Source organism: Actinoplanes sp. TBRC 11911 (assembly GCF_012933445.1).
GTDB lineage: Bacteria > Actinomycetota > Actinomycetes > Mycobacteriales > Micromonosporaceae > Actinoplanes.
On record NZ_JABBNC010000036.1, the window covers coordinates 57,672 to 108,309 of the forward strand.

The 50,638-nt window shown below is 70.6% G+C and carries 48 protein-coding genes and 1 riboswitch (1 of these 49 running past the window's edge); of the genes, 33 read left to right on the forward strand and 15 right to left on the reverse strand.

Going from position 1 to position 50,638, the window contains the following annotated elements; translation table 11 throughout:
* Positions 1 to 795, reverse strand: partial view of a hypothetical protein gene (locus HH310_RS44425; protein ID WP_248294719.1) — the start only. 2,160 nt of this gene lie to the left of the window's left edge; the window shows 795 of its 2,955 coding nt (coding positions 1-795); it begins with the start codon at positions 793 to 795; its stop codon lies beyond the left edge, outside the window.
* A gap of 88 nt (positions 796 to 883) precedes the next feature.
* On the opposite strand from HH310_RS44425, the gene HH310_RS34735 reads away from it, so the two are divergent.
* The 4 genes from HH310_RS34735 to HH310_RS34750 all read left to right on the forward strand — a co-directional run bounded on the left by HH310_RS34735 (position 884) and on the right by HH310_RS34750 (position 5,148).
* Positions 884 to 2,083 (forward strand): cytochrome P450, encoded by a 1,200-nt coding sequence (locus tag HH310_RS34735; RefSeq protein ID WP_169179971.1) that lies wholly within the window; start codon positions 884 to 886, stop codon positions 2,081 to 2,083.
* Between the two features lie 40 nt (positions 2,084 to 2,123).
* Positions 2,124 to 2,675, forward strand: a complete 552-nt coding sequence (def, locus tag HH310_RS34740; protein WP_169179972.1) for a peptide deformylase — start codon at positions 2,124 to 2,126, stop codon at positions 2,673 to 2,675.
* 5 nt (positions 2,676 to 2,680) lie between these two features.
* The gene (gene fmt, locus HH310_RS34745) at positions 2,681 to 3,607 is read left to right on the forward strand and encodes a methionyl-tRNA formyltransferase (RefSeq protein WP_169180014.1); all 927 of its coding nucleotides are present in this window, start codon (positions 2,681 to 2,683) and stop codon (positions 3,605 to 3,607) included.
* Between the two features lie 68 nt (positions 3,608 to 3,675).
* Positions 3,676 to 5,148 carry an RsmB/NOP family class I SAM-dependent RNA methyltransferase gene (locus HH310_RS34750; RefSeq protein WP_169179973.1) on the forward strand — a complete coding sequence of 491 codons (1,473 nt, stop codon included), beginning with the start codon at positions 3,676 to 3,678 and terminating at the stop codon, positions 5,146 to 5,148.
* Here HH310_RS34750 and HH310_RS34755 read toward each other — a convergent pair.
* Positions 5,145 to 6,005: a septum formation family protein gene (locus HH310_RS34755; RefSeq protein ID WP_248294727.1), complete on the reverse strand. Its 861-nt coding sequence runs from the start codon at positions 6,003 to 6,005 to the stop codon at positions 5,145 to 5,147. The genes HH310_RS34750 and HH310_RS34755 overlap by 4 nt on opposite strands.
* 98 nt (positions 6,006 to 6,103) lie before the next feature.
* Between HH310_RS34755 and rpe the strand changes: the two genes are divergently transcribed.
* The 6 genes from rpe (at position 6,104) to ribH (ending at position 11,646) form a co-directional block, all read left to right on the forward strand.
* Positions 6,104 to 6,781: a ribulose-phosphate 3-epimerase gene (gene rpe / locus HH310_RS34760; protein ID WP_169179975.1), complete on the forward strand. Its 678-nt coding sequence runs from the start codon at positions 6,104 to 6,106 to the stop codon at positions 6,779 to 6,781.
* A gap of 37 nt (positions 6,782 to 6,818) precedes the next feature.
* On the forward strand, positions 6,819 to 7,826 hold the full coding sequence (locus HH310_RS34765) for a response regulator (RefSeq protein ID WP_169179976.1): 1,008 nt from the start codon (positions 6,819 to 6,821) through the stop codon (positions 7,824 to 7,826).
* Positions 7,827 to 7,919: 93 nt separating this feature from the next.
* Positions 7,920 to 8,098: riboswitch (FMN riboswitch) on the forward strand.
* 132 nt (positions 8,099 to 8,230) lie between these two features.
* Positions 8,231 to 9,316 (forward strand): bifunctional diaminohydroxyphosphoribosylaminopyrimidine deaminase/5-amino-6-(5-phosphoribosylamino)uracil reductase RibD, encoded by a 1,086-nt coding sequence (gene ribD / locus HH310_RS34770; RefSeq protein WP_169179977.1) that lies wholly within the window; start codon positions 8,231 to 8,233, stop codon positions 9,314 to 9,316.
* Positions 9,317 to 9,327: 11 nt separating this feature from the next.
* Positions 9,328 to 9,921, forward strand: coding sequence for a riboflavin synthase (locus HH310_RS34775; RefSeq protein ID WP_169180015.1), 594 nt, complete (start codon positions 9,328 to 9,330; stop codon positions 9,919 to 9,921).
* Positions 9,921 to 11,126, forward strand: coding sequence for a bifunctional 3,4-dihydroxy-2-butanone-4-phosphate synthase/GTP cyclohydrolase II (locus tag HH310_RS34780; protein WP_169179978.1), 1,206 nt, complete (start codon positions 9,921 to 9,923; stop codon positions 11,124 to 11,126). The genes HH310_RS34775 and HH310_RS34780 overlap by 1 nt, the downstream gene beginning before the upstream one ends.
* A 43-nt stretch (positions 11,127 to 11,169) precedes the next feature.
* Positions 11,170 to 11,646 carry a 6,7-dimethyl-8-ribityllumazine synthase gene (gene ribH, locus HH310_RS34785; RefSeq protein WP_169179979.1) on the forward strand — a complete coding sequence of 159 codons (477 nt, stop codon included), beginning with the start codon at positions 11,170 to 11,172 and terminating at the stop codon, positions 11,644 to 11,646.
* Positions 11,647 to 11,648: 2 nt separating this feature from the next.
* Here the strand turns inward: ribH and HH310_RS34790 are convergent, their stop codons facing one another.
* The 5 genes from HH310_RS34790 to HH310_RS34810 form a co-directional block, all read right to left on the reverse strand.
* Positions 11,649 to 12,044 carry a hypothetical protein gene (locus tag HH310_RS34790; protein ID WP_169179980.1) on the reverse strand — a complete coding sequence of 132 codons (396 nt, stop codon included), beginning with the start codon at positions 12,042 to 12,044 and terminating at the stop codon, positions 11,649 to 11,651.
* A 20-nt stretch (positions 12,045 to 12,064) separates the two neighbouring features.
* On the reverse strand, positions 12,065 to 12,526 hold the full coding sequence (locus HH310_RS34795) for a hypothetical protein (protein WP_169179981.1): 462 nt from the start codon (positions 12,524 to 12,526) through the stop codon (positions 12,065 to 12,067).
* A 121-nt stretch (positions 12,527 to 12,647) separates the two neighbouring features.
* A complete protein-coding gene (locus HH310_RS34800) occupies positions 12,648 to 13,388 on the reverse strand; it encodes an amino acid ABC transporter ATP-binding protein (RefSeq protein WP_169179982.1) in 741 nt (246 codons plus the stop codon).
* Positions 13,388 to 14,242 (reverse strand): amino acid ABC transporter permease, encoded by an 855-nt coding sequence (locus tag HH310_RS34805; protein WP_169179983.1) that lies wholly within the window; start codon positions 14,240 to 14,242, stop codon positions 13,388 to 13,390. Before HH310_RS34805 ends, HH310_RS34800 begins: the two co-directional genes overlap by 1 nt.
* Positions 14,239 to 15,108, reverse strand: coding sequence for an ABC transporter substrate-binding protein (locus HH310_RS34810; RefSeq protein ID WP_169179984.1), 870 nt, complete (start codon positions 15,106 to 15,108; stop codon positions 14,239 to 14,241). The genes HH310_RS34805 and HH310_RS34810 overlap by 4 nt, the downstream gene beginning before the upstream one ends.
* 68 nt (positions 15,109 to 15,176) lie before the next feature.
* Here HH310_RS34810 and HH310_RS34815 point away from each other — a divergent pair, with 68 nt between their 5' ends.
* The 11 genes from HH310_RS34815 (at position 15,177) to HH310_RS34865 (ending at position 24,156) form a co-directional block, all read left to right on the forward strand.
* Complete coding sequence (locus tag HH310_RS34815) at positions 15,177 to 15,449, forward strand: phosphoribosyl-ATP diphosphatase (protein WP_211192983.1); 273 nt, start codon at positions 15,177 to 15,179, stop codon at positions 15,447 to 15,449.
* 39 nt (positions 15,450 to 15,488) lie between these two features.
* Positions 15,489 to 16,334: an ATP phosphoribosyltransferase gene (gene hisG, locus HH310_RS34820; protein WP_169179986.1), complete on the forward strand. Its 846-nt coding sequence runs from the start codon at positions 15,489 to 15,491 to the stop codon at positions 16,332 to 16,334.
* A gap of 4 nt (positions 16,335 to 16,338) precedes the next feature.
* Positions 16,339 to 16,788 carry a PH domain-containing protein gene (locus HH310_RS34825; protein WP_169179987.1) on the forward strand — a complete coding sequence of 150 codons (450 nt, stop codon included), beginning with the start codon at positions 16,339 to 16,341 and terminating at the stop codon, positions 16,786 to 16,788.
* 300 nt (positions 16,789 to 17,088) lie between these two features.
* On the forward strand, positions 17,089 to 17,700 hold the full coding sequence (infC, locus tag HH310_RS34830; RefSeq protein WP_169180016.1) for a translation initiation factor IF-3: 612 nt from the start codon (positions 17,089 to 17,091) through the stop codon (positions 17,698 to 17,700).
* A gap of 53 nt (positions 17,701 to 17,753) precedes the next feature.
* Positions 17,754 to 17,948, forward strand: coding sequence for a 50S ribosomal protein L35 (gene rpmI, locus HH310_RS34835; RefSeq protein ID WP_169179988.1), 195 nt, complete (start codon positions 17,754 to 17,756; stop codon positions 17,946 to 17,948).
* A gap of 39 nt (positions 17,949 to 17,987) precedes the next feature.
* A complete protein-coding gene (gene rplT / locus HH310_RS34840; protein ID WP_169179989.1) occupies positions 17,988 to 18,380 on the forward strand; it encodes a 50S ribosomal protein L20 in 393 nt (130 codons plus the stop codon).
* A 68-nt stretch (positions 18,381 to 18,448) separates the two neighbouring features.
* Entirely contained in the window at positions 18,449 to 19,225 is a 777-nt protein-coding gene (locus tag HH310_RS34845; protein WP_169179990.1) for an RNA methyltransferase, read from the forward strand.
* Positions 19,225 to 20,229, forward strand: a complete 1,005-nt coding sequence (locus HH310_RS34850; protein WP_169179991.1) for an alcohol dehydrogenase catalytic domain-containing protein — start codon at positions 19,225 to 19,227, stop codon at positions 20,227 to 20,229. Before HH310_RS34845 ends, HH310_RS34850 begins: the two co-directional genes overlap by 1 nt.
* A gap of 163 nt (positions 20,230 to 20,392) precedes the next feature.
* Positions 20,393 to 21,454 carry a phenylalanine--tRNA ligase subunit alpha gene (locus HH310_RS34855; RefSeq protein WP_169179992.1) on the forward strand — a complete coding sequence of 354 codons (1,062 nt, stop codon included), beginning with the start codon at positions 20,393 to 20,395 and terminating at the stop codon, positions 21,452 to 21,454.
* 3 nt (positions 21,455 to 21,457) lie between these two features.
* On the forward strand, positions 21,458 to 23,935 hold the full coding sequence (gene pheT / locus HH310_RS34860; protein WP_169179993.1) for a phenylalanine--tRNA ligase subunit beta: 2,478 nt from the start codon (positions 21,458 to 21,460) through the stop codon (positions 23,933 to 23,935).
* Between the two features lie 2 nt (positions 23,936 to 23,937).
* Positions 23,938 to 24,156 (forward strand): nuclear transport factor 2 family protein, encoded by a 219-nt coding sequence (locus HH310_RS34865; protein WP_169179994.1) that lies wholly within the window; start codon positions 23,938 to 23,940, stop codon positions 24,154 to 24,156.
* Here the strand turns inward: HH310_RS34865 and HH310_RS34870 are convergent.
* A complete protein-coding gene (locus HH310_RS34870; RefSeq protein ID WP_169179927.1) occupies positions 24,135 to 24,290 on the reverse strand; it encodes a hypothetical protein in 156 nt (51 codons plus the stop codon). The genes HH310_RS34865 and HH310_RS34870 overlap by 22 nt on opposite strands.
* A gap of 63 nt (positions 24,291 to 24,353) precedes the next feature.
* Between HH310_RS34870 and HH310_RS34875 the strand changes: the two genes are divergently transcribed.
* A complete protein-coding gene (locus tag HH310_RS34875) occupies positions 24,354 to 25,007 on the forward strand; it encodes a TetR/AcrR family transcriptional regulator (RefSeq protein ID WP_169179995.1) in 654 nt (217 codons plus the stop codon).
* A gap of 19 nt (positions 25,008 to 25,026) precedes the next feature.
* On the opposite strand, the gene HH310_RS34880 is transcribed toward HH310_RS34875, so the two are convergent.
* Positions 25,027 to 28,071 carry a DNRLRE domain-containing protein gene (locus tag HH310_RS34880; protein WP_169179996.1) on the reverse strand — a complete coding sequence of 1,015 codons (3,045 nt, stop codon included), beginning with the start codon at positions 28,069 to 28,071 and terminating at the stop codon, positions 25,027 to 25,029.
* Between the two features lie 344 nt (positions 28,072 to 28,415).
* On the opposite strand from HH310_RS34880, the gene HH310_RS34885 reads away from it, so the two are divergent.
* Together HH310_RS34885 and HH310_RS34890 are read left to right on the forward strand one after the other, a co-directional pair.
* Entirely contained in the window at positions 28,416 to 36,161 is a 7,746-nt protein-coding gene (locus HH310_RS34885; protein WP_169179997.1) for a ricin-type beta-trefoil lectin domain protein, read from the forward strand.
* Between the two features lie 81 nt (positions 36,162 to 36,242).
* Positions 36,243 to 36,854: a hypothetical protein gene (locus HH310_RS34890; protein WP_169179998.1), complete on the forward strand. Its 612-nt coding sequence runs from the start codon at positions 36,243 to 36,245 to the stop codon at positions 36,852 to 36,854.
* Here the strand turns inward: HH310_RS34890 and HH310_RS34895 are convergent.
* Positions 36,851 to 37,744, reverse strand: coding sequence for a YafY family protein (locus tag HH310_RS34895; protein ID WP_169179999.1), 894 nt, complete (start codon positions 37,742 to 37,744; stop codon positions 36,851 to 36,853). The two genes, HH310_RS34890 and HH310_RS34895, sit on opposite strands and share 4 nt — an antisense overlap.
* Before the next feature lie 61 nt (positions 37,745 to 37,805).
* Here HH310_RS34895 and HH310_RS34900 point away from each other — a divergent pair, with 61 nt between their 5' ends.
* Together HH310_RS34900 and HH310_RS34905 are read left to right on the forward strand one after the other, a co-directional pair.
* Positions 37,806 to 38,900 carry an epoxide hydrolase family protein gene (locus HH310_RS34900; RefSeq protein WP_169180000.1) on the forward strand — a complete coding sequence of 365 codons (1,095 nt, stop codon included), beginning with the start codon at positions 37,806 to 37,808 and terminating at the stop codon, positions 38,898 to 38,900.
* 59 nt (positions 38,901 to 38,959) lie between these two features.
* Positions 38,960 to 39,484 carry a hypothetical protein gene (locus tag HH310_RS34905; RefSeq protein ID WP_169180001.1) on the forward strand — a complete coding sequence of 175 codons (525 nt, stop codon included), beginning with the start codon at positions 38,960 to 38,962 and terminating at the stop codon, positions 39,482 to 39,484.
* A 593-nt stretch (positions 39,485 to 40,077) separates the two neighbouring features.
* On the opposite strand, the gene HH310_RS34910 is transcribed toward HH310_RS34905, so the two are convergent.
* On the reverse strand, positions 40,078 to 41,391 hold the full coding sequence (locus tag HH310_RS34910) for a sorbosone dehydrogenase family protein (protein ID WP_169180002.1): 1,314 nt from the start codon (positions 41,389 to 41,391) through the stop codon (positions 40,078 to 40,080).
* 96 nt (positions 41,392 to 41,487) lie between these two features.
* Here HH310_RS34910 and HH310_RS34915 point away from each other — a divergent pair, with 96 nt between their 5' ends.
* Entirely contained in the window at positions 41,488 to 41,985 is a 498-nt protein-coding gene (locus HH310_RS34915; protein ID WP_169180003.1) for a pyridoxamine 5'-phosphate oxidase family protein, read from the forward strand.
* A gap of 43 nt (positions 41,986 to 42,028) precedes the next feature.
* Here the strand turns inward: HH310_RS34915 and HH310_RS34920 are convergent, their stop codons facing one another.
* Both HH310_RS34920 and HH310_RS34925 read right to left on the reverse strand, forming a co-directional pair.
* The gene (locus HH310_RS34920; protein ID WP_248294720.1) at positions 42,029 to 43,918 is read right to left on the reverse strand and encodes an FtsX-like permease family protein; all 1,890 of its coding nucleotides are present in this window, start codon (positions 43,916 to 43,918) and stop codon (positions 42,029 to 42,031) included.
* A 10-nt stretch (positions 43,919 to 43,928) separates the two neighbouring features.
* Complete coding sequence (locus tag HH310_RS34925) at positions 43,929 to 44,678, reverse strand: ABC transporter ATP-binding protein (protein WP_169180005.1); 750 nt, start codon at positions 44,676 to 44,678, stop codon at positions 43,929 to 43,931.
* A gap of 94 nt (positions 44,679 to 44,772) precedes the next feature.
* On the opposite strand from HH310_RS34925, the gene HH310_RS34930 reads away from it, so the two are divergent.
* A complete protein-coding gene (locus HH310_RS34930; RefSeq protein WP_169180006.1) occupies positions 44,773 to 45,240 on the forward strand; it encodes a hypothetical protein in 468 nt (155 codons plus the stop codon).
* On the opposite strand, the gene HH310_RS34935 is transcribed toward HH310_RS34930, so the two are convergent.
* A complete protein-coding gene (locus tag HH310_RS34935) occupies positions 45,237 to 46,250 on the reverse strand; it encodes an LLM class flavin-dependent oxidoreductase (protein ID WP_169180007.1) in 1,014 nt (337 codons plus the stop codon). The genes HH310_RS34930 and HH310_RS34935 overlap by 4 nt on opposite strands.
* A 42-nt stretch (positions 46,251 to 46,292) precedes the next feature.
* Between HH310_RS34935 and HH310_RS34940 the strand changes: the two genes are divergently transcribed.
* Both HH310_RS34940 and HH310_RS34945 read left to right on the forward strand, forming a co-directional pair.
* Positions 46,293 to 46,766 (forward strand): DUF664 domain-containing protein, encoded by a 474-nt coding sequence (locus tag HH310_RS34940; protein ID WP_169180008.1) that lies wholly within the window; start codon positions 46,293 to 46,295, stop codon positions 46,764 to 46,766.
* Between the two features lie 8 nt (positions 46,767 to 46,774).
* A complete protein-coding gene (locus HH310_RS34945; protein ID WP_169180017.1) occupies positions 46,775 to 47,131 on the forward strand; it encodes a MerR family transcriptional regulator in 357 nt (118 codons plus the stop codon).
* 44 nt (positions 47,132 to 47,175) lie between these two features.
* Here the strand turns inward: HH310_RS34945 and HH310_RS34950 are convergent, their stop codons facing one another.
* Positions 47,176 to 48,354, reverse strand: a complete 1,179-nt coding sequence (locus tag HH310_RS34950; RefSeq protein WP_211192984.1) for an MFS transporter — start codon at positions 48,352 to 48,354, stop codon at positions 47,176 to 47,178.
* 72 nt (positions 48,355 to 48,426) lie between these two features.
* On the opposite strand from HH310_RS34950, the gene HH310_RS34955 reads away from it, so the two are divergent.
* The 3 genes from HH310_RS34955 to HH310_RS34965 all read left to right on the forward strand — a co-directional run bounded on the left by HH310_RS34955 (position 48,427) and on the right by HH310_RS34965 (position 50,463).
* The gene (locus HH310_RS34955) at positions 48,427 to 49,269 is read left to right on the forward strand and encodes a LysR family transcriptional regulator (RefSeq protein ID WP_169180009.1); all 843 of its coding nucleotides are present in this window, start codon (positions 48,427 to 48,429) and stop codon (positions 49,267 to 49,269) included.
* Positions 49,270 to 49,927: 658 nt separating this feature from the next.
* Positions 49,928 to 50,197 carry a type II toxin-antitoxin system Phd/YefM family antitoxin gene (locus tag HH310_RS34960; protein ID WP_169180010.1) on the forward strand — a complete coding sequence of 90 codons (270 nt, stop codon included), beginning with the start codon at positions 49,928 to 49,930 and terminating at the stop codon, positions 50,195 to 50,197.
* The gene (locus HH310_RS34965) at positions 50,194 to 50,463 is read left to right on the forward strand and encodes a Txe/YoeB family addiction module toxin (protein ID WP_169180011.1); all 270 of its coding nucleotides are present in this window, start codon (positions 50,194 to 50,196) and stop codon (positions 50,461 to 50,463) included. Before HH310_RS34960 ends, HH310_RS34965 begins: the two co-directional genes overlap by 4 nt.
* The last annotated feature ends 175 nt before the right edge of the window (positions 50,464 to 50,638 follow it).

A 50,638-nucleotide genomic window follows, 5' to 3' on the forward strand; every position in this document is an offset into this window, starting at 1 on the left:
GTCGCGGCTGGTGGCTGCCGCGGTCTCGGGGCCCGTGGCGCTGGGCTGGTCGGGGGCGGTGGTCGCTGGGGTGTGCGGGTCGGTGGCCGCAGGCGTGTCGGGGGTTGTGGGGGTGTCGGGGTCTGTGGCGGTGAACTGGCCGCGGCCGTCGACCGCAGCCGTGTGCGGGGCTGTGGAGGGGGTGGTGGCTGCGTGGGTGTGGGGCTCTGTGGTGGTGCGCGTGTGGGCGGTGGCCAGGTCTGTGGACGCGATGGTGTTGCGGGTGGTGGCTGCCCCGGTCTCGGGGCCCGCGGGGCTGAGCTGGTCGTGGGCGGTGGCCGCGGTGGTGTGCGGGTCGGTGGGCGCGAGCGGGTCGGGGGCCGCAGCCGCGCGGGTGTCGAGATCCGGGGCGGCGGGCTGCTTGGGGGCCTCCGCCTCGACGCGGGCGTGCCGGGGTGGGACGGCCAGGCGGAGCACGTCGCACAGGTTGCCGGCGTAGCGGTCGGCCATCGCGCGGGCCAGCCGGGCGATCTCCGGGTCGAGCACCTGCTCCGGCGAGACCACCTTGTCGAGGAAGGCCAGCTTGCCGTCGTGCGGGGAGGACTCGGCGCGTTCCAGCAGGAAGCCGCTCACCAGCTGGCCGGCGAACCGCACCTTCACCCGCACGCCGGGCCGGGCGATCGCGTCGTCGGCGGTGGACACCAAATAGTCGAAGGGGCGGTCGAGATGCGGCAGCGGCACGTCGACGCTGACCCGCGCCACGGGCAGCCGGGTGGCCGGCTCCCGCGGGGTGCGCGTGCTCTTCGTCGTCGTCATGCCGTGCATTGTGCCCGGCGGGTCCGACAGTTCCACAGACGCGCTGGCGGGGCGGCGCGCTCCGGACGGGATCGGCCATGCTGGAGTCGTGGATGCTATTCAAGCTGTTGAATTCCTGCTTACGCCCCGGATGAGCCGCGACCCGGCGCCCGCCTATGCCGCCCTGCACGCCCACGGGCCGATCGTCGCGGGCGGGCCGGGCCTCTTCTTCGTCTGCGGCTACGAGGCCGTCGCCGGCGTCCTGCGCGACCCCCAGGCCCGCACCCGGCTGCCGATCGAGGGTGACTTCGGGCGGGCCGTCGCGCTGTTCGACGACTCGATGCTGCGGTCCGATCCGCCGCACCACACCCGCATGCGGCGGCTCGCGTCCGGCGTCTTCACCGCGCGGCGGGTGGCCGGCCTCCAGGACACGATCACCGGGCAGGTTGCCGAGATCATTGACGGGCTCCCGGCGTACGGGATCGGGAATGCCGTTGATCTGATGACGCACCTGGCGTACCCGTTGCCGATCGCGGTGATCACCGCGCTGCTGGGGGTGCCGGAGGGGGACCGCGGCATGTTCCGGCGGCTGGCCACCGACCTCACCGCGGTGCTCGAGGTGCGCTGGACCATGGCGGACCAGGTCAAGGCCGACGCGGCCGCGGAGGAGCTGGAGGACTATTTTCAGCATTTAGTGGACGTCAGGCGGAAAAATCCGGCGGGCGACCTGGTGACCGCGCTCGCCGAGGCGCACGAAGCCGACGGCGACACCCTGACCGCCCGGGAACTGCTCGGCAACCTCGCGCTGCTGCTGGTCGCGGGCTTCGAGACGACCACCAACCTGCTGGCCAACGGCGTCGTGCTGCTGCTCGACCATCCCGGGTACGCCACCGCGCTGCGCGACGATCCGGGACGGGCACCGGCGTACGTGGAAGAGATTTTGCGGGTTGATTCCCCGGTGCAGGCGACGGTTCGGTTCTTCGAGCAGCCGGCCCGGGTCGGCGGCATCACCGTGGCCCGGCACGACGAGCTCACGCTGTTGCTCGGCGCCGCGAACCGCGACCCGGCCCGGTTCGCGAACCCGTCCGCCTTCGACCCGGACCGGCCGCGGAACGCGCCGCTCAGTTTCGGCGCCGGCGAGCACTACTGCCTGGGCGCCCCGCTGGCCCGGCTGGAGGCGCAGGTCGCGCTGCCGGCGTTGCTGCGTGCCTTCCCGGCGATGGCCCTGGTGGGACGCCCGCGACGCCGCGATCGGATGAACCTGCGCGGCTGGGACACGCTGATCGTCGACCTGCACGGGGCTCCGTAGACTGGACATGCCGAACCCATCGACCCAGGAGTCTGCCCGCGTGACCGTCCAGCCCATCCGTCTCTTCGGCGATCCGGTGCTCCGGACCCCGGCCGATCCTGTTGTCGATTTCGACAAAGAACTCCGCAACCTCGTACGGGACCTGGTCGAGACCATGCAGGACGAGGGCGGTGCGGGTCTCGCGGCGCCGCAGCTCGGCGTCGGCTTACGGCTTTTCGCCTTCGACGTGGACGACGTCGTGGGGCACATCATCAACCCGGTGCTGTCGTTCCCGGACGACGAGGAGCAGGACGGCCCCGAGGGCTGCCTGTCCATCCCGGGGGTCTACATCGACACCAAGCGCCGGCAGCACGTGGTCGCGGCCGGCTTCAACGAGTTCGGCGACCCGCTGCAGGTGGTCGGCACCGGGCTGATGGCGCGCTGCGTGCAGCACGAGACCGATCACCTGGACGGCGTCCTGTTCCTGGACCGGCTGGACGCCGCGGCCCGTAAGGAAGCGATGAAGCAGATCCGCGCCGCCGAATGGTATGACGCGGCCAAACCGCCGACCGTCAAGCAGAGCCCGCACAGCATCTTCGGGATCGGGCGGTGACCGGCTTGCGGCTCGTCTTCGCCGGTACGCCGGCCGTCGCCGTTCCCAGCCTGGACGCGATCGCCGCGTCCGGGCACGAGCTGGTGGCCGTGGTCACCCGTCCGGACGCGCCGGCCGGGCGTGGTCGTCATCTGGTGCGCTCGCCCGCCGGGGCCTGGGCCGACGAGCACGGCGTCGAGGTGCTCACCCCGCAGCGGCCGCGCGAGCCGGAGTTCCAGGAGCGGCTGCGGCAGCTCGCGCCCGATTGTGTGCCCGTGGTGGCGTACGGGGCGCTGGTCCCGCCGACCGCCCTGGAGATCCCGCGACACGGATGGGTGAATCTGCACTTCTCGCTGCTGCCCGCCTGGCGCGGTGCGGCGCCGGTGCAGCACGCCGTCCTGCACGGCGACGAGGTGACCGGGGCCAGCGTCTTCGAGCTGGAGGCCGGGCTCGACACCGGCCCGGTGTACGGGACGCTGACCGAGGACATCCGGCCCGCCGACACGTCCGGTGACCTGCTCGAACGGCTTGCCACCGAGGGGGCCGGCCTGCTCGTGGCGGTGCTCGACGCGATCGCCGACGGCAGCGCGCGGGCGCACCCGCAGCCCGCCGACGGCGTCACGACGGCGCCCAAGCTGACCGTCGAGGACGCGCGCGTGCGCTGGGGCGACCCGGCGTTCGCGGTGGACCGGCGGATCCGGGCCTGCACGCCCGCGCCGGGTGCGTGGACGACGCTACGCGACGACCGGCTCAAGCTGGGCCCGGTCCGGCCGGTGGCGAACGGTCCGCGGCTGGCGCCGGGTGAGTTGCTGGTGGAGCGGGCTCAGGTGCTCGCCGGCACGGCCACCACCCCGGTCGTGCTGGGTGAGGTGCGCGCCGCCGGAAAGAAGGCGATGCCGGCCACCGACTGGGCCCGGGGGCTGCGCATCCAGCCGGGGGAGACGCTCGTATGACTTCGCAGGATCCAGCCGGGGGAGACGCCCGTATGACATCGCAGGATCCGGCCGGGGGAGAACCCCGGATGAGCTCGCACAAAGCCGATCGGCCGCACGGTTCGGGCCGGCCCCGGCGGTCCGGGGGGCCCGGGTACGAACGGGACACCCGCTCCGGACGGGCGCCGCGGGCCGGTCGCCCGCCGTCCGACCCGGCACGGCAGGCCGCTTACGAGGTGGTTGCGGCGGTGCACCGGGACGACGCGTACGCGAACCTGGTGTTGCCGGAAATTCTGCGAAATATGGGCCTGGCCGGGCGGGACGCGGCGTTCGCGACCGAGCTCACCTACGGCACCCTGCGCGCGCTCGGCACCCTCGACCTGATCATCGCGGCCGCGGCCGGGCGTGAGGTCGCCCGGATCGACCCGCCGGCCCGCGACGCCCTGCGCCTGGGGGCGTACCAACTGCTGCACACCCGGGTGCCGGCGCACGCCGCGGTCAACCAGACGGTCGACCTGGTGCGGTCGGTGGCGCCCGGCGCGTCCGGCTTCGCCAACGCGGTGATGCGCACGATCGCCGAGACGCCGCTGGAGGCCTGGCTGGAGCGGCTCGCCCCGCCGTACGCCGAGGACCCGGTCGGCAACCTGTCGGTGCACCACAACCACCCGAAGTGGATCGTGCGGGCGTTCGCCGAGGCGCTCGGCGGCGACCTGGCCGAGACGGAACGCCTGCTCATCGAAGACAATCAGCCGCCGGTCGTGCACCTGTGCGCCCGGCCGGGACGCGCCGACGCGGTCGAGCTGGCCGATGAGGTGGGCGGCACACCAGGGGCCTTTTCCCCGTACGCGGTCTATCTCAACGGTGGATCGCCCCGGGAGCTCGCCGCGATCGGGGACGGCCGCGCGCACGTCCAGGACGAGGGCTCGCAGCTGGTGGCGGCCGCGCTGCTGGCCGCGCCGATCGAGGGCCGCGACACCCGCTGGCTCGACCTGTGCGCCGGACCGGGCGGCAAGACCGGGCTGATCGGCTCGATCGCCAGTGCCCGCGGCGCCGAGGTGACCGCGGTGGAGGTGTCCGAGCACCGGGCCCGCCTGGTGGAACGCGCCACCGAGGGCATGCCGGTGACGGTGCTGCCGATGGACGGGCGCTCGGTGGGCCGCGACCCCGACCTGCCGGAGGAGTCGTTCGACCGGGTTTTGGTGGACGCGCCGTGCACCGGCCTCGGGTCGCTGCGCCGCCGTCCGGAGTCGCGCTGGCGCCGCTCGCCGGACGACCTGCCGCCGCTCACCAAGCTGCAGCGGGAACTCCTGGTGGCGGCGTTGCGGGCGGTCCGGCCGGGCGGTCTCGTGGCGTACGTGACCTGCTCCCCGCACATGGTCGAGACGCAGGTGACGGTGACCGAGGGCGCCCGCCGCGGCGGCGTCGAGGTCGACTTCGTGGACGCCCGCCCGCTGCTGCCGCCGGGCATGCCCGGTCTCGGCCAGGGCCCGACGGTGCAGCTGTGGCCGCACCGGCACGGCACCGACGCGATGTTCCTGGCGGTGCTGCGCCGGACCGCCTAGTCGGCGTACTGGATGGCGAGTTTGCCGGTTCCTGCCTTGCGGTAGGAACCGGTGACCTTGCGGGGTGCGAACCACAGGAAGCACCGCATCGCGTGATCGCCGAGGTTCCAGGTGTGCTCGTTCGGCTGGAAGGCCACCCAGCCCACCCGGTACTCCAGGTCACGGTTGTTCGGGACGCCGGCGAACCGGGCCAGGACGGGCGAGCAGCCCTTGTCCATCTCGGCGCGGCTGAAGTCGGAGTATTCCTTCTTCGGCGACACGTAAAGACCGGCGAACTCGGTGTCGTGCTTGCTCGCGCAGGGCACCGGATGCTCGTCCAGGCCGTCGTCGCTGCCGATCGTCGTGTTCGCGCAGGTCATCAGCAGCTTGCCGCCGGGCTTGAGGGTGCCCTTCATGCTGCCCTTGCGCTCGACGGCGACGCGGTCGATCGGCGACATCTCGCCGACGTCGCAGCGGATCCACCGGGCGCCCCCGGCCTGGGCCTCCGAGCTCGGCATCAGGGGGTGGATGACGACCCAGCCGGTGCGCCAATCGCCGCCCAGCCACGCGTTGACCTTTTTCGTGCACTCGGTGTAGGCCGAGTTGATCCAGGGCGTCGCCGAGGACACCTCGGCCGCGGTGAGGTCGAGCACGGCCGCCGTTTCCGCCTTGTGCGGCCCGGCGCAGGGGACCGGCTTGTACTCGTCGGCCAGGGCCTGCTCGGCGGTGTCGTCCAGGATGGCGTGGCAGGCGCCCGCGACGGGCCGGAACTGCTTGGCCGCGGGCATCGGACCCCACCCCTGGGTGATGTCGCCGCGCGCGCAGCCGGTCAGCAGCAGGATGAGGCCCAGCCCTAAGGCGGCCGCCCGTCGTCGCATCACTCGCTGCCTCCCCGTGGATCAAGCGCGGTCACTGTACCGGGCGGTTATCCACAGGGTGCGCGGAGGCCGGGAGCGTTCGGCCTAGACTTTTGCGCGTGAGACCAGCGCCGATCATCGCTCCGAGCATCCTCGCCGCCGACTTCGCCCACCTCGCCGACGAGGTGCGCGCGATCGAGGGCGCGGCCGACTGGGTGCACGTGGATGTCATGGACAACCATTTCGTGCCGAATCTGACGATCGGCCTGCCGGTCGTGAAGAGTCTGCGCGCGGCGACCGACATCCCGTTCGACGTGCATCTGATGATCACCGAGCCGGAGCGGTGGGCGCCGGGCTACGCCGAGGCCGGGGCGTACAACGTGACGTTCCACGCCGAGGCCTGCGACGACCCGGTCCACCTGGCGAAGACGCTGCGCGCCGCCGGGGCGAAGGCGGGGCTGGCGATCGACCGCGACACGCCCGTCGAGCCCTATCTGGAGCTGCTGCCCTACGTGGACACGGTGCTCATCATGACCATCAAGGCCGGTTTCGGCGGCCAGAGCTTCCTGCCCGAGATGCTCGGCAAGGTGCGCGACGTCCGCCGCCGCATCAAGGTCAAAGACCTGGAGGTCCGCCTCGAGGTCGACGGCGGGATCGCGGCCGACACGATCGAGCAGGCCGCCGCGGCGGGTGCCGACGCCTTCGTGGCCGGCACCGCCGTCTATGGTGCGCAGGATCCGGCCGAGGCGATCCGCCGGCTCCGGGGTCTGGCAGCGGAGGCACCGCAGAGCGCATGATTCCAGGCGGGCAGCGCAGTCGAGGGGAAGGAGTCGCATGAGCACCGGGGTGATCCGGCATCGGCCCGATGAGCTTCCGTCCGAGCCCGACGATCGGCCCGATCTGATCCTGGTGGTCGACGACGACCAGGACATCGCCAGCTTCGTCGAGTTCAACCTCAAGGTCCACGGGTACGACGTGATCCGGGCCCGCGACGGCGAGGACGCTCTCGAGGTGATGGAGACCAACCGGCCCGACCTGGCCGTGGTCGACTGGATGATGCCCAACATGGACGGCGTCGAACTGACCCGCCGGCTGCGTGCCGAGCCACTCACCTCCGCCCTCCCGGTGATCATGCTGACCGCCAAGAGCATGACCGTGGACAAGGTGGTCGGCCTGACCGCCGGCGTCGACGACTACCTGGTCAAACCCTTCGACACCGCGGAGCTGATCGCCCGGGTCTCCTCGACGCTGCGGCGTAACAAGGAGTTCCGCGAGACGTCGCCGCTGACCGGTCTGCCCGGCAACTCGCGGGTCCGGCGCGAGATCTCCGACCGGATGAAGGCGGGCGGCGAATACTCGGTGGGCTACATCGACATCGACCGGTTCAAGAGCGTCAACGACGTGTACGGGTTCGACCGCGGCGACGAGTTCATCGGCGCGCTGGCCCGCAGCCTGCACAAGGCCGTGACGACCATCGGCCGGCCGTCGATCTTCCTGGGCCACATCGGCGGCGACGACTTCGTTTTCATCTGTACGCCCGAGCAGGTCCTGCCGCTGACCAAGCGCTGTGTGACCGACTTCGAGCAGGCGGCCGACCGGCTCTACGACGAGGGTGACGCCGCCCGGGGCTACATCGAGGTCCCGGACCGGCGCGGCAACAAAAACCGCGCCGCCCTGGTGACACTGTCGATCGGGGTGGCGCAAGCGACGGTCGAGGGCCGCCGGTTCACCGACCCGCGCATGGTGATCGCGGTGGCCTCGGAGATGAAGAAGGTCGCCAAATCCCAGCCCGGCTCGTACGTGGCGATCGACCGCCGTCGAAGTGCGGACGACCCTGAATAGTGATTGAGCTGGGCAAACCCCCGGGCTTGTGAGATACACCCCGCCGGGGGTGGCAAAGCGCGGCCTGCGTGCCAAACTGAAAGGCGACCCACCACGCGCTGGCGGGACTCGGTGAAATTCCGAACCGGCGGTGATCCGGCACGTAAGTGCTGGTAAGCCCGCGACCCGGCCGTCGAGCCATACGACGGACGGTGGACCTGGTGAGACCCCAGGGCCGACGGTTGATCAGGCGGTGACGCCCGGTCAGACAGTCCGGATGGGAGACAGCGCGTCGGAATCGAGAGGGTGCCGCGAGGCGTCTTCGCGATCGGGGTGCGCGACGCGTATCCCGATGTCCGATTCCCGGCGTTATTTCCCTTCTTTCTGCCCGCGTGTGTACGACACGTGTGCGAAGGGATGCGCCGATGATGACCGAGGACGAGGCGATGCGCCGCGCGATCGCGCTGGCCGCCCGGGGCCTCGGCACGACCAGTCCCAACCCGGTGGTCGGCTGCGTGCTGCTCGACGCCGAGGGAGACATGGCCGGCGAGGGGTTCCACGCCTACGCGGGCGGACCGCACGCCGAGATCGTCGCGCTCGCCCAGGCCGGCGAGCGGGCCCGCGGCGGCACCGCAGTGGTCACGTTGGAACCGTGCAATCACACCGGCCGCACCGGCCCCTGCAGCGAAGCGCTGATCAACGCCGGGGTGCGGCGCGTGGTGATCGCGGTCGACGACCCGACGCCGGTGGCCTCCGGCGGATCGGTCACGTTGCGCGCCGCCGGGGTCCAGGTCGAGACGGGCGTCCGCCGGCAGGACGCGCAGGAGGGCAACATCGCCTGGCTGACCGCGGTGCGCCGGGGCCGGCCGTTCGTGATCTGGAAGTTCGCCGCGACCCTGGACGGGCGCTCGGCCGCCGCCGACGGCACCAGCCAGTGGGTGACCTCGGCGATCGCCCGCACCGACGTGCACGCGCTGCGCAGCACGGTCGACGCGATCCTCGTCGGGGTGGGCACGGTGATCGCCGACGACCCGCAGCTGACCGTTCGGGACCTGCGGGACGGGACACTCGCGATCAAGCAGCCGTTGCGCGTGGTGGCCGACTCGGACGGGCGTACGCCGGCCAAAGCGCGCGTGCGCGACGCCGCCGCACCCACCTGGATCGTCACCGCGAAGGAGGTCGGCGCCGGCCCGGACCGCCGCGTCGACCTGAATGCCCTGCTCGTGGCCCTGTTCGGCAGGGGCATCCGATCCGTGCTGCTGGAGGGCGGGCCGACGCTGGCCGGCGCCTTCCTGGAGGCCGGCCTGGTCGACAAGGTGATCGGCTACGTCGCGCCGAAGTTGCTTGGCGCGGGACGGAACGCTTTGGTCGACGCCGGTGTTAGCACCGTCGGCGACGCCATCGAGCTGGATCTCACCGACATCGCGCAGATCGGCCCCGACCTGCGCTTCACCGCTTTCTTGCGGCAGAAGCCATCCGACCACCCCGCCCACCACCCATACACGGAATGAGGTTGCTGCTGATGTTCACCGGCATCATCGAAGAGCTGGGGGAGGTCGTCCGCCTCGACGAGGCGGGCGATGATGCGGCGGTGCTGGCCGTGCGCGGCCCGCTCGTCACCTCGGACGCCCGGCACGGCGACTCGATCTCGGTCAACGGCGTCTGCCTGACCGTCATCGACAACGTCGACGGCGTCTTCACCGCGGACGTGATGGGCGAGACGCTGCGCCGCTCGTCGCTGGGCGCGCTCGAAGAGGGCAGTCAGGTGAATCTGGAGCGCGCGGCCGCCCTGGGCAGCCGCCTCGGCGGGCACCTGGTGCAGGGGCACGTGGACGGGGTCGCGGAGATCATCGGCCGGGAGCCGGCGGCGCAGTGGGAGGTCGTGCGGTTCTCGCTGCCGCCCGCGCTGGCCCGCTACGTGGTGGAGAAGGGTTCGATCACGGTCGACGGCGTCTCGCTGACGGTGATGGCGGTCGACGACGAGTCGTTCAGCGTCGGCCTGATCCCGACCACCTCGAAGTCCACGGTGCTCGGCTCCAAGAACGTCGGCGACCCGGTGAACCTCGAAGTGGACATCGTCGCCAAGTACGTCGAGAAGATGGTGGGGGAACGCTGATGTTCGAGCACATCGAGCAGGCGATCAAGGACATCGCCGCCGGCAAGGCCGTGATCGTCGTCGACGACGAGGACCGCGAGAACGAGGGCGACCTGATCTTCGCGGCCGAGAAGGCCACGCCGGAGCTGGTCGCGTTCATGGTCCGCTACACGTCGGGCTACATCTGCGTGCCGCTCACCGCGGAGGAGGCCGACCGGCTGGACCTCCCGCCGATGTACCACACGAACCAGGACCGGCGGGGCACCGCGTACGCCGTGACGGTCGACGCCCGCGAGGGCATCGCCACCGGCATCTCGGCCACCGACCGGGCCCACACGATCCGGCTGCTGGCCGCCGCCGACACCAAGTCGAGCGACCTGTCGCGCCCCGGTCACGTGGTGCCGCTGCGCGCGAAGGCCGGCGGTGTGCTGCGCCGGCCGGGCCACACCGAGGCCGCCATCGACCTGTCCACGATGGCCGGGCTGCGACCGGCCGGTGTGCTCTGCGAGATGGTCAACGACGACGGCACCATGCAGCGCCGCGCCGACCTGGAGAAGTTCGCGCTCGACCACGACCTCACCCTGATCAGCATCGCCGACCTGGTGGCCTACCGCCGGCACCGGGAGACGCAGATCGAGCGCGTCGTCGAGACCCGGCTGCCCACCGAGCACGGCGAGTTCGCCGCGGTCGGGTACCGCGCGACGGTGGACGACGGCGAGCACGTGGCGCTGGTCTACGGCGACCTCGGCGACGGCGAGGACGTGCTGGTCCGGGTGCACTCGGAGTGCCTGACCGGGGACGTCTTCGGCTCGCTGCGCTGCGACTGCGGCCCGCAGCTCGACGCGGCCCTGGACCGGGTGGCGCAGGAGGGCCGGGGCGTCGTGCTCTACATGCGCGGTCACGAGGGCCGGGGCATCGGGCTGCTGCACAAGCTGCAGGCGTACCAGCTGCAGGACCGCGGCTTCGACACGGTGGACGCGAACCTCGAGCTGGGTCTGCCGGCCGACGCCCGCGACTACGGCACCGGCGCGCAGATCCTGTACGACCTGGGCGTGCGCTCGATGCGGCTGCTGACCAACAACCCGGCGAAGAGGGCCGGGCTCGAAGGCTACGGTCTGACCGTTCTGGGCCGCGAGGCGCTGCCGGTGCGCACCACCCCGGAGAACGTGCGTTACCTGCGTACCAAGCGGGACCGGATGGGCCACCTGTTCGAGGCGTTGGGCTGATTCTTCGCCTTTTGAGCGCGAAGATGGGAAAAAAGGGGGACACATGGCCGGCTTCGGTGATCCGCATTTGGAGACCGTCGACGCGGCCGGGCTACGGCTCGGCATCGTCGGCTCGCGCTGGCACCACGAGCTCGTCGATCACATGATCGAGCGGGCGAAGGCGGCGGCCGAGGCGTGCGGCGTACAGGAGGTCGTGGTCGCGCGGGTGGCGGGCTCGGTGGAACTGCCGATCGTCGCGCAGGCGCTGTCCCGCCGCTGCGACGCGGTGGTGGCGCTGGGCGTCGTGATCAAGGGCGAGACCGACCACTTCAAGTACGTGAACGACGCCGTCACCTCCGGGCTGACCCGGGTCTCCCTGGACGAGGAGACCCCGGTCGGGCACGGCGTGCTGACGGTGCAGAGCCTCGGGCAGGCGCGCGACCGCGCGGGCCTGGCGGACTCGGTCGAGGACAAGGGCTGGCAGGCCACCGTCGCGGTGCTGGACGCGGCCCTGGCGATCCGCGAGATCGCCAAGCCGTAGGGCTATTTCGCGAGTTTCACGGTGGCTTGCAACGGCGTCGAGAAGCAGTCGGTGCCGTTGCAGGCCACCGCTCGCATCGTGAGGGTGGCCTTGCCGCGCTCGAACGGCGCGCCGGTGACGTCGGCGGTCACCCGCTGCAGGTAGAGCAGGCCGGTGCCGGTGCAGGTGAGCTCGTCGGTCGCGGTGCCGTGAGCCTGCGGCTGGGCGACGTCGAGCGCGGTCGTGCCGGAGTAGCCGGCCGGGCAGTCGACCGCGTAGGCGACGTCGACGGCCGCGCCCTTGGCGACGAGCGTGGTGGTCAGGATCTGGATGGTCGCCGCCGGTGCGGCGGTGGCCGGCGCGGCCTGCGCCGCGACCAGGGCGACCACAATGGACAGTACGGGAACGACGCGGCGCATGCGGATTGCCTTTCGCTGGGTCAGACCGTGCCTTTGATGCGGATCGTCTCGTCGAACGGGATCACCGAGCAGCCGCCGCCGTCGCAGACGGTGCGCACCGTGCGCGACGTGGCCTGGCCCTTGATGAACAGCGCGCCCACCCGTTCCGCCTTGGGCCGCAGGATGATCTGCTGCTCGTCGCCGGTGCACGTGGCGTCCCCGCTGGCGGTGCCCTGGGCGATCCGGGTGCCGTTGGCCTCGGTGACCGTGACGGTGGTCAGCACGGTCGCGCCGGCCGGACAGGTGACGGCCAGCTCGACGCGGACCCGCTCACCGCCGTCCTTGAGCTTCACCGTGACGACCCGGGACGTGGAGGGGATGTCGGCCGCGCTGGCCGCCGGTGCCGCGAGCAGCCCGGCGATCAGTGGCGCGGCGGCGGCCGTGGCGGCGAGGAAGAGGGTGCGACGACGAGGCATGGCGGCGAAGAGGGTGCGACGAGGCATGGCGGTACCTCCCGTGGGCCGGGAGCCGCCCCCCGTGTGGCGGATTCACCCCCGTGCCCGCCGTTACACCCTGTCATTCATTGATCACGGTGAGCGCGCATCGGTCGGATATCCGACTCTCTCAAAGCCGCCCCGCCTCGATGATCCGCGCCAGGAACTGCCTGGTCCGGGCCTCGACCGGGTCGCCCAGCACCTGCGCCGGCGGCCCCTGCTCGAGCACCCGCCCCCGATCGAGGAACGCGACCCGATCGGCCACCTGCCGCGCGAACCCCATCTCGTGGGTGGCCAGCACCATCGTCATGCCCTCGGTCTTCAGCTCCCGGATCATGGTGAGCACCTCGCCGACCAGTTCCGGGTCGAGCGCCGAGGTGACCTCGTCCAGCAGCAGCAACCGCGGGCTGTTGACCAGCGCCCGTACGATCGCCACGCGCTGCTGCTGGCCGCCGGAGAGCCGGTCCGGGTAGCTGCCGGACTTGTCCGCCAGCCCGACCCGCGACAGCCACTCCATGGCCCGCTCCCGAGCCTCCGCCACCGGTCGCTTGTGCACTTTGGTCGGCGCGAGGGTGATGTTGTCGAGCACGGTCATGTGCGGAAACAGGTTGTACGACTGAAAGACCAGACCGATCTTCTGCCGTACGCGGTCCGCGTCGGCCCGGGGATCGGTGATGTCCTCGCCGTCCAGGGTGATCTGCCCGTCGCTGATCTCCTCGAGCAGGTTCACGCAGCGCAGCAGCGTCGACTTCCCGGATCCGGAGGCGCCGATCAGGGCCACCACCTCATGCTCGTCCACGGACAGGTCGAGCCCGTCGAGCACCACCGCGTCGCCGAACGTCTTGCGGACACCCGTGCAGGTCAGCAGCATCAGGTCCCCGCGTTCTGGCGACGGGCGGCGCGCAGCGTCACGAAGTCGGTGACCAGGATCAGCGGCAGCGCCAACAGGACGAACAGGACACCCGCCACCACGTACGGGGTGAAGTTGGCGGTCTGCGCGGTGGCGATCTGCGCGGCCCGGATCGCGTCGATGGGCCCGGCGAGCGAGATCAGCCCGACGTCCTTCTGCAGCGCCACCGTGTCGTTGAGCAGGGGCGGGGCCACCCGGCGTACGGCTTGGGGCAGCACCACGAACCGCATCGACTGCCGATAGCTGAGCCCGAGCGAGCGCGCCGCCGCCACCTGACTGGGATGCACCGACTCGATGCCGGCCCGGAAGACCTCGGCCAGGTACGCGCCGTAGGTCACCACAATCGCCGCGCCGCCCAGCACCGTGACGCTGGGCGTACCTTGCAGCCGCAGGCCGGGGACGCCGAACGCGAACAGGTAGATCACGATGATCAGGGGCAGGCCGCGGAACGAGTACGTGTAGACCGTTGCCAACGCGCGTACCGGGAAGAAGATCGGACCTCGCAGCGTCCGCAGAACCGCGACCAGCAGGCCCAGCGCGAGCGCGCAGAGCGCGCAGACCACCACCAGGCGGATGTTGAACCAGAGTCCCTGCAGGATCTCCGGGACGAACTCGCGCGCGATGTGCGGGTCGAAGAAGGACTGTTTGACCCGGTCCCAGCCGGGCGCGCCGGTGACCAGCACGCCGAGCAGCGTGCCGAGCACCGCGGTGGACAGGGCCGCGAGCAGCACGGACCGGATCGCCTTGCCGCGGCGGTAGGCGATCCGGCCGAGCTGAATGTCGCTGGGCCGGTATGTGGTGTCGGGGGAGCTCACTGCAGTTCGGGAGCCCCGCCGCTGCCCGCCAGCCAGGTCTTTTCCAGCACCGCGAGGGTGCCGTCCTGGCGCAGCTGATCGACAGCGGTGCTGACGCACGAGGTCAGCGGCGAGTCCTTGTCGAGCACCAGGCCGAACTGCTCGGGCACGCCCACCTGCGGCAGCTGCCCGACGATCACGCCGTCCTTGATCTCCGCCGAGGTCATGAAGAACGCGGTCGGCAGGTCCACCACGATGCCGTCGACGGTGCCGTTGACCAGCGCGGCCTTCGCGTCGTCGTTGTTGTTGTACACCTGCGGCTGCGCGGTCGGCTTGATCAGGTCGGTGATCGCCTGGTAGCTGGTCGTGCCGACCTGGGCGCCGAGCTTGGCGTTGCGGAGGTCGGCGATCGACTTGGCACCGGCGATCTTGGAGCCCTTCGTGGTGATCACGGCCTGCCGGACGAGGTAGTACGGCGACGAGAAGTCCACCGCGTTACGCCGATCGGGGGTGATCGAGAACTCGTTGATGTCGAAGTCGAACGTCTTCGGCCCCGGCGCGATCGCGTTGTTGAACGTCACTGAGGTCCACGTCACGTTCGCCGCCGGATAGCCCAGCCGCTGGGCGACCTGGTATGCCACGGCGGACTCGAATCCCTTGCCGTTGCTCGGCTTGTTGTCGCTGAACCACGGCTCGTACGCCGGGCTGTCGGTACCCACCGTGATCTTGCCGGGCGTCCGGGTCTGCAGGGCGCCGGCAGGGCAGACGTTCGCGGACGCGGACGCCGTGGTGCTCGGCGCGGCGGCCTCGTCGGCGGGGGCGCAGGCCGTGAGGGCGGCGAGCGCGAGAACGCCGCCGGCGGCGATGAGGGTGTTTCGGCTGACCATGTCGGGGAGCCTAGGGCACGTCCCACCTGCTGGGGTGGTTCGTCGTCATCCCGTGATGAGTTGCCACAATGGCGGCCGTGAAGACGTTCGAAGAGCTGTTCGCCGAGCTACAGGCCAAGGCGGTGGAGCGCCCGGAGGGTTCCGGCACCGTCGCGGCGCTGGATCGCGGAGTCCACTTCATCGGGAAGAAGGTCGTCGAGGAGGCGGCCGAGTCCTGGATGGCGGCCGAGCACGAGGGCCGCGAGCGGGCCGCGGAGGAGATCTCCCAGCTGCTCTACCAGGCTCAGGTGCTGATGATCGCGACCGGTCTCGACCTCAAGGACGTGTACCGACATCTGTGACATGCCTCTTTTGTCCTCAATTATCGTAAAGGAAGAGACATGTTGCGTATCGCCGTTCCGAACAAGGGGACCCTGTCCCAGCCCGCCTCGCAGATGCTGCGCGACGCCGGGTACCGCCAGCGCACCGACCCCAAGGACCTCGTCTGCCGTGACGAGGCGAACAACGTCGAGTTCTTCTACCTGCGCCCGCGCGACATCGCCACGTACGTCGGATCCGGCGACCTCGACCTCGGCATCACCGGCCGGGACCTGCTCGTCGACTCCGGGGTCCCGGCCGACGAACTGCTCGACCTGAACTTCGGCGGCGCCACGTTCCGCTGGGCCGCCCCGGCCGGCGCGCTGGCCTCGGCCGACGACATCGGCGGCCGGCGCATCGCCACCGCGTACCCCGGGGTGGTCGCGCGCTATCTGGCCGACCACGACCTCAAGGCCGACGTGGTGCGGCTGGACGGCGCGGTGGAGAACGCGGTGCGTCTGGGCGTCGCCGACCTGATCGCCGACGTGGTGGAGACCGGCGCGACGCTGCGTCAGGCCGGCCTGGTCACCGTGGGCGAGCCGCTGCTGCGTTCGTCGGCCGTGCTGATCGGCCGCGGCGGGGGCGAGGCCGGCAACGGTGTCGCCCAGCTCATCCGGCGTCTGCAGGGCGTGCTGGTGGCGCGCGGCTTCGTGATGCTCGCGTACGACGTACGGGCGGATCTGCTGGAAAGCGCGACGGCCCTGACGCCGGGCATCGAGTCGCCGACCGTCTCGCCGCTGCACCGCGAGGGGTGGGTGGCCGTGCAGGCGATGGTCGGGCGCGCCGAGGTGCACCGCGTCATGGACGAGTTGTACGAGCTGGGGGCCCGGGCCATCCTGGTCACCGACATCGCGAACGCCCGCCTGTAGTCTCATGGCTGTGGACGCTGTCACCTACCGCCCCCGGCGGGTCCGCTGGATCGCGATTCCGGCCGCCCTGGCTGTGGTGGTGCTGTTCACCGCGATCAGCTTCACGCTGCACGGCAACGGCGGCTTCGAGGACAAGGGCACGTTCCAGCGCGGCGACCAGACCGCGATGATCATCCTGGGCGTGCTCATCGGGCTGGGCATCGTGACGTTCTGCCGGCCCAAGGTGGTCGCCGACGCCCACCACATCAAGATCCGGAACGTCGTGGGCGGCTACGACCTGCCCTGGTCGGCGGTGCGGGCGGTGCGCTTCGACCGCAAGTCGCCGGTGGCCTCGCTGGAGCTGGACGACAACGAGCAGGTCGCCATGCACGCGCTGCAGGCGGTCGACAAGGACTACGCGGTCGACGCCGTCCGGCACCTGCGGGCCATGCATTCGGCCTCGGTCGAGGCCTGATAGACTCGGCGTAGTCGACCACGCCTACCGTCAGGTGGGCGCGAAAGAGGAGCCCGCTGGTTCCCACCCACGTCACTCTTCAGTGGCTGGGTCCGGTCACTCGATCTCGGGAATATCCGAGGCTCGGGGAGCGTCCTCTACTGGGCGCCGATGACCGGTCGAGCGGGCCCTGGCATGCGCCGGGGCCTTCTGCTTTCCCGTCGTCCTCTCCAGGGGCGGCCGGGGCCGACCGACATTGGCAGCGCGCGACCGCGGCTGGGGAGCCGCGGCAAGCGAAACAGTACGTTCTGAGGAGGCCCCATCAGCGTCGAACCACGCGTTAACGAACAGATCCGGGCACGTGAGGTCCGTCTGGTCGGTCCCGAGGGTGAGCAGGTCGGCATCGTCCCGCTCGAGCGCGCCCTCCAACTGGCCGCGGATGTCGATCTGGACCTGGTCGAGGTTGCTCCGATGGCGCGGCCGCCGGTGTGCAAGCTCATGGACTTCGGGAAGTTCAAGTACGAGAGCGCACTCAAGGCCCGCGAGGCACGGCGTAACCAGCAACAGACCGTCATCAAGGAAATGAAGCTGCGGCCGAAGATCGACCCGCACGACTACGAGACCAAAAAGGGTCACGTGGTGCGGTTCCTCAAGGCGGGCGACAAGGTCAAGGTGACGATCATGTTCCGCGGTCGTGAGCAGAGCCGGCCCGAGCTGGGCTTCCGGTTGCTGCGTCGACTCAGCGAGGAGATCTCGGAACTGGGCTTCGTGGAAGCCAGTCCGAAGCAGGACGGGCGCAACATGATCATGGTGCTGGCCCCGCACCGCGCAACCAAAGCCGCTGCCGTCGCGAGCAAGCCCGTGCGGGAGCAGCGTGAGGGCGATGGTGGCGGAGCTCCGCCGGCCGCTGCAGCCGACACCACCGCAGAGTAGTCAGCTTTTCCGCACGGCCCCCGGTCGTGCGGAAAGATCAGAAAGAGGCTCAAGTGCCGAAGTTCAAGCCCCACACCGGTATGGGCAAGCGTGTGAAGGTCACCGGCAAGGGCAAGATCGTCCGTGAGCAGGCGGGCAAGCGCCACCTGCTCGAGGGCAAGTCCTCCCACGTCACCCGCCGTATGACGGGAACCGTCGTCGTGGACAAGACCGACACCAAGCGCGTGAAGAAGCTTCTCGGCCGCTGACGCGAGGATCCAACAAGAACCCCTGCTAGGAGTACTGAAATGGCACGCGTCAAGCGTTCGGTGAACGCCCAGAAGAAGCGCCGCACGTTGCTCGAGACCGCGAGCGGATACCGCGGTCAGCGCTCCCGCCTTTATCGCAAGGCCAAGGAGCAGGTGCTGCACTCGATGCAGTACGCGTATCGCGACCGCCGTGACCGCAAGGGCGACTTCCGCCAGCTGTGGATCACGCGTATCAACGCGGCCGCCCGCGCGAACGGGATGACCTACAACCGTCTGATCCAGGGTCTTCGCCTGGCGGAGATTGAGGTCGACCGCAAGATCCTGGCCGACCTGGCCGTCAACGACGCCGCCGCCTTCGCGGCGATCGTCGAGGTCGCCCGGGCCGCCGTCCAGGCCGAGGGCACCGGCGGCGCGGCCGCTCAGGCCGCCTGAGCCTCGCGTCAACAAGCGCCTCCCGATTCTCTCGGGGGGCGCTTCGCTTTCCTCGTTTGGGGGGATTCTTGCTCTTCACACCGCGTACGCCCCGGGTGGTGGCCGCCCGCCGGCTGCAGCGCCGCCGGGACCGCGATCAGAGCCGCCGTTTCCTGGCCGAGGGCCCGCAGGCGGTCCGTGAGGCGTTGGCGGCCGGCGTGGTGGTCGAGCTGTTCGGCACGCCCGCGGCCCTGCAGCGCTACCCGGACCTGGCCGCCCTCGCGAGCGAGGTGTCGCCGGTGACCGACGAGGCGATCGCGGCGCTGGGCGAGACCGTGCAGCCGCAGGGCCTGGTCGCGGTGTGCGAGCAGGTGGACGTGCCGCTGGCGGACGCGCTGGCCAAGCACCCCCGGCTGGTCGCGGTCGCCGCCGAGATCCGCGACCCGGGCAACGCGGGCACCGTGCTGCGCACCGCGGACGCCGCCGGAGCGGGTGCCGTGGTGTTCGCGGGTGACTCGGTCGATCCGTACAACGGCAAATGCGTCCGCGCATCCGCCGGCTCGTTGTTTCATGTAGATGTGGTGCGTGCCCCGATCGATGTAGCCGACGACCTTCGCGCGTCCGGCCTCCAGGTTCTCGCGACGTCCGGCTACGGCGCCGACGACCTGGACTCCCTGCTCGACGACGGCGTGCTCGCCGCGCCGACCGCCTGGCTCTTCGGATCGGAGGCGCACGGCCTGCCCTCGCCGGTGCTGGACGCCGCCGACCGCCGGGTGCGGGTGCCGATCTACGGCGGCGCCGAGAGCCTCAACCTCGCGGCCGCGGCCGCCATTTGCCTGTACGCCTCCGCGAGAGCCCAACGCTGATGAGGGCCGTGGTGTACGACGCGGTCGGGGCCGTCCCGGAGATCCGCGAGATCGAGCCGCCCGCCTGCCCTAGCGACGGTGCCGTGATCGCGGTACGCGCCACCGGCGTCTGCCGCTCCGACTGGCACGCCTGGCGCGGCCACGACCCGGTGCCGCTGCCGCACGTGCCCGGCCACGAGTTCGCCGGCGTGATCGAGCAGCTCGGGCCGGCGGTGACCGGCTTCGCGGTCGGCGACCGGGTGACCGCGCCGTTCGTCAACGGGTGCGGCCGCTGCGCGTACTGCCTTTCGGGCTCGGCGCAGATCTGCCCGGACCAGACCCAGCCCGGCTTCACCCACCCCGGTTCCTTCGCCGAGCGGGTGGTGGTGCGGGCGGCGACCACCAATCTCGTACGCCTGCCCGACTCCATCGATTTCGTCAGCGCGGCGGCCCTGGGCTGCCGGTTCGCCACCGCGTTCCGGGCGCTGACCGGGCACGGACCGCTCGCCGGCGACGCCGTGGTCGCGGTGTACGGCTGCGGCGGCGTGGGCCTGTCCGCCATCATGATCGCCACCGCGCTGGGGCTGCGGGTGCTCGCCGTCGACCCGTCCCCGGCCGCGAACGCCCTGGCCGCCTCGCTGGGCGCGGTGATCGTCCACGAGATCGACGGCGAGGCGGACATCGCGATCGACGCGTACGGCTCGGCCGAGACCGCTTTCGCGTCGGTCCGCGCGCTGCGTCCCGGCGGCCGGCACGTGCAGGTCGGCCTGATGCTCGGCGCGGACAGCCGGGCGCCGCTGCCGTGGGACCTGGTGGTCGCGCGCGAGCTGCAGGTGGTCGGCTCGCACGGGATGGCCGCGGCCGACTACCCGCCGATGCTCGAGCTGGTCGCGTCCGGGCGATTATCGCCACGCCGGCTGGTCGGCTCGGAGATCCCGCTGGAAGCGCTGGGTGTGGCGCTCACGACGATGGATTCCCCCATCCCGGGGCACGCCGGGATAGTGGTCGGTGTGCACGAGAAGTGACGAGATATGCTTGGCGGCATGTCAGGACAGTTGTTTAGCCGGCCCGCTGGTCGCGGGCTGCGGGTCTGACACGTCCTGGACTCCCTTGACCGGCGGGCTGCGGCCCAGCCGCTCCTCCGTACACTGCCTGTGACTTACCCGGTGTGAGGGAGTTCGCTCGACCATGTCCTACCGCAACGATCCTTATGATCCGAAGCAGGCCGCCCTGCTCGACCCGGCCGCGCTCGACGACGCCGTGTCCGCGGCACGCAGCGCCTTCGCCGAGGCCGCCGACCTGGACGCGCTCGGCGCGCTGAAGCCGCAGCACCTGGGCGACCGCTCACCGATCTCGCTGGCCCGCCGCGAGATCGGCTCGCTGCCGCCGGCCGCCAAGTCCGACGCCGGCAAGCGTGTCAACATCGCCCGCCAGGCCGTGCAGGGCGCGTTCGACGAGCGGCACGCCGCGCTCGAGGTCGAGCGCGCCGAGCGGGTCCTGGTCGACGAGCGGGTCGACGTCACCCTGCCGTGGGACCGCCGCCCGCGCGGCGCCCGGCACCCCATCACCACGCTGATGGAGCAGATGGGCGACATGTTCACCGGCATGGGCTACGACGTGGTCGAGGGCCCCGAACTGGAGCTCGAGTGGGCAAACTTCGACGCGCTCAACATCGGTCCGGACAACCCGGTGCGCGGCTCGATGGACACGTTCTACGTCGACCTGCCCGGCCTGGTGATGCGCACGCACACCTCGCCCGGCCAGGTGCGCTCGATGCTCACCCGCAAGCCGCCCATCTACGTGGTGGTGCCCGGCCGCGTCTACCGCTCGGACGAGCTGGACGCCACCCACAGCCCGGTCTTCCACCAGCTGGAGGGCCTGGTCGTGGACGAGGGCATCACGATGGCCCACCTGCGCGGCACGCTCGACCACTTCGCGCGGGCGATGTTCGGGCCGGACGCGCGCACCCGCTGGCGGCCGCACTACTTCCCGTTCACCGAGCCGTCCGCCGAGTTCGACGTGTGGTTCGCGCAGCACCGCGACGGCCCGCGCTGGGTCGAGTGGGGCGGCTGCGGCATGGTCAACCCGAGGGTGCTGGTCGCCTGCGGCATCGACCCGGACAGATATTCCGGCTTCGCGTTCGGCATGGGCGTGGACCGCACCCTGATGTTCCGCAACGGCGTCGGCGACATGCGTGACCTGGTCGAGGGTGACGTGCGATTCTCCGCGAACTTCGGAATGGAGGTCTGAGGCGTGAAGACAACGCTCTCCTGGCTGCGCGACTACGTCGAGCTGCCCGCCGATCTCACCACCGCGCAGCTCGACGAGGCGCTGACCAACCTCGGCATCGAGGTCGAGTCGATCGTCGACCAGGCCGCCACGGTCAAGGGCGATCTCGTCGTCGGCCGGGTGCTCACCATCGAGGAGCTGACCGGCTTCAAGAAGCCGATCCGGTTCACCACCGTCGACGTCGGCAAGGCGGTGCCGCAGGAGATCGTCTGCGGCGCCCGCAACTTCGTCGAGGGCGATCTGGTCGCGGTGATCCTGCCGGGCGGCGAGTTGCCCGGCGGCTTCAAGATCGGCGCCCGGAAGACGTACGGGCGCAACTCCAACGGCATGATCTGCTCGGCGCGCGAGCTGGGTCTCGGCGACGACCACGACGGCATCGTCGTGCTGCCGGCCGGTGTGGCGCAGCCGGGCCAGGACGCCCGCCCGGTGGTCGGCCTCGACGACGTGCTGCTCGACGTGGAGATCACCCCGGACCGCGGATACCAGATGAGCCTGCGCGGCCTGGCCCGCGAGCTGTCGTACGCGTTCGACGCCGCCTACACCGACCCGGCCCGCATCGAGGCGCCGGGCGCGACGGCCGACGCGCCGTACGGCGTGACCGTCGAGGACACCGTGGGCTGCGACCGGTTCTCGGCGCGCGTGGTGCGCGGCATCGACCCGCACGTCCCGTCGCCCGAGTGGATGCAGCGCCGGCTGGTCGCGGCCGGCATCCGGACCATCTCGCTGCCCGTCGACATCACGAACTACCTGATGCTCGAACTGGGCCAGCCGATGCACGTCTTCGACGCGGACCGCGTCCAGGGCGACCTGGTGGTCCGCCGGGCCAAGCCGGGCGAGAAGCTGACCACCCTGGACGGCGTGGCCCGCGTGCTCGACGCCGAAGACATGGTGATCTGCGACGACACCGGCCCGGTCTCGCTGGCCGCGGTCATGGGCGGCGAGACCAGCGAGTGGCAGCCGGACACGGTCGACGTCCTGCTCGAGGCCGCCCACTGGGACCCGGTGATGGTCGGGCGCACCGCCCGCCGGCACAAGCTGTTCAGCGAGGCCGCCAAGCGCTGGGAGCGCGGCGTCGACCCCTCGGTGACCCTGGCCGCGCTGGAACGCGCCGTGCGGATCCTCACCTCGCACGCCGGCGGCACCGTCGACGAGCGGGTGCTCGACATCGACCACGTGACCGCGCCGGCGCGCATCCTGCTGGACCCGGCGCTGCCCGCCCAGCGGATCGGCGTGTCGTACCCCGCCGACCGGGTGGCCGAGCTGCTCGGCCGGGTCGGCTGCGCGGTGGCCGGGACGACCCCGCTGGAGGTCACCCCGCCGACCTGGCGGCCCGACCTGCTCGCCCCGATCGACCTGGTCGAGGAGGTCGCGCGCCTCGGCGGGTACAACGACATCCCGAGCATCCTGCCGCCGGCCCGCGGCGGCCAGGGCAGCACGCCCGCGCAGCGGCGCCGCCGCATGGTCGGCCGGGCGCTGGCCGAGAACGGGTACGTCGAGGTGCTGTCCTACCCGTTCATGACGCCCGGGGCGGCGGACGCGCTCGGCTACCCCGCGGACGACCCGCGGCGCAGCGCGGTCCGGCTGACCAACCCGCTGTCCGAGGAGGAGCCGCTGCTGCGCACGTCGCTGCTGCCGCCGATGCTCGCCACGCTCAAGCGCAACCTCTCCCGCGGGCTGCGCGACCTGGCCCTGTACGAGATCGGCACGGTGTTCCTACCGCACCTGACGGCGACCGCGCCGCCCGTGATGGGCGTCGACCGTCGTCCGTCTCAGGAGGAGTGGCAGGCGGCCAACGCGATCGTGCCGGATCAGCCGTGGCACGTGGCGGCCGCGATCGCCGGCGACATCGAGCCGTCCGGCTGGTGGGGTCCGGGCCGTGCGGGTTCGTGGGCGGACGCGGTCGAGGCGGCGCGGATGGCACTGTCCGCGGCGGGGATGACCGACGACCGGGTGACGGTGTCGGCCGCTGCGCTCGCGCCGTGGCATCCGGGGCGATGCGCGGCCATCGCGGTCGACGGTGTCGTGGTCGGCTACGCCGGTGAGCTGCACCCGGCCGTGGTGTCGGCGTGGGAGCTGCCGAGGCGTACGGCGGTCATGGAACTTGATCTGAATGCCGTGCCCGACGCGCCGGTCACGCTGGGCCGCAAGCTCTCGTCGTTCCCGCCGGCGCTGATCGACGTGGCGCTGGAACTGGACCGCACGGTGCCGGCCGCCTCGGTGCGGGAAGCGTTGATCGAGGGCGCGGGGGAGTTGCTGGAGTCGATCTCGCTGTTCGACGTGTACGAGTCGGACCAGCTCGGCGCCGGCAAGAAGTCGCTGGCGTACAAGCTGACGTTCCGCGCGCCGGACCGGACGTTGACGTCGGACGAGGCCCTCGCGGCCCGGGACGCGGCGGTCGCGGCGGTGGCGTCCCGCTATGGAGCGACGCTGCGCGGGGCCTAGCCGTGGACCGCATCGTCGCGGAGGTCATCGATGCCGCTGCCCGGGACGACCGGGCGGCGCTCATCGCGTTGCTGCATCCGTACCTGCACTGGACCGAGGCGGGCCGGACGCTGCGCGGGCGCAATAACGTGTTCGCCCGCCTGGAGGCCGGCCCGCCGCTGACGGCGCCGGCCTCCTACGAGCTGCGGGACGGGCAGGTCTACCGCTGGAACGCCGGCTGAAGCGCGCGGCGGCGTGCGAACAGCGGCACCAGGTTCAGCACCAGGCCGGCCAGCGCGACGCCGGCGACCAGGTTCAGCCCCGGGTGGAACTCGGTGAAGTCGGCGCCGACGACGCCGATCACCGCGGTGGTCACGGCCGGACGCCATGGGTGTCGGAGTGCAACCGGTCGTGCTATCTATGACGGGTGAGCTTGCGCGTGGCGACAACCAACGAATCTGACGTTTCGCGGCAAAAGACGCGTCGCGTTCGGGAAGACGGCGTCCGCAGCCGCCGGGCGATTCTCGACGCGGCCGCCCGGCTGGCCACCGTCGAGGGGCTGGCGGGCCTGTCGATCGCGCGGCTGGCGGACAAGGCGGGCATCAGCAAGAGCGGCCTGTTCGCCCACTTCGGCTCGAAGGAGGAGCTGCAGCTCGCGACCATCGACGCGGCACGGGAGATCTACCAGCGTGAGATCTTCGACCCGGCCCTGGACGAGCCGGACCCGCTCGCGCGGCTGAAAGCCCTGTGCGAGCGCTTCCTGGCGATGGTGGGCGGCGACCTGTTCCCGGGCGGTTGCTTCTTCTCCTCCGTCAACGCCGAGTTCGACACCCGGCCGGGCCCGGTGCTGGACCGCCTGATCGAGCTCGACGACGAGTGGGTGGCGTTACTGGCCGGCCAGGTCGAGGCCGCGCGCGCGGCGGGTCAGCTGTCCCCGACGGTCGACCCGGAGCAGGTGGCTTTCGACCTGAACGCTTTCCTGCACGCCGCGAACGAGCAGTTCGTGCTGCGTCGCGACCGGGCGCAGCTGGACCGGGCGCGCCACAGCATCGACGCCTATCTCGCGGTTCTGACCGCCGGGGCGGACCGGTGAGGCCCACCCCGGCGGGTTCCTAAGCGAAGGTCTTCACCGTCGACCAGTTGACGGTGAGGACGATCTTCACGAACGGGTTCGTGTTGGTGGCCGACGGGTAGTAGACGCGCGTCTGGCCGTCCTCGAAACGCGCCCACATGTCCGGGATCCGGTCGTTGTTCACGTCCGGGATCGCGATGATCGCGGTGACGTGCGCCGGCGTCCAGCTTGTCCCGTACGACGTGTCGGTGCCCTGGCGGGAGGCGGCCGCGGTCTTGAGGGAGTCGAGGCTCACGCTGCCCGCGACCGCTCCCGGCTTGCCGTGCCGGATGTTCATGACGCCGGTGGCCAGGATCCGGTACAGCAGGTCGGGCGTGCCGTCCAGGTCGATGTCCGCGACGTTGACCAGCTCCTGGGCGGTGAGCGCCCACGCGGTGCCCTCCATCAGCGTCGCTTCCTTGAAGCTGGCGCCGGTGTAGCCGGACAGGATCCAGAACGCCGTCCCCGCCTGCACCGCCAGATCGGGCAGCTTGTCGCCGGTGATGTCGCCGATCGCCTTGATCTTCGTCCAGGTGGACGGCGCCGGGGCGTTCGACGGCAGGAAGATCTTCAGGCGCTGGTCCACGTTGAAGCTGCCGTACCCGTCGCCCGGGTACAGCCAGACGCTGCCGTCGTAGTGCCGGACGAACAGGTCGGTGATCCCGTCTCCCGGGTACGCGTCGCCGTACTTCGCGATCAGCGAGGTCTTCCCGGTCGCCGGGTCGAACCAGTGCCCCTTCGGGTCCAGCGCGCCGCCCTCGGAGTACGAGGCGGACAGACAGCTGTACAACTCGCCGCCGGTGTCGCCCACGCAGTTACGCAGGTCGCCGTCCGCGTTCACGTAGATCAGGTCGGGGATGCCGTCGCCGCCGGTGTCACCCGGACCGTCGCCGGTGCTGCTCGGCGGCACGTAGAACGTGTAGTTCGTGGTCGGGCTGGGGTTCCCGACGGCGTCGTAGGCGATCACCTGCAGTCCGTTGGGGCCGGAGTGCCGCGGTTTGAGGTCCGGCACGATCGCCACTCCGTTGGTGGCGGTCACCGAGGTGCTGCCGACCCCCTCGAAGGAGTAGGTGAACCGCGTCGCGCCGGCCGACTCGAAGGTGGCCGGTCCGGTCGCTCCGAACTTGACCGTGGCCCAGGTCGCCCCGTCCGGGGTGGCCTCCTTGAACACGTCGCTGGTGACGTCCGGGGCCGGTGGCGCGGACGCGTCCACGGTGATGCGGCACGGCTGGGTGCCGGTGGGGAAGAAGTCGGACACGGCGCTGCTGGAGTCCTCGGCCCGGACGTCCCAGTTGTAGCTGACCTTGTCGGTCAGTGAGGTCGTCGGGATCGTGAGGCTGGCCCAGCCGGCGCTGTCCGGGGTGACCAGGGTGCCGGCCGGCACCGCGGCGGTCGTCGCCCAGAACCGGAAGCGCAGCTTCGACAGGTTCTTGTCCGGGTCGGTGGCCTTGGCCTTGAGCACGATGTTGGTCTTGGCGAGCGTGCGGGTGGCCGGCGCGATGACGCAGGCGCCACCGGGCGTGGTGGTGCCGTCGGTGGGCTGCGCGGGCGGCCGGTTGTAGTCCACCTCGAGGGTGGCGGTGCTGGCCTGGAACTTGCGCCAGGTCAGCGTGTCGCCTTCGGAACTGGCGCGCAGGCCGAGGGTGATGCTGGTCGACCCGGCGTCGGCGGCGCGCTGTGCGGCGTCCATGACGTTGAACGAGACGTACGCGTCGGCGCAGGAGCTGTTGTAGCCGTGCGCGAAGGACAGTTTCTGCTGCAGGTAGCTCCAGGCGGGCTGCTTGTTCCAGGTGTTGCCGGTGGAGATGGCGCCGGTCTGGTACAGCTGCATCTCCCGGGTGGTGCACGACCAGGAGTGGTTGTTCAGCACCTTGAAATCGGCGTCGCTCACCTTGGCACCCTTGATGTTCGCGTACGCCATGCGCCAGAACGAGCGGGCCGTCACGCCGGTCTCGTCCTCGTGGCCGACCCGCGCGTCGGTGGTGCCGCCGTTGTACCCGGTGCCGTTCATGAAGTTGCTGTTCGGGTGCGACTTGCTGACGAACAGCCAGGCCTGCTCGCCGGCGTTGATCGTCGGGTCCAGGAACAGCGGGAAGCGGACCGCCGGGTCGCGCAGCAGGCCGGCGGCGTCGAGCGAGAGGCGGACGTGCCCGTTGCCGTCGCCGTCGAGCGTGGTGGGCATCGGCGCCTGGCGGCTGCCCGGCTCGGCGCCGGCCAGACCGGAGAGCTTCAGGACGTCGGCGCTGGTGGCGACCGACGTGCGTGGCGTCTCGGGGGATTCGGGATCGCGGCCGCTCGCGTCCCAGGCCATCGGCGTCGGAATCGAGCCGATCTCGGTGCCCGCGGCGTCGTAGATGTGGACGCCGCCGGTGGTGGCATCGCGGCGGAAGACCGCGCCGTCGGCACTCAAGCCGTAGGAGAGTGTCCGGTCCGCGGCGGCCTGCGCGTTCTTGACGATCAGGAGCTGGCCGAAGCCGCCCTCCTCGCGGACGGTGGTGAGCAGGTCCACGCCGGGGCGGACCTCGGGGTAGAGCGCGCGGGAGCCGTCGAGCACCGGCGCGGGCAGCTTCCCGGGCCAGGTGTAGGTGATCGTGTGGCCGCCGGCGTCCACCTCGGCCAGGACGCTTTCGTCCTTCTCGCTGCCGGCCGAGAAGCGGACCGGGGTGTACGGGTTGACCGGGCGGATGGTCCCGTCGACCGGCCGTAGCGTGTTGTCGATCGGCTGCCAGCGGCCGTCGGCGGTCCGCGCCCGCTGCGGGACGGCGTGGAACTCGCTGTGCAACTGGCCGTCCGGACGTGCCCAGGTCCGCGAGGTGGCGGTCGTCTCGGTGTCGACGAGCACCTGCTTGCCGGTGCGCGACGCCTCGGCCATCGCGGTGGCCAGATCCTTCACGGCGACGATCGGGGTGGCCCGCACCGGATTTCGGTCCGGTATGGACCTGTCGTCCGGCCACCACGCGACGGAGGCGGCGGTGACGGAGGCGGCCAGCAGGAGGCCCAGGGCGTAGGTCAGCCGGGTGCGGCTGAGCAGGCGAGGCGCGGTCACGGCGGTCTACTCCCATGGGGACCAGGCGGAATCGGACAGAGAGCGCGCACACGATCGCATACGGACAGTCATCGCGGTGGTTACCAAGTCGTTATCTTGCTCTCAGGCAACTTTGAGTAATGCCAGGCTTGCCCCCATTTGTCCCCTTGCCCAGGGTGATCTTCCCGTTACCGCGATGCTTTGTGACGAATGTCCAGAGTGCCAGGCGTGCGGCAATTTGATGTTTCTCTAAATATGTCGCGCATCACATCGGTGACAATCGGTGATCTTGAATATCTCACCGTCCTGACGAGACAGTGCCGACTGCCTTTCTTCGTCTTCGCGCCTGGTGGGAGTCGACACGTATGCGTGCTACAGGTCCGGTGTCCGGCCTCCGGTGGAGGCGCGGTGGCCGTGCGGCGATCGTTCTGCTGCTGTCGGTCATCCTGGCGGTGACCACCATGCCCGCCGCCGCGTTCGCGATCCCGGGCGCCGGCATGGATCGCGAGGACACCGCGGTCGAGCTGCCCGACCTGCCGGAGAGCACGCCGGTCGAGCAGAACGAGGACGCCGACGAGAACCTCACCACCGCCCCCGAGGTGGCGTCCGAGGAGTACGCGCCGACCGCGGTGGACGCGTGGCAGGCGGGTAGCGGCGCGGTCGACCTGACCGGGGCCGAGCCCGGCGCCGCCCCGGTGCGGGTCGCCGACCTCCCGGTGGCCCTCGGCGTCCCGGACGGCGGCGACGCGGCGGCCCTGGCCGGCACGTGGACCGTCGACCTGGCCGCCCCGGAGTCGTCGCAGGACGCGGGCGTCGCCGGCCTGATCATGAAGATCACGCCGCCGGCCACCGCCGATCCGGCCGCGGCGGTCGCGCTCAGCGTCGACTACACGACCTTCGCCGACCTGTACGGGCCGCAGGCCGCCGACCGGTTCGGCCTGGTGACGCTGCCGGACTGTGTCTACGACTCGCCGGACGCCGGGGACTGCGCGCCGGTGCCGGCCGAGGAGACCGCCGGGGCGCAGACCGTGCCAAGCGAGGTTTCGGTGGGGTCCGCGTCCTCGTTCGCCCGGGCCGCCTCCCCGCGCCGCGTCGTCAGCGGCGACATCCCGGTCGGCCAGCTCCTCGCCGAAGCGGGCTCCGGCAGCGGCGTCGCCGCGCGGGCCGCCGCGGCCGACGACTCCGGCGTGGTCGGCGCGCTCGACACCGGCGCCTCGGCGGCCGGCGACTACACCGCGACGCCGCTGCAGTCCTCCGGCTCGTGGGCGGCGGGCTCGTCGTCCGGCGCGTTCACCTACTCGTACCAGATCCAGGTGCCGGAGACGGCCGGCGGGCTGATGCCGAAGGTGGGCCTCTCGTACTCGTCGCAGTCGGTGGACGGGCGCACGTCGGCGACCAACAACCAGGCCTCCTGGATCGGCGACGGCTGGGACTACAACGCGGGCGCGATCACCCGGACGTACGCGAACTGCCGGCAGGACTCCACTGTCGACGGCGCGAGCAACGCCAAGCACCGCACGGCCGACCTGTGCTGGGGCTCGAACAACGCCACGCTCTCACTGGCCGGGATGACCACCGAGCTGGTGTACGACAACGGCACGTGGACGACCGGCAACGGCGACGGCTCGAAGGTCGAACTGCGCAAGGACACCGGCCTCGGCAACGGCGACAACGACGGCGAGCACTGGGTCGTCACCACCCGCGACGGCACCCGGTACTACTTCGGCCTCAACCGGCTGCCCGGCTGGTCCGACCACGGCGCCGACGCGGACGACCCGGTGACCAACTCGGTGCTGACCGTCCCGGTCTACGCCAACCACGCCGGTGAGGACTGCTACCAGGGCTCGACGATCGACGCGTTCAAGAAGTCGTTCTGCACGCAGGCCTGGCGCTGGTCGCTGGACTACGTCGAGGACGTGCACGGCAACGCCATGAGCCTGTGGTGGGCCAAGGAGACCAACTACTACGCCCGCAACTTCGACTTCAAGGCGCCGGTCAAGTACGACCGCGGCGGCTACCTGACGCACATCGACTACGGCCAGCGCGCCGGCAGCGTCTTCACCGCGACCGCGCCGGCCCGCGTCTTCTTCACCGTGGCCGAGCGCTGCTTCGCCGAGGGCGGCGTGAGCTGCACCGAGGAGAACTTCGCCGGCAAGGACCCGGGCAAATACCGGATCTGGTACGACACCCCGGCCGACCTGCGCTGCGAAGCCGGCAAGAAGTGCTGGAACGCGGGCCCGTCGTTCTTCACCCGCAAACGGCTGGACAAGGTGTCCACCTCGGCGCAGCGGCGCACCGACACCACGGCCCGCCAGGTGGTCGACGAATACCAGCTCAAGCAGTCCTTCCCGAAGTTGCGGACCGGCCCGAACACCGCGCTCTGGCTGGAGTCGATCAGCCGCACCGGCTATGCGCGCAAGGGCACCACCGACGCGAGCGCGACGCTCAACCCGGTGCGTTTCGAACCCAACGTCGACGACATGCCGAACCGAGTCATGCGCGGCGACTCCGATCCCCGGCCCGGCTTCTCCCGTCTGCGGATCGGCCGGGTCATCAACGAGTACGGCGGCGAGACCGTCGTGACGTACAAAAGCCCGGAAGGTCAATGCGCGACCGGCTCGGGCCTGCCCGGCAAGGGTGACACCGCCGAGCTGAAGTCCAACGACCGCCTCTGTTTCCCGGTGTTCTGGCATCCGGACCCGGAGGTCGAGGACATCGACTGGTTCCACAAGTACGTGGTGGCCGGCATCGAAGAGCTCCCGGCGGTCGACGGCGCGGTCGGGACCACGACGAACTACGCCTACCGCAACCCCGGCTGGAAACTCGCCGAGCAGGAGTTCAGCAAGAAGTCCACGCGGACCTACTCGGACTTCGCCGGCTTCGAGCAGACGACCGTGCTCACCGGCGCGGACGACGCGGCGATCGGCAGCAAGCGCACCAAGGCCGTCACCCGCTACTTCCGCGGCATGGGCGACACGGTGTCCATGAAGGACATCACCGGCGCGGAGATCGCCAAGGACGCGGAGCCGTTCGCCGGGCGCATCGCCGAGGAGCTCACGTACGCCGACGCGGGTGACGCGGACGACAACTGGCTGACCCGCAGCGTCAGCTACCCGCAGGCGACCAAGCTCGCCGAACGCGCCCGGGAGGGGATCAGCCCGCTGCGCGCGTGGCGGGTCACCGAACCGCGGCAGGTGACGTACACGAAATCCTCCGGGACCGGCGACGACACCCGCACGATGCGCACCACCGAGAACCGGACGACCTTCGACCCGGCGTACGGGCTGCCCACCTACGTCGAGTCGCTGGGCGACACCGGCACGACCGGCGACGAGTCCTGCACCTTCCTGGAGTACGTCCACCAGACCGCCAAGAACATCATCGGCCTGACCCGGCAGACCCGGACCAGTCCGACGACGTGCGCCGCGGCGGACTTCGACGCGCTCACCACGCTGAGCGCGGCCGGGCGCGTCGCCTACGACGGGGCCGGTTACGGCACGGCACTCGCCGACAACTCCCGCGGCGTGGCGAGTCAGACGTGGTCGCTGAAGGCCGACGGGTCCGGCTTCCAGACCGACGGGTCCAAAGCCGTCGACGCCATCGGCCGGGTCGTCGCCGCCACCGACCCGGACGGGAAGACCTCGAAGATCACCTACGAGCCGGCCACCGGGCAGGCGTTCCAGGTGATCGAGGAGAACGCGCTCGGCCACAAGCAGACCCAGGAACTCGAGCCGGGACGTGCCGTCGCGACCACCACGACCGACGCGAACGGGTTGGTCAGCACCGCCGAGTTCGACCCGCTCGGCCGGCTCGTCAAGGGCTGGGCGCCGGGCCGCGCGGGCGCCGTGGTGCCCGACTTCGAGGCGACCTACACCATCCCGGCGCCGAACGCCGACGGTGACCGGCGGCCGCCGTTCATCACCACCAGGGCTCGCGGCCACGACAACCGCATCGAGACCTCGGTGACCGTCTACGACGGACTCGGCCGCGAACGGCAGACCCAGGAACAGGCCACCGGCGGCGGCCGGCTGATCACCGACACGCTCTACAACAGCTCCGGCGAGGTGTGGCAGACCAACAACGCGTACTTCAGCAAGGGCGGCCCGTCCGGGACGTTGTTCACGCCCGAGTCCGAGATCGCGGTGCCCAACGCGACCCGCTACACGTACGACGGGCTCGGCCGGGTGCTGCAGGAATTGCCGATCCTGCATGGCCAGGAAACCCCGGGCCGGGCGACGAAGTACGAGTACGGCACGGACTGGTCCACGGTCCGCAACCCGGTCGGCTCGGCGTCGTACAAGGTCTTCACCGACGCGCTGGGCCGCACCGCCCGGGTGGACACGTTCGGCCAGGACGCGCCCGGCGGCTTCACCTCGATGCGGTACACGTACGACTCCCGGGGGCGGATGACGAAGGCCGAGAACTCGGCGGCCAAGCCCGGCAACTACTGGTCCTGGTCGTACGACCTGCGGGGCCGGATGGTCCAGTCCGGTGACCCGGACACCGGGATCAGTACGACCGCGTACGACCACCGGGACCGGCCGGCGTCGACGACCGACGCGCGCGGCATCACCGTCAGCACCCAGTACGACGTGCTGTCCCGGCCGGTCAAGCAGCTGCAGGGCAGCACCGTGCTGACCGAGGCCACGTACGACACGGCGCCCGGCGGCATCGGACTGCCCGCCACGTCGACCCGCTACACCGACGGCAAGGCGTACACGCAATCGATCGCGGGTTATACCGACGACTACCAGCCGACGGCGACCACGCTGACGCTGCCGGCGGACATCGCCACCAAGTGGGGTCTGAAGAACTCCTACACGTACGGCTACACCTACACCGACACCGGACTGCCGGAGACGGTCAACCTGCCGGCGGTCGGGGGTGTCGCGGCCGAGAAGCTGATCGCCCGCTACGACAAGGACGGTCTTCCGCTGTCCGTGTCCGGGCAGAACTGGTACGGCTCCGAGACGTCCTACTCGCCGTACGGGCAGCTCATGCGGTCGTCGCTCGGGGCACAGCCGTACCGGGTGTGGAATCTGTCGAACTACGACGAGGCCAGCGGCGCGCTCACCGACCAGCAGGTCTACCGGGAGAGCACCGGCGACACCAGAATCGTCACCGGCGTGCTCGCCTCGCACCGGTCGTACACCTACGACAACGCGGGCAACGTCACCTCGGTGCGGGAGCGGTCGACCGGTATCGAGGAGCGGCAGTGCTTCTCGTACAACCCGATCGGCGAGCTCGCCAAGGCGTGGACCGACAAGAACCAGGAAGCGTGTTCCAGCGGCCCGCTCGGCACCGACGGCACGGTCAACGTGGCGGCCGGCAAGGACAACGCGGGGTACTGGCAGGAGTACGAGTACGACCTGCTGGGCAACCGCACGAAGCTGGTCGAGAAGGACCTGACCGGCAACACCGCCAAGGACGCGACCAGCACCTACACCTACGGCAAGGCGGACGGCAGTCAGCCCACCACGCTGACGAAGGTGACCAAGAAGTACGTCACCCCGGCCGGCGCGCAGGTCACCGCCGAGGCCCAGCGGCTCTACGAGCTGACCGGCGACACCAAGTCGATCACCTCGGTGGCCAACGGCGACACCCAGGAGCTGTCCTGGACGTGGGACGGGCAGCCCGAGCGGGTCTCCGGCGCCGGCGCCAACGGCAAGACCTCGCTGATCGGCATGGACGGCAACTGCCTCGACCTGAAGGCCGGGGCCGCGGTCGCCGCCAACCCGATCCAGCTCTACGTGTGCAACGACACGATCGCGCAGAAGTGGGCGTTCAAGGCCACGCCGGGTCAGTCCGACGCCAACCGGGGCAACCTCGTGGCGTACGAGAACTGGTGTCTGCAGCCCGCCGCCAACACCGCGGGCTCGGCGGTCCTGCTGCAGAAGTGTGACGGGTCGGCGGCGCAGCAGCTCGACCGCGGCGCCACCGGCCAGTACAAACACCCGGCCTCCGGCCTGTGCGTGGCGGCGACCGCGGTGAACGCGGCGATCGTGCTGGCGACCTGCAACGCGACGGCGGCCGGCCAGCTCTGGGACGCGCACGACGAGACCCGCTACATCTACGGGCCGGACGGCTCCCGCCTGCTGACCATCGACGGCGAGCTGCAGGCCACGCTGAACCTCGGCGAGGCGCAGGTGACGGTGCGTCCCGGCGGCGTGCTGGTCAACACCCAGCGCACGTACGCGGTGCCTGGCGGTGCGGTGCTGCGATACGCCTACGCCACCGGGGCTTCCGCGCTGGTCGCCCTGGTCAGTGATCCACAGGGCACGCCATCCGTGGAGATACCGCTCTCCGGCAACATGGATGTGCGGATCCGCAAACAGGACCCGTTCGGCAACCAGCGCGGCGCCGCCCCGCTCGGCGTCAACATGCAGACGAACGCCGGGTTCCTGGGCGCGAACCGGGACGACTCGTCGGGCTTCACCCAGCTCGGGGCGCGTCTCTACGACCCGGCGGTGGGCCGGTTCCTGTCGGCTGACCCGCAGCTCGACCTGACCGACCCGATGCAGTTCAACGGGTACACGTACTCGCACAACAACCCGGTGACGTTCGCCGACCCGACCGGCATGTCGATCTCGCTGACCCCGTCGGAGATGGCGTCCGCACTGGCCGGCGCCGGTCTCTCGGCGGCCCAGGTCGCCCAGGCGCAGGCCGACTCGAACCGCTCCATCGTGGACGTCATCCTGTCCGCCGCGTGGAGCATGCTGTCCGACTTCATCGGCCTCACCGACGCGATCAACTGCTTCGGCGGCGACATGTGGTCCTGCGGCAGCCTCATCATCGGCGCGATCCCGTGGGCGAAGCTGGGCAAGATCCCGAAGGTCATCAAGGCGATCGACCGCACGATCAACGCCATCCAGGCGTGGAAGACCGCGAAGCGCGCGGCCGAGGCGGTGCTGGCGGCGGCGAAGGCGGCCGAGCGGGCCGCGATCAACGCCAAGAAGCTGGCGATCGAGAGGGCGAAGAAGGCCGCCCAGGCGGCGCGGAAGAAGGCCCTGGACAAGCTGAACACGACCAGCAGCCGGGCGACCCAGGCGGCAAAGAAGACGGGTAACCCGGCGCAGAAGGCCGCGCAGGCCAAGGCGGCCCCGAAGAGCTCGGCGGCGGCGAGCTCGGGCGCCGGCAGCAAGAAGGGCGGCGGTTCGTCCGCCAAGCCGGGCGGTTCGTCCGGGGCGTCCAACCGCAGCAAGGGCGGCGCCAGCGAGAGCGGCAACAGCGGCAAGGCCGACGGCGGCGGCGAAGGCGGCGGCAAGTGCAACAGCTTCGTGCCCGGCACGAAGGTGCTCATGGCCGACGGATCCGCCAAGCCGATCGAAAAGGTGAAGGCCGGCGACAAGGTCAAGGCCACCGACCCGCAGACGGGGGAGACGCGGGTCGAGACGGTCACCGCCGAGATCACCGGCAGCGGCGTCAAGCACCTGGTGAAGGTGACGATCGACACCGACGGCAAGAAGGGTTCCCAGACCGCGGAGGTCACCGCGACCGACGGCCACCCCTTCTGGGTCCCCGAGCTGGGCGAGTGGGTGAAAGCCACCGACCTGCGCAATGGTGAGTGGCTGCGAACGAGCGCCGGCACGTATGTGCAGGTCTCGGCGATCGAGCGGTGGACGGCGCCACAGGCCCGCGTCCACAACCTCACGGTCAGCGACGTCCACACCTACTACGTGCTCGCGGGCATCGCGCCGGTTCTTGTCCACAACTGCGAGGACATGGACGACCATGCCCGAGCGTCCGAAAACGCCGCATTCTCCAAAAACCCCGAGAAAGCGACGGGAGGGGTTCTGCACATTGACGGACACGGATCATTTGACCTTGATTCGGCGTCGCTGCACCCGGCGGTCAGGGCGGACATCCTCAGATCGGGGGTGGGGCGAGTCGGTGACGACTTCTACGGTTCCCACGTGGAAATTCAGGCCGCTTTCCTGATGCGGAAATTTGGCGGCGAAGGCGCGGTAGGCCGCCTGATGATCACCCATGAAAGGGGCATGTGTGGATTCTGTCGCGGTAATGTCGCCAGTTTGCTTCCGGCGGGCGCATCACTGACGGTGCGATTCGGACGTGCCGGGAGGTTCTTCCAGGCTGGAAGGTACTTCGGCTGACAGCCGGATGCTACGGGCGCGGCCGTTGCGGGCCGCGCCCCGTAGCCATTCATGAAGTCCTACACGTGACATAATGCGCCGGTGACCGACGAACTCCCCGAGCCGCGCAGGATCCTCGAAGAGACCGACTGGGCCGGACTCCAAAACAGGGACGGGGCGGCCTATCCGGTAACGCCTGCCATGCTTCGCAATCTTACGTCGGGCGATCAGCAGGCCGTTTCGGCAGCGCTCGGCCACCTTTCGCGCGAGTTGATGGAATATCCGAACGTCTATTCCGCAGCGGTGCCGGCCGCCCGGTATGTCACCGCGCTCCTGGCTTTACTCACACCGGAGAAGACGCTGCGGGCTCAATTGTTGTCCTGGCTGTCCAGTTTGGTCGATGCGGTCAGCGACGCCATGGCGCTTGAGTTCTTCGAGCTGGCCGGATTCTCGCCCCTGGAGAACCCTGATTCCACGTTCCGGAAGATTCGAGAGATCCGTCCCCAGATATTCGCCGGTGTCGCCGCCTGTATCGACGATCAGGATCCGGTGGTCCGGGAGGAGGCCATCGCCGCGGCGGTTGTCATCGTCGAGGCCCCGGAGCTTGCGTCTCATCGCCAGGCGTTGACCCCGTTGGTCAAAGAGGTCTTGGCGGTCAGTTCGAAACCGGCTTATCGCCAGCGAGCATCAGCCGCGCTTGAGGCGTGGGGCTAGATCGCGCGCTGATACCGCTCCGCCAGCGCACGCAGCGCCTCCGCCAGCTCCGGCGCGTCCACCACCGTGAAGTCGGCGCCCAGGAAACCCAGCCACAGAGCCAACGCCTCCGGGCTGTCGGAACCCGGCTCGAACGCGCACCGGTCCTCGCCCAGCGCCTCCACCTCCACCGGGATCGGCATCCGCGCCCGCACATGGTCGGCGGACGCATGCACGATCACCCGCGCCCGGTAATGCCACGTCGCCTCGCCCAGGCCGCGGACGATCTCTCGCTCCGGTGGCAGGGCGCGCGGCGTGAACCTCGGCCCGGTCGGGGTGCGCGGTGAAATCCGGTCCACGCGGAACGTGCGCCAGTCGTCCCGGTCCAGGTCCCACGCCAGCAGATACCAGCGCTGCCGGTCGTTGACCAGCCGATACGGCTCGACCCTGCGACGGGCTCCGCCGCGATAGTCGAACCGCAACTGCTCCTGGTCGCGGCAGGCGCACGCCAGGGCGTACAGGATGTCGGGGTTGATCTGTGGGCCGCCGGGCGGAAGGGCCACGGTCGACGCCCGGACGGCCTCGACCCGCCGGCGCAGGCGGGACGGCAGCAACTGCTGCAGCTTGACCAGGGCCCGCAACGACGTCTCGGCGAGCGGCCCGGTGCGCAAGGCGACGGCCACCGCGACCGCCTCGTCGTCGTCGAGCAGCAACGGCGGCATGGTCGCGCCGGTGCCGAGGCGGTAACCGCCCGCCACCCCGGGCCGGCTGTCCACCGGATAGCCGAGGCCGCGCAGCCGTTCCACGTCGTGCCGGATGGTGCGCGGGGTGACGCCGAGACGCGAGGCCAGCTCGGTGCCGGTCCAGTCGCGCCGCGCTTGGAGCAGGGCGAGCAGGCGTAGGAGCCGCATTCACAAAGATTAACGCCGATCGCGGAAGGATCCGTTCCGCAATTGCTCCTAGCCTGCCCTTATGACCTTCCGTATCGAGATTCCGGAAAAAGACCTCGACGACCTCAACGCCCGTCTCACGAACGCCCGCTGGCCCGCTTTCGTCTCGCCGGACGGCTGGAACCGTGGCATCCCGCTCGATGAGATGCGCGATCTCGCCGACTACTGGCGGACCGGTTTCGACTGGCGCGCCCAGGAGGCCCGGCTCAACCGCTATCCGCAATTCGTCACCGAGATCGACGGCCAGCGCATTCACTTCCTGCACGTCCGCTCGGCCCGGCCGGACGCCAAGGCGCTGATGCTCACGCACGGCTACCCCAGCTCGGTGGTCGAGTTCCTGCCGCTGATCGACCTGCTCAGCGACGACTTCCATCTGGTTGTGCCGTCGCTTCCCGGGTACGCCTTCTCGACTCCCCTGTCCGCAACCGGCTGGACGATGGCCCGCACCGCGCACGCCTGGACCGCGTTGATGGCATCACTGGGCTATCAGCGGTACGGCGTACACGGCGGCGACATCGGCGCGGGCGTGTCCGGCACCGTGGCCGGGATCGACGGCGAGCACGTCATCGGCGTCCACGTGGTGACCGACCCGGCGACCGCGGCCGCGACCGCCACCTTCCTGCCCGGCATGGCCGACCGCCTCGACCCGAATGATCCCGTCGACAAGCTGATCCTCGACCGGATGGCCACCTTCAGCGGCGAGGGCTCCGGCTACCTGGCGATCCAGAACAGCAGACCCCAGACCATCGCGTACGGGCTGACCGACTCCCCGTTGCTGCAACTGGCCTGGATCGCCGAGAAGCTGCACGAGTGGACCGAGCGCCCCGTCGACCGCGACCTGATCCTCGCCACCGTCAGCCTCTACTGGTTCACCGGGTCCGGTGCGACCGCGGCGCACACCCTCTACGAGCAGGCCCACTCGTCGGATTGGGGTGCGCCGCCGTCGGTGCCGCAGGGCTTCGCGGTGTTCGGCGCCGACGAGACGGTCCGCAAACTCGTACCGGCGCCACCTAGTGCACATTGGACCGAATTCGCCCATGGCCGCCATTTCCCGGCAATGGAGGCACCCGCGGATCTGGCGGCGGACCTGCGCGCCTTCTTCGGTCCACTGCAGTAAGTCATAAATTCGCCCGTACGTCTCCGGGGCGTCCGCATGGTGCATTTACCTTCGCGCCTGTGCGTCGCTTAGTGAAGTCTCTTCTCGTCATGGCCCTCGCCGGTGCGGCCCTCATCGCTCTCGTCACGTTCGGCCACGCGGCCCTGGACCCGTGGTCGACGTCAATCACCGGGAAGCCGACGCTCACCGGTTACTGGGCGGCGACGGTGCCGTTCGGGCCGGGGCCGGAGCGTCAGGTCGCGTTCCACGTCACCTTCGAGGACGGCGACTGCTTCCGCTGCGTCGACGGGGACGCGAAAATCTGCGCCGCCGACTACAAGATGGACCAGACCTTCGACGGGCACGTCAAGAACTACCACGGCACCGAGTTCGAGCTGAGCACCGCGCCCTACAACCTGGTGCCGGGCGTCCACCTCGGCGCGATGACCGGCACCTGGGCCGGCGGCGACGAGTTGAAAATCAGCATGGAGCCGCTGGTCGTCAACGCGGACCGCTCTTCGCACTCCGACGAGCAGCCGGACAAGCCGACGCCGTTCACCATGCACCGCATCAGCAAGTCCGGCTTCAACGCCACCTGCCGCTAAACCTGCTGATACCCGGGAGGGTGGCTGCGGTGTGGGGAACGGCACCCTTCCCGGCGTCGCGACTGCCCACACCTGGGTGGGGGTGGCTGCGGTGTGGGGAACGGCGCCCTTCTCGGCGTCGCGACTGCCCACACCGGGGTGGGGGTGGCCGCGGTGTGGGGAACGGCAACCTCCTCGGCGTCGCGACTGCCCACACCTGGGTGGGGTGGCTGCGGTGTGGGGAACGGCAACCTCCTCGGCGTCGCGACTGCCCACACCTGGGTGGGGGTGGCTGCGGTGTGGGCAACCGCCACCTCCTCGGCGTCGCGACTGCCCACACCTGGGTGGGGGTGGCCGCGGTGTGGGCAACCGCAACCTTCCCGGCGTCGCGACTGCCCACACCTGGGTGGGGTGGCTGCGGTGTGGGCAACCGCCACCTTCCCAGCGTCGCGACTGCCCACACCCCGGGTGGGGCGGCCACTGCGGGGAGCTGGGACCTGCCGGGCCCAGCGGCGTCGCCTCGCACGGGGACTCCCGCCCGACGGAACCAGCTGAACAGTTACCGAATGTGACGGGGGATTCTCGCATAGTGGGACGGAGGAGGTGTCGAGGGCTCAGCGTAGGACGACCCGATAGATGGCGCCGGCGAAGTCGTCGCTCACGTAAAGCGCGCCGTCCGGCCCCCGCACCGCCATCACCGGCCGGCCCCAGCGCGAACCGTCGGCATTCTGGAAGCCGGTCAGCAACGTCTGCTGCGGCCCCAGCGTACCGTCGCGCCACGCGAAGAAAGACACCTCCGGCGGCCGCGGCGGCTTACGGTTCCACGAGCCGTGAATGCCGACTAAAGCCCCATTCCCGTACGCCCCGGGGAGCCCCGTGACAAAGCTCAGCCCGAGCGGTGCCGAATGCGCGCCCATCCCTTGTTCGACCGGTTTGAGCGCGGCACAGTCGAGCTTCGACCCGTCCGCGTTGTTCTGGAAGTCGCGCACGAACGGCGCGCCCGGCCGATCCGGATTGCAGTACGGCCACCCGAGATCGCGGCCCTCGGTGAGCCGTGCGAGGGGTTCCAGCGGATGGTCGTTCACGTATGACTGCATCACCTTGCCCTGATCCGCCTTCCCGTCGCCGTCGTAGTCGTCGTCGTTCGGGTAGGCGACGTTGTCCCGGTTGTTCACCGCCGTCCACACCCCGCCGTCGGGGTCGATCGCCAGGCCGGTGCCGTTGCGGACCCCGCGCGCGAACACGGCCGGCTTCCCGCCGCCGGCCGGCATCCGCAGGATCGCCGCGCGTTCCGGATCGGCGTCGCGGTCCTCGACCGACACGTTGCCGCTCGACCCGATCGAGAAGTAGAGCTCGCCGCCCTTACCGACCGCGACGCTCTTCAACGCGTGCGCGTAGGCGCCGCCCAGCTCCGGGCTCTTCGCGTCGGGCAGGCCGGCCGCGACGACCCGCCTGCCGGAGACGGCCCCCGAGGCGTACGTGAAGCTGTCGATCTGATTGCTCTCGGCAACATAGAGCGTGTTGCCGTGGAAGGCGAGCCCGTGCGGCTGGGTCAGCCCCTCGGTCAACGTGCTCTGCTCGGGTGCGGCGTCGCCCCGCGGGGTCAGCGTGATCACGTCACCGAACCCGGGGCGGGACACCAGCAGCCGCCCGTCCGCGGTCCAGGCCAGCAGGCGGGCCTTGGGCACACGCGCCCAGACGCTTACCGTCCAGCCCTTCGGCGCGGACAGCCGCCGCGTCTTGTCGAACGGCTCGGCATCGGTGCCGGGCAGCGCGTGCACCTCGGTCGTGGTGAGGCCGGTCGCGCCCGGGGCGGATGTGGCGGGGACGCCCGCGGCCGGGGCGGGGGCTGCCGGCGACGAAGAGGTACACGCAGCCGCGCTCAAAACCACGCCGAGGGCCAGCGCCGTACGTGCGACGGTCTTCATGCTGAATGTCTGTACCCAGTCGCCGACCGGCGCGCAACCCGACACGGCATTACGCTCGCCGGAAAGAGAAGGCGACAAGACGGAAGGAGCCCGGCAGTGCGGCCGAGCGAGATCACCGAAGTCCTGAACCGCCCGATAAGCCAGGAGCTGCTGAACCGCGACCTGACCCGGCTGGCCTACATCGCCCCGGACGGCACACCTCGGTGCATTCCGATCGGATTCAGCTGGACCGGGTCGACGCTCGTGATGTGCAGCCCGGCGAACGCCGCGAAGATCCGCGCCTTACGGGCCAACCCGGCGGTCTCGCTGACGATCGACACCGAGGACCATCCGCCGCGCATCCTGCTGATCCGCGGCAGCGCCGAGCTCGACTGGTGCGACGGCATCCCGGACGAGTTCCTGCAGATCAACGGCAGCTACCGGATGACCGCCGAACAGCGGGTCGGGTGGGAGGCGGAAGTCCGCTCGCTCTACCCCGGCATGTTCCGGATCGTGGTGGAACCGACGTGGGCCAAGCTGATCGACTTCGAGACCACGCTGCCGAGCGCGGTCGAGGAACTCGTCCGGGAACGCGAAGCCCGGCAGGGCGCCTGATCGAACGAAAGCCCCGGGCCACGAAGGCCCGGGGCAGCTCGCCTCATTCGGTGGCGCCGAGCAGCAGCACCGGCCGCCGGCGGGTCGCCGAGAGCGAGGTCAGCAGGCTCGTCACGGACGTGACCAGCAGCGCCACCGCGATCACCGCAGCGACCAGGGTCCACGGGATGTCCAGCGTCCCCTTGCCCACCACCGCCGTGGTCGTGGTCAGGACGGTGGCCATCGTCGCGCCCGCCGCCACCCCGCCCAGCACCAGACCGGCCACCGTCACCGCGAACGACTCCCGCAGCGCGGACCGCACCACCTGACCGCGTGTCAGGCCGGTCACCCGCGCCTCGGCGAATTCGCGCCGCCGGGCCGCCGCCCCGATCACCACCGAGTTGATCACGCCGATCAGGGCGTAGAGGCCGCCGAGCCCCATGATCACGAGCAGGATCTTGTCGCTGGTCGAGTTGCGGTCCTTCGCGTCGGCCCGCAGCCAGGCGTCCGCCGTGGACACCTCGCCGACGCGGGCCAGCGCGGCCCGGACCGCGGGCGGGTCGGCGTCGCCGGCCAGCGAGACGAACGACTGCGTGGGCGCCGATGCCAGCATGGCGGCCGGAACCACGCCGGGCGCGAGCAGCACGTTCGGGCCGCCGCTCATCGTCGCGGGCACGCCCGCCACCACCGGGATCTCGCCCAGGTCCAGGCCCGGCAGCCGAAGACGAATCGTCCCGCGCGAGGGCACATCGCCGCCCGGCCCGGCCGCGACCGCCCGGCCCCGCAACGCGGTGAGCGCGTCGCCGGCGGAGTGCGCCGCCGCGTAGGCGGCCGGGTCGATCACCATGGCCATCGCCGACTCGGACTCCTGGTCCTCGCCGCTGCCGGTGGTGACCGTCGCCGGGATCGCCGTCTCGGTCGACACGGCCGCGACCCCCGGCACCGACCTGATCCGGTCACCGACCGGCCCGGGTGCCTCGACCACCAGGTCGGCGCGGGTCTGGGCGCGCATCTGGTCGGCCCCGGCCGTGGTGAACGAGGCACCCGCCGCGGCGTTGCCGATCACCAGCCCGGCCAGCACGATCAGCGGCGCGGCCACGGACGCGCTGCGCCGCCGGGCGTCGGCCAGGTTGGCCCGGGCCAGCGAGCCGGTCACGCCGCCGGCCGGGATCAGCCGGCCCAGCAGCGGCACGAGCAGCGGGCTGAACGCGGCCACCGCGGCCGCGGCCGGCATCGCCACGTTCATCGCCATCGCGACCCCGCCGCTGACCCCGCCGTGCGGCGCCACGATGATCAGTGCGAGCGCGCCGCCCAGGAAGATCAGGCCGAAGATCCAGCGGCTCACCGTCATCACGCGGGCGGCGGCGCCGGTCTCGCGCAGCGCTTCCAGCGGCCGTACCCGCGACCCGCGCCGCGCGGCGACGAGCACCCCGGCGACGGCGAGCGCGAGCCCCGTTCCGAAGGAGACACCGAGGATCCACAGCCGCCACTGGCCCTCGAAGTCGGCCGGCATGAACTCCATCCGGCGCAGCAGCCACCCCTGCAGGTTCATCACGGCGACGCCGGCCGGGATGCCGGCGGCCGCACCGAGGAAGCCGAGCAGCAACGCCTCGCCGAGCAGCAGCCGGCGCAGCTGGCCGCGACTACCACCGACCAGCCGCAGCAGCGCCAGGTCGCGGCGGCGCTGGTCGACCGTGAACGCGAACGTCGAGCTGATGATGAAACCGGCCAGGAAGGTGGCGATGCCCAGGATGACGCCGAGCATCGACACCGCCGCGACGGCATTGTCCGAGGCGGCCATCCGGGCGGCCTCGCTCCAACCGGCCGGCGGGTCGTAGGTGGCCGCGGAGATCAGCAGAAGTAGCGAGGACTGCACCAGCGCGACGCCCAGCGCCACCGAGAGGAACGCGCCCGCGAACAGCGGCCAGCGCTCGGCCAGACCGGCCCGGCTCATGCCCATCATGTCAACGCTCCCAAGCGGCTAGGCGGTCCGCGACCTCGCGCGGGCCGGCACCGGTCACGTGGTCGACGACCCGGCCGTCGCGGAGGAAGACCACCGCGTCGGCGCGGGCGGCGGCACCCGGATCGTGGGTCACCATCACGATGCTCTGGCCGGCGTCGGCCATCTCCCGCATCAGATCGAGCACCGTCCGGGCGGCGGTGGAGTCCAGCGCACCGGTCGGTTCGTCGGCGAACAGCACCTCGGGCCGGGTCACCATGGCCCGCGCGATCGCCACCCGCTGCTGCTGGCCGCCGGACAGCTCGCGCGGGCGGTGCCGGGCGCGATCGGCCAGCCCCACCCGGGCCAGCGTCGCGCGCACCTCGGCCGGCTTGGGCCGCTGGCCGGCCAGGCGCAGCGGCAGTGCCACGTTGCGCTCGGCGGAGAGCGACCCGATCAGGTTGAAACTCTGGAAGACAAAGCCGATCCGCGTACGCCTCAAGGCCGTGAGCTCGGCGTCGGAAGCCGAGGTGATGTCGTTGTCCCCGACGATCACCTGCCCCGAATCCACCTTTTCCAGCCCCGCGGCGCAGTGCAGCAGCGTCGATTTGCCGGAGCCGGAGGGGCCCATGACGGCCGTCCAGCCGCCGCGCGGGAACTCCAGCGAGACGTTGTCGACGGCCCGTACGGCGGCCGCCCCCCGGCCGTAGACGCGACTGACGCCGCGCAGTGTCACAGCCGCATTTACCCTGGTCACCGTGTCTGTTGTTGGCATGCTTCGACGGTATGCAAGCCATCGGCCGGTGTCGCTGCGGCTGTCACCCCGGAATCGGTAGGGCTAGCCCCACCAAAAGCCCTACGCTGCACAGATGGCGAAGCATCGGCGATGGCCGTGGGTGGCCGGGGTGATCGTGCTGGTCGCCGTGGCAGGCGCGGTCGCGGTCGTGTTCATCCGCGACCCGCTGCTGCTTCCCGGGCGCCACGACGTCGAGGTGTTCGCCGTGAACGACGAGATCTCCAGCGAGGTGGACAAGCCGCCCGGCTGGTTCGGGCGCACGCTCGGCCTGTGCGACGCGGACACCCGCTACGCCGAGCTCGACGGCCGGCACCTGTGCCTGGTGCTCAGCGGCCCGCTCGGCACCGTGCGCGCGGCTCGCCGGGACGGGAAGATCACGCTCGGCGCGGACCAGGTGACCAAGCTGCGGCGGCTGGCGGCGCGGGACACCGGTACCCCGAGGGCGACGACCCGGCTCGTCCTGATGGCGGCCAAGCCGGCCGCGCTGATCCCGGTGACCGACCTGGCCACCGGGAGCCCGATGAGCGTAGCGGCGCTTTAGCTCGCCGGTGACCAGCCGAGCGCCGGGCCCAGCTTCGTCGCCATGTCGGTGAGGATCTGGACGTAATCCGCGTGCTCGAAGCTGAACGGCAGCGCGAACGCCACCTCGTCGATCTCCTGGAACGCGGCGTGCTCGCGCAACCGGTCGGCGATCTCCGCCGAGCTGCCCACGTAGTCGACCGAGAACAGCATCTTCGCCGGTCCCTGCGGTTCTGCCGTACGGGGGGTGCGCTTCTCGGCGTACGCGAGATATCTGTCGATCTGTTCCGGGCCGGCCGAGTCGGTCGGGATGACCACGAGGCCCTGCGAGACGCGGGCGTTCTCGCCGTCCGGGTGATGGTCGCGAAAGGTGCGGATGTGCGAGAGCTGGATCTCCGCGAACGTCCCCGCCTCCTCGGCCTTCACCACGTTGCTGGTCAGGAAGTTCATGCCGTGTTCGCCGGCCCACTGCGCCGACCGCAGGCTGCCCCCGCCGTACCAGAGGCGGCTGCTCAGCCCGGGCGAGTGCGGCTCGACCCGGTCGGAGTAGACCTCGACGATCCCCTCGGCACCGCTGAAGTCGGTGGCGGTCTCGCCTCGGACGAAGCCGAGCAGACGCTCGAGCCGGTGGTAGGAAAGGTCCTCGACGTCCGCGGTGTCCGGGTAGAGCGCCTCCTTGACGCGGTCCCAGTTCATCGGCGGGCCGGCGCTCACGCCCGGATTGAGCCGGCCGCCGGACAGGATGTCGACGGTGGCCAGGTCCTCGGCGAGGCGCAGCGGGTTCTCCCAGCCGAGCGGGATGACCGCGGTGCCCAGCTCGATGCGGCGGGTGCGTTGCGTCGCCGCCGCCAGCAGCGCGACCGGCGACGAGATGCCGTACTGCAGGTGCCGGTGACGCACCCAGGCGCTGTCGAAGCCCAGTTCCTCGCCGAGCTGGATGACCTCCAGGGTCGACTCGTGGCCCGGACCGGGGTCGGCGGGGTCGAAGTTGCCGATGGTCAGGAAACCGAGCTTGCGCAATGATCGCGACATGGATCTAGCCTGTCATGAGGGTGGGGATCTAGCCTGTCGGCAATGGGTGCACTCGAGGAAGTGAACTTTCCGTCCGGCAACCCGGACGAGCTGGAGCTGTTCCTCTCCTGGCTAGCCTTCCTGCGTGGTGCGGTTCTGCGCAAAGCGATGGGCGTCACAGACGAGCAGGCCCGGTGGCAGCCGGACGGCAAACTGCTCCCGCTGGTCGGCATCGTGCACCACCTGACCAACGTCGAACGCCGCTGGATCGACGGCGCGATGCTGGGCGAACCCACCCACAAAGACCCGGACGAATATCGACCGGACCTGCCGATCACCCTGGCGATCGAGGTCTATCGCGCCCGCGCCGAGGCCACCGATGCAGCCGTACGCCGGATGGCCGTGATCACCACGCGCACGCTGGACGAGACCGCGGACCTCAGGTTCGTCCTGCTCCACCTGATCAACGAGACGGCCCGGCACGCGGGGCACGCGGACGCGGTCCGGGAGCTGCTGGACGGCACGGTCGGCGAGTGAGGGAACGTATGCCCAGCTATACGCCCGGACAGGTCGTCGAGAAGACCGGCTTCAGCCTGGACACGTTGCGCTACTACGAGCGGATCGGGCTGCTCGACGGGGTGGCCCGCACGTCCGGCGGGCGCCGGCAGTACGGCGAGGACGACATCGGCTGGCTCGAACTGCTGCGCTGCCTGCGCGAGACCGGCATGCCGATCGCCCGGATGCTGCAGTTCGCCGAGTTGTGCCGGGACGACGAGACCATCGCCGACCGGATCGGCCTGCTGGAGGAGCACGACCGCGAGGTCGAGCAGCGGATCGCTGAGCTGGAGGCGCAGCGGGAGCACATCCGGGGCAAGATCGCCTACTACCGATCGGTTTACTAGGCGGGCTTCCGGCCTTCCCGATCTTCCCGCCCTTTCCGGCCTTTTCAGGCCGGCACCAGCTCCGTTTTCCGCGCTGCCGGACGCCGGTACAGCAGCGCGCCGATCAGCGCGGCGACCACGCCGGCCAGCCCGGCCGCCACGAAACCGCCGCCCGGCGTGGAGATGTCGATCGCCGCCCCGGTGATCGGCGATCCGAACGCGAAACCCGCGCTCTGCGCCGACGACTGCATGCCGGTCGCCTCACCCCGTACGCCCGCGGGCGCCAGCCGGCTCACCCCGTCGGCCACCGCGGACAGCGTCGGCGCCGCGAACAGTCCCGCACCGGCACCCGCCACACACAGCCACGGCCAGTCGTGGGCCAGCGCGGCGGGAACGGTCGCCAGTCCGAGCAGCCCCAGCAGCAGCCAGGTGGGCAGCGGCCGGGGGAGCGCGCCGTAAACCAGCCCGCCGGTCGCCGAGGCCACGCCGTACACCGCCACCACCACGGCGCCCCAGGACACCTGACCAGCTTCCTCGAGGGTGGCGACGATGGCCAGGTCGGTGCCGCTGAGCACCATCGTCGTGCCGAACGCCAGCACCAGCACGGCGATCAACTGCGGCCCCAGCCACTCCCAGCGACGCGGGCGTACGACCGGCACGGCCTCGTCCTCGGTCCGTAACGGCGGATTGAGCAGCGCGATCCCCGCGCCACCGGCCACGATCGCGGCGCCGACGCACCAGGCCACCACGCCGGGCGACACCTGCGCCGCGAACAGGATCACCAGCGGCGGCCCGACCATGTAGGACAGTTCGCCCTGCACCGCCTCCAGCGCGAACGCGGCCCGCCGCTGGCCCGGCGCGGTCAGCGCGGCGATCGCCTGCCGGGTCACCACCTGGGCCGGCACCATCAGCCCACCCGCGAGGAAGGCGGCGGCCAGCAACATCCGGTACGGCAGGGCCGGCACGCTAAGCCAGAACACGACTTGCGTCACGACGGTGACCAGCAGGACGACGCGTGCGCCGTGCCGGTCGATCATGCGGCCCAGCAACGGCCCGCCCAGCGCCAGCCCCGCGGTCATCGCCGCGCCGACGCCGCCCGCTGCCGCGTAGCTCTTGTCCAGCCCCAGCACCACGTACATGGTCAGCGCCATCACGTCGGCCGTGATCGCCACGCGGGCCAGGAACGAGACGCCGAGCAGCGACGCCATCCCCGGCACGGCGAGCACGCGTCGGTATCCGGTCACCAGCCCGACGCTAGATCGAACCGGAGATCATAAGAAGTGGTTAATTCGTTGGAGCTGGCATAATCAATGTTTATGCCCCGGGACTTGGAGACCGCGTTGCTGCGATCGTTCGTGACCGCCCTGCGGACCGGCAGCATCAGCCGCGCCGCGACCGCTCTCGGCCAGACCCAGCCCGCGCTCAGCCAGCAGTTACGCAAGCTGGAGAACGTCGTCGGCCGCCCGTTGCTCTTCCGGTCGCCGTCCGGCGTCACGCCGACCAGCGCGGGCGAAGAGCTCCTCCCGTACGCCGAACGGATCCTCTCACTCTCGGCACAGGCCCTGACCGAGACCGGACGGGCGCTCACCGGCCACTGCGGCGTCGGACTGCTCGAGGACCTCGCCGCGTCCCAGCTCCCGCAGGCCCTCGCCGACCTCGCCCGCCTGCACCCCGGCGCGACACTGGAGGTGCTCAACGGCTCGAACGCCGAGATGCGCGACGCTTACGACACGGGCCGCGTCGACCTGGTCCTCAACGCGGTGGTCGACCTGCCCGGCCCGCCCCGCTGGACCGCGCGCCGCCCGCTGGTCTGGGCCGTCGGCCAGGGCGTCGACGTGACCGCCGATCCGCTGCCGGTGGTGCTTTTCTCAAACCCCTGCTTCTGGCGTACGTCCGTGCTGGAGTCACTGGAAGGCGCGGGCCGGCGCTGGCGGATGGCGTTCGAAAGCAACAGCCTGGCCGGGGTGCTGGCCGCGCTCCGGGCCGGCCTAGGCGTAGCGGCCCTCATGCCGGCAAACCTCGAACCGCCCATGGCCTGCCACGACGCGAACGCCCTGCCCGCGCTGCCGGACGTCGAGCTGGGCCTGGCCCGCCACCCGCGCTCCGACGGCAACCCGTTGGTCAACGCGGTGGAGACCGCGCTGCGCCGCATGATCTGAGCCGCGCCCGCCAACCATCTCGGCCGCGGGCCACCTCCGGAACGCGCGACGGCCGTTCCCGGCACGTGCGGTGCTCCTCTGGCACGCGCGGTGGTTCTGCTGGCCGCAGCGGTTTTCTGGCACGAGTGGTCGTCAGGTGGGTCTGTCCCGATCGGAACCTGCATCTTCCGGGACGTGTGGTGGTCCTTCCTGAACGCGAGACGGTCAGTCGGCGGCACCTGCGGCGGACGCGGCGAGGCCGCCGACCTTCCAGCGGCCTGCGACCGATAGCGCAGCTGAGCCTCGACGAGCTGCCCGTGCCGCTGCTCGGCTACGACGCCTCCGGCACCCTGCCGATGCCGGCGCGGTCGCTGGCGGGGGTCGAGGCTGACCGGTGGGATGAAGTCGGGACGCCGGTCGGGGCCGACGCGGATTTGCCAGTGATCTTTGGTCGCACCTCGCATCGAGATTCGGCCTTGCGGAGGTTCTCCAGGCAGGCTCTTCTCTGTTAGGCCAGTTTCGGCAGCGATCGGTTATAGAGAGTGCGGAGCCACGACGCGGCCTGAGCCGCAACGGCGGTTCTGGGCCCCTGGGCCGGTCCCGACGAGGGAACCTGTCGTTGACGTGGCCGAAGCGTCGGGGCTGTTGTACGATATAGCGTACAAGTGCTGGAGGGGTCATGAAGGTCATTACTGCGTCTGACTTGCGCGCCAACCTCGCGAAGGTGCTCGACGCGATCGAGGACGATGCTGAAGACCTCGTGGTCACTCGCAGTGGGCACGAGCCGATGGTCGTCATGCTCAAGAGTGACTATGACGCGTGGCGCGAAACCGAGTACTTGTCTCGTGGGGCCAATGGGCGCGAGCTGCGCCGGCGAATGGCGGAGATGGAAGCCGGTGAACGTGTCGAGCATGAGGTGGTCGATCTCGACGACGAGGCCACCGCGTGAAGCTCACGTGGCACCCGGACGCGTGGGACGAATACGTCACCTGGCAGGTAAGCGATCGGAAGGTCCTTAAGCGGATCAACGCTCTCATCAAAGATATTCAGCGCGGCGGCGATCGGGGCATCGGGAAGCCCGAGCTGCTCAAAGGCGATCTGTCCGGCTGGGCATCGCGGCGCATCAATGAAGAACATCGGCTGGTGTACCGCGTTGTCGAGGCCCACGACCAAGTGGAGATTCTGTCCTGCCGTTACCACTACAGTGAACGGTAGCGGGTGGCCGGCCCTCGGTCGGCCTTCACCTTGCGGCGGCGGGGATAGGCCATCGCACGCCCGGTTCTTCGATCACGGGCTTGAGATCCTTTGTCCCGTAGGGGATGGATCTTCACGAACCGATCCCGATCAAGGTGCGCGGCACGGCGGGATTGGTCGGCGGGTCTGCTCCCAA

What these genes read in the sequence shown, in the direction of transcription:
- HH310_RS34750 (WP_169179973.1), top strand. Translation starts at nt 3,676, where the DNA reads ATGAGCTCGCACAAAGCCGATCGGCCGCACGGTTCGGGCCGGCCCCGG.
- HH310_RS34755 (WP_248294727.1), bottom strand. Translation starts at nt 6,005, where the DNA reads ATGCGACGACGGGCGGCCGCCTTAGGGCTGGGCCTCATCCTGCTGCTG.
- HH310_RS34765 (WP_169179976.1), top strand. Translation starts at nt 6,819, where the DNA reads ATGAGCACCGGGGTGATCCGGCATCGGCCCGATGAGCTTCCGTCCGAG.
- ribD (WP_169179977.1), top strand. Translation starts at nt 8,231, where the DNA reads ATGATGACCGAGGACGAGGCGATGCGCCGCGCGATCGCGCTGGCCGCC.
- HH310_RS34775 (WP_169180015.1), top strand. Translation starts at nt 9,328, where the DNA reads ATGTTCACCGGCATCATCGAAGAGCTGGGGGAGGTCGTCCGCCTCGAC.
- HH310_RS34780 (WP_169179978.1), top strand. Translation starts at nt 9,921, where the DNA reads ATGTTCGAGCACATCGAGCAGGCGATCAAGGACATCGCCGCCGGCAAG.
- ribH (WP_169179979.1), top strand. Translation starts at nt 11,170, where the DNA reads ATGGCCGGCTTCGGTGATCCGCATTTGGAGACCGTCGACGCGGCCGGG.
- HH310_RS34790 (WP_169179980.1), bottom strand. Translation starts at nt 12,044, where the DNA reads ATGCGCCGCGTCGTTCCCGTACTGTCCATTGTGGTCGCCCTGGTCGCG.
- HH310_RS34795 (WP_169179981.1), bottom strand. Translation starts at nt 12,526, where the DNA reads ATGCCTCGTCGCACCCTCTTCGCCGCCATGCCTCGTCGTCGCACCCTC.
- HH310_RS34800 (WP_169179982.1), bottom strand. Translation starts at nt 13,388, where the DNA reads ATGCTGCTGACCTGCACGGGTGTCCGCAAGACGTTCGGCGACGCGGTG.
- HH310_RS34810 (WP_169179984.1), bottom strand. Translation starts at nt 15,108, where the DNA reads ATGGTCAGCCGAAACACCCTCATCGCCGCCGGCGGCGTTCTCGCGCTC.
- HH310_RS34815 (WP_211192983.1), top strand. Translation starts at nt 15,177, where the DNA reads ATGGCGGCCGTGAAGACGTTCGAAGAGCTGTTCGCCGAGCTACAGGCC.
- hisG (WP_169179986.1), top strand. Translation starts at nt 15,489, where the DNA reads ATGTTGCGTATCGCCGTTCCGAACAAGGGGACCCTGTCCCAGCCCGCC.
- HH310_RS34825 (WP_169179987.1), top strand. Translation starts at nt 16,339, where the DNA reads ATGGCTGTGGACGCTGTCACCTACCGCCCCCGGCGGGTCCGCTGGATC.
- rplT (WP_169179989.1), top strand. Translation starts at nt 17,988, where the DNA reads ATGGCACGCGTCAAGCGTTCGGTGAACGCCCAGAAGAAGCGCCGCACG.
- HH310_RS34850 (WP_169179991.1), top strand. Translation starts at nt 19,225, where the DNA reads ATGAGGGCCGTGGTGTACGACGCGGTCGGGGCCGTCCCGGAGATCCGC.
- HH310_RS34855 (WP_169179992.1), top strand. Translation starts at nt 20,393, where the DNA reads ATGTCCTACCGCAACGATCCTTATGATCCGAAGCAGGCCGCCCTGCTC.
- HH310_RS34885 (WP_169179997.1), top strand. Translation starts at nt 28,416, where the DNA reads ATGCGTGCTACAGGTCCGGTGTCCGGCCTCCGGTGGAGGCGCGGTGGC.
- HH310_RS34895 (WP_169179999.1), bottom strand. Translation starts at nt 37,744, where the DNA reads ATGCGGCTCCTACGCCTGCTCGCCCTGCTCCAAGCGCGGCGCGACTGG.
- HH310_RS34900 (WP_169180000.1), top strand. Translation starts at nt 37,806, where the DNA reads ATGACCTTCCGTATCGAGATTCCGGAAAAAGACCTCGACGACCTCAAC.
- HH310_RS34910 (WP_169180002.1), bottom strand. Translation starts at nt 41,391, where the DNA reads ATGAAGACCGTCGCACGTACGGCGCTGGCCCTCGGCGTGGTTTTGAGC.
- HH310_RS34920 (WP_248294720.1), bottom strand. Translation starts at nt 43,918, where the DNA reads ATGAGCCGGGCCGGTCTGGCCGAGCGCTGGCCGCTGTTCGCGGGCGCG.
- HH310_RS34925 (WP_169180005.1), bottom strand. Translation starts at nt 44,678, where the DNA reads ATGCCAACAACAGACACGGTGACCAGGGTAAATGCGGCTGTGACACTG.
- HH310_RS34930 (WP_169180006.1), top strand. Translation starts at nt 44,773, where the DNA reads ATGGCGAAGCATCGGCGATGGCCGTGGGTGGCCGGGGTGATCGTGCTG.
- HH310_RS34935 (WP_169180007.1), bottom strand. Translation starts at nt 46,250, where the DNA reads ATGTCGCGATCATTGCGCAAGCTCGGTTTCCTGACCATCGGCAACTTC.
- HH310_RS34940 (WP_169180008.1), top strand. Translation starts at nt 46,293, where the DNA reads ATGGGTGCACTCGAGGAAGTGAACTTTCCGTCCGGCAACCCGGACGAG.
- HH310_RS34945 (WP_169180017.1), top strand. Translation starts at nt 46,775, where the DNA reads ATGCCCAGCTATACGCCCGGACAGGTCGTCGAGAAGACCGGCTTCAGC.
- HH310_RS34955 (WP_169180009.1), top strand. Translation starts at nt 48,427, where the DNA reads ATGCCCCGGGACTTGGAGACCGCGTTGCTGCGATCGTTCGTGACCGCC.
- HH310_RS34960 (WP_169180010.1), top strand. Translation starts at nt 49,928, where the DNA reads ATGAAGGTCATTACTGCGTCTGACTTGCGCGCCAACCTCGCGAAGGTG.